The sequence below is a fragment of the Ligilactobacillus murinus DSM 20452 = NBRC 14221 genome (genome assembly GCF_001591685.1).
Taxonomy (GTDB): domain Bacteria; phylum Bacillota; class Bacilli; order Lactobacillales; family Lactobacillaceae; genus Ligilactobacillus; species Ligilactobacillus murinus.
Genome location: NZ_BCVJ01000002.1, coordinates 1 through 57,671, shown reverse-complemented (window position 1 = coordinate 57,671; position 57,671 = coordinate 1). Strand labels below are relative to the sequence as shown.

Below are 57,671 nucleotides of genomic sequence, written 5' to 3'. Positions count from 1 at the left end.
CATAATGAAATTTATCAGGATAGATAGGTAAGTGAACCAAACTCATCTTCGTTCCCTTTTCTTTATACTCTGGATAGTACGCTGGCATAGCTAACTCTACCAAATGGCCAAAACCATATGTGATCACTGTATCTTCAGGCAAGATAGGATCACTTACAGCAAAATATCCTTGTCTTCTCTCAGATGAGCTAAATGCCTTAGCGTATGAACCCGCTTGTTTAGGCTTTTCAGCTAAAATAACTGTTGTCATTTTCTCCCTCCATATAAAAAGTTGTGTTTTATCAACGCATTAATTAGAACACGTTTTGATAAAACACAACTTTTTAGGATATTTAGATATTACGTCCGATCGACTGTGTGTGGTTATATTTCTTTTTCATACTGCGATCACGCTGGCGTTTTGGAGTGTCACTGTATTTTGCGATACTATTGATGAATTTATGACTTGCGACCGCTACCTGATTCAAACTTTTTGATAGCTCTTTGTCAGATAATTCCTGTAGTCTTTCAGTCATTTGTTTCAACCAGCGATCCTCAGTCTTAAGTCCAAAATGTGCTGCCACGGCGTGTCCCATGATCTCAGCTTCAAGTCCACGTTGGGACTTTGTGACCTCTTTTTCGGTATTTCGGATATTATTTATCGCCCCATGACTGAGCAACCTTATGGCTGTTCCTAGACTATCCGCAAATTCTAGATTCTTATTCATGCGAACTTTAGGACCATGCGTAGGGTCATCATGATATTTTCCCTTTACATTTGGATCTAAGCCATCGACCTTTAACTTATCGATCTTGTAATCGATGTTGTTTTCCTTAGCATACGCTTTTAACGCATAGCTTATCTTGTATAGCTTGCTTTTTTCAGCTTCATAGTCATATTGATGTTTACCGACTACTTTCTGATATGCCTCTTGTTTCAGATTTGTTTGAGAAATATCAAAGACCTTATATTTCATAAAGATAAGCGCACCATTTTTATCTCTTGCAGGCAGTAGCTTTGGTTCTATCTTCTTATCTTCAAGCAATTTCTTTTCAAGTTCGGTCAATTTACTTGGGTGATATTGCTTATACTTAATATTGCCATTTTCAAATTTGAGCACGTTGCCGGCTTCATCTGTTCTTGGCAGCTTCCATTCTTGTTTTACCTTGAACAAATTGATCTTACCGCGCTCACCACTTTTGATGGAAAGTTTTTGTTCATACTCTCGCCCTGACTCTTGTACTCTGGTTGCGACCTCTTCGTCATACAAGATGTCATCTTTAGTCAATTTGAAAGTATCATGACGCGCTTGCCACTCTTTGAATGTTCCGACCATTTGAGCTTCTTTTGCTTGAGTATAGATCAAAGCTACGTTTCGCGGGGAGTATTCCGGAAACTTACCTAACATGGTCATATACTCATCTAGCATCTGTGGGTCTTGTGTGATCTCACGGATCTTTTTCACTGCAAAATTGCTCAATTCCTTAGCACTGGCGGTCTCAATATCAAATTCTTTTTTATCTTCCTTTGAAGGCTCTACTTGTGCTTGAGGTACTACCTTTTTTGTATCCTCTTTGATAGTTTTAGATTCTTCTTTCTTTTCTAACGGGATTTGTGACTGATCAGGTTCTTTCTTAGTTTCTACACGACTACGCTCAAGAACCAAATCAGGATCGAGCTTAGTTGCTTTGAGATAATCATTCCAATCCGTCTTTTCTCGACCTTTTAATAAAGGTGGTAGATCCGCCTCAAATGGTATCAACGGATATTTTTTATTGAGCCTATCAATAAATTCTCGGCCTTTATCATCATTATCGACAGCGATCTTTAGACTAACATTTTGTGCTTTAAATCTTTTCGCAACATCAGATCTTGTAAGGCCGTTTTCTTTGAATCGATCGTTTAGATCTTTCAAGCTAGGTTCTCCGGCGAATCCAAAACTTTCGGCAATATGTCTGCCCATCGTATTGTCTTTTAGACCATTCATGGCCACTAAGCGAACACCCTCTAACTTGTCTTTATGAAGTTCGTAGTAACTCATCATATCGATCGGGGCTTCAAAAAAAATCATCTTGAACGAATTTTGATCAGCTTTGAGGCCACTATTGTAGGTGACACCCCAATTGCGCTTACTGTTGGTAATGATCTCTTTTAGGCGCCCACGTTCCGGATAACGTTGTCGGTCCTCTTTTATTCCTTGCAGACTTGCGCCGACAAGTTTACCACTTGCCTCTTTGTGCTTGAATACTACGACTGGTTCGAATTGATTTTGATAGATCCGATTAGCTTGTGCGATCACACCACTTCGTAAAAAATCATTGACAGTTTGACCATTGATCTTACGCTCATTGACAAAATATTCTTTTAGCTTGCTTACATCGTTACTATCCTTCAACAAGTATTTGAAGGGCTTTTGTGGTTCAAGATTTACCTTACTTTCATCAAACTCGGATAACTCAGCACTGTTCAAATACATTACTGCGGTCTTGAAATCCATGCCTTTGATACTTTGGACCAGATCTAATGAGTTCTTGCCATTTTCACCTTTAGAGAACCAACTATATGTGTTAGTCCCTGGGAAAATAACTAACGAATCATGTTCTGTCCAAGTATAAGTCTGCCCTTTTTGTTGGAGCGACATGCCTAATTCCTGAGCTACTTCTAAAATATTACGGTCGCGTGCAGCTGCGATCTGTTCTTTGGTAACTCGTTTAGGTAGATTACGGGTTGGCTTTTTCTTGGTGTCAGTCTTTTTTTCCGGTGGAACTTCTTGTGTTTCGTTCGACGTTACCTGTCCGTTATTTAGTCTGTATTTGATCTTATTACGATCGAAACTAGCGATCTCAGCAGCATTCAAGTACCTAACAGCTTCAGCAAACGTTATCCCCTTCACGTTCTCGACCAGTCCTACAGCGTCCCCACGATGGATATCTTTGTCTTTCCAGCTGAATGTCTTAGATCGAGTATCGATCATAAAACTTGGTTCAGCTTCCCAATAGTAATTTCCTTTGTCTGAGACTAGCTCGATTCCTAGGTCCTGAGCTACGGCCAAAATATCTCGTGCCTTAGCTTCATCGATCTGTTTAGCGGTCAGTTTTCTATCATCTGGAACACTTACGTTTTCTTGTTTTGGATCGTTAGCGACCTTATCTTCAGGTTCTTGTGCTTCATTTACCTGGTCGGCTTCTAGATCTCTTTGTACTGAAAGGTCTTCATTCTGTTCTTGTGGTTCAGTATCCGACTCTTGAGTCTTTGTTTCCGATCGTTCTTGTTCTGTAGATTCACTTCTTGCGATCTCTTCTGAGATACGCTTATTCATGACATCAATAATACCCATTGCACTAGACATATCTTTGACATACTCATGATTGATGGATAGCGTTCCAATACTTAAGCCACCTAAGTCGTTACGTGTCTCGGACAAGACAGCTAGCACTGTATTTTCTGGAACTCTTAGATAGTCATTATATTGGGCCTTAACGTCCGATAGGTTAATCAATGAATATGGTCTATATATCTCTGGCTCAAAGTCTTTTAGCGCCAATAGAAGACTATTATCTTTTGTCTTCAGCGCATCTGAGAATCTTAATTTCTGGGCTTGTTGTATATGCTCTAAATCATTCAACGATATTACACTAGCATCGATAACTTCAGGCAATTTTTGGATAACATCTAGCTTTTGGAATGTAGTACCGTCATTTTTCACCAGAATTGCATTTTGTTCTGTATTTTCATTTACCAGATCTTCCAACATTCCTTTAGCAGACTTTCTATCAAACTTTATTCCGGTCAGGTGTGAAAAGTTTTCTTCACCATATTTCACTCTCAGAGCCTTAATATTGTTGCCTTGTTTGAATACATACACAACGTTTCCTTGTGACATGTTTTCTTTGTAAAATTTGGCAGTTGATACCAGATCGCCTACTTTGTTATTCAACATTTCTAATTCATCTTGCGTCGCAACATGGAAACCTGTAATTTGTCGTGGCTTTTCACCCAAATTCATGTTAAACTTGAGTAAAGAAGGACGATCAAATTCATGGATCAAGTTTTCTTGATCGGGTGGCCCACTGCCTTCAGTTTCAGACTGTAAAGAGGGCGTATACTCTCGTCCTTCTTTTTTCGTGTCTTCAACCTTATCTTGACTTTGATCTATCTCTTGCTTTTCGATTCTTTCTTTTTCAGCTAATTCCCTGATTTTTCCACCAAATTCGGGTAGCTTTTCATCAAAATATTTTGTGATCTCTTCTCTTATCTCAGACGTGAAACTTACATATTGTGGCTCTGTCCCATAATCTTCAGATTTCATCAATGGACTTCTTAGCCCTTTTTCATAAGCATAGACTTCAAAAGCACGCGCAAATACTTCAGTCGGTACAGCATAGTAGTTTGCTGTTTTACCATGAGATTGGGAATATATCCCATTTTCTTTTAACTGTTCCACATATTTTTCAATAATCGGTCTGAATTCCTGCTCTAGACTCAAACTAGTCGTCATACCATCAGAATTTACCAAATTATAGTCTAAGTAATGACCATACTCATGAATAAATGATCTAATACCTGGTTCGCTTGGCTTATATTCGTCACGATTCTCAGTACTGTCACTTCTAAAATCTAATGCGATCGTCTTATTGAATGGAAAATATAGCCCCGCAGCTTTGTAGTTACCCAATTTTCTTAACCGTAGATCTGGCTTTGTATCATTGATCTTAGGTAACACTTCCTGGACTCTGTGCATTTCTCTCTCAAAGTCCCCAAATAGTTTCAGATCCACATCATTATCTAGTTCGACAAACTTGAAGTACTCTTTGAGTTCAGTATTATCCATTACCTTTTGCGTTTCTTCATTGATATTAGCTTTTGTAGTAGACGGATCCGCTCTGAATTGACTTTCAAGATTTTTTTCGTACTCATGTTGGACCACCACTTCATATACACCACTAATGTACCCATCAATAAATTCCACAAGTTCCCCATAAGAGTGATTTGTCTCTTTGAATCTCCATACTTCCTTTTTGCCGGCCATAGCTGGATCTATTAATAAACTTAGATAGTTTCTAAGAGTTTTTTCACTGAAAAGGTAGTTGCCTTGTTTCTTTGTATATTCCTCAAGTAATGCTTTCTCGAATCGGTCAAATCCTACCAAACGATCTTGATTCAACATAACCGCTTCTTTGTCATAGATATACTGGCTACTTGTCCTTTTTTGACGTCCTAAATAGTCAAGTGGCCTAAAACGCTTACCATGTTTTGATCCAAAATGATTTTGTGGGTCAACAAAAAAGTATGTCGCCATCGGATTTCCTAAAACATTTTTCCAGTTATATCTATAAACTTCGCCAGAAAAATCTTCTGTCTGTTTGTATTGTGGAATACTTGTATCATCTAGTGAAAGTTTTTCTAAACTTCCTTCTTTCCCGAAACGGTACTCAAACATTTTTTTCACAGCAGTACTGTTGTCTTCTTTTTTCCTCTCTACATTCTTGTAGATGTACTTGATCAACTTTTGAAACTTCTTGTACAGATCGTCATCTTCTTTGAACTTAAGTGGACCGATCTTCTTCAATCCTAAAGACTTAGATAAATTAGTAAGTTCTTTTTCCATTGGTATCACCTCATGTCATAGAAATTACCTTTACCTTACTGTCTTTTAGACAAACCGATACTTTTAGGATAGTCAGAAGATATATGTATATTTTCTTAAGTTTTTATAAAACGGGTTGCTAATATGTATATGTGTGCTATCATAAGTAGTACATAAGATCTAACGAGATTTTTCATCTCATTAGAGAGCTTTAGATACCCATGTCAGCTACTTATTCGCTAGGTAGCTGATTTTTTTATGCTCTTTTATCTCTCTTTTTCCTTCTCCCTCCTTTCTTCTTGTTCTAATTGACGTAACAGGCGCTCTCGCTTGCTAGAATCGTCTCTTAGGGCCATCGACAAGCCTTTCACTAAACTGTGTGAGACACGATTATATGACGTTCTACGGGCTCCTGATCGTTGTTGATCGATCCGTCTACTGATCTGTCTTCTAAAGCTATGATCATGTTGATAGTCCCACTCAAGTTGTATCTTCGCTATCCTTGATTCATCGGACGATAATTCACTATACAATTCTTTCAGTTGTTCAAAAGCCATTCCATTTCGTTTGCGAAGCTCTTTTTGCGTTACTTCGTCTTTTGTCTGCTTGATCGTCTGGTTATTTAGATTGATAGATCTCTTGATATCAATGATCTCGTATTTTATGGCCAGTTCATTTACATATGCTTTTTTAGTAGCCCCCTTGCCTTTCAACAACTCAAAAATACTTGGATCTTGTACGTTCTTTGCTAGTTTTATTTCGTGCATAAGCATTTCACGCTGTTGGTCGGCCATCTTTTGATCAACTTTGCTGATAGATACTTGGACCGCATCGACATATTTGAACTCTAAGTCTTCTTTTTGTTGTAGATCTTTCTTACTCAATTTGTACTTAGGCATTAGTTGCAGTTCTACTAAATTCTTCATATCGGAAAACTGCATCTTTTTATAGTCCAAGAAAGTAGCGTCTGCTACAACAGGATTTTCATATCTATTCAGTAGTTCTAACGAAGCATCGATCTCGTGTTTTCGTTCCTCTAAGATCCTCTGACGCAAGGCGAACTTGAATACACCTACCTCTTGTTTTGATCGTCTATTTTCTGGGTCTTCCTTACTTACAGCCTGGGCAAGCTCAACTAGATCCAACAGATCTTCTTTTTTCATCGACTTTAGTGATTTTATATCAATATCTAGTCTTACCTTATCAGGATTTATCGGTTCTACAAATCGTTCGTCATAAAACTCGACTTTCTCAAAGCCTTTTGGTGTACTTTTGCCGTTTTTTTGTTCTCTTTTACTTTTGTGTTTACTATCTTTTTCATCATCAGGAATTGGGACTACAAGCACGATCGGGAGCGCATCTTTTGCGATCTTATAGCCCATCTTCGTCCATATTTCTTCACTGTGCACCATCGTCGCATTTCTATCCTGCTCTTTGACCAGCTTTTGATTTGCGGCAGAAAGATCTTCTATATTACTCTTACTGCGCTTCTTTGCTATCTCTTGGATATATTTCAAAGCACGATCGCCTAATCGCTTTCTCAGATCAGCCATTCGCTTATTCATAAATTGTGAGCTTTCTTTTGTTCTAAGGGTTCTGGCCACTTCACGGCCATATATCTTTGTTACTTCCCGATATATACTGTTCTTTTCCTCTTTACCACCACTATCGTAGGCATAGCGATAATCATCTAATAAACTCTCAGTTACTGCCTGATAATTTTTGTACACCAACATATTGTTCTGTAGCTGATGGTCAACATATCGATCTATAAAGAACTTGCTTAATCTAAAGTCTTTAGCATTAGATCCATAGCGTAGTTTCTTTCCTTTAGGTAAATGATCGATCACTTGATCAACGAAAAAGCGATCCATACGTTCCAACTTATCTGCTTCTTTATCCGCCATCGATTTCAGTAGCTTATCACGTAAGCTAGCGATCTTTTTTTCTTTATCTAGTCGGATACTACGCTTATCTTCTCTTGTCAGTGAATTATAAACGTTGCTTTTGATACCCTTGATAGTCTTTTGTGAAAACTTACCTTTGCGTTCGCGGCGATTTCGTGCAGCGTAAAAAAAAGTCGGACGCGCCGACTTTATTTCCGAAAGTCCCACATGGACATGGATATTATCCGTATTCAAATGGATATTTCCCCACCAAAAGGCGGAATCAGACAACTTTTCTCTCTTGATCACATTCACCATTGCTTTTCGAACTACCTTTTTGATCATTTCTTGATCAACTTCTTTACTTTTAGGAATGTACACACCATTTCTTGCTAAAAAATCGTTATCAAAAGAGATGACACCACGCCACAACAAGGATTTATTTTCTTTAGCCTCCACCAACATATCTTTTAAGTGTTCAGCTTCCTCTGTGCTTGCGTTTAGTGTCTTATCCGTAAAGATCCCCGTGAATTCCTTACTATCGTTTTTAGTAGCGTAATTTCGCTTCATGTAGTCGATATATCCTACGTAGTCTAAAGTTTGTTCTTGGATCTCTTTTGCTATTTCTTGTGCAGTCGCTTGATCAATACCTTCGACTAAACGATCATCTGAAGGATCTTTTACCACAACTGCTTCTTTCCGCTTTGTATAGTCCACAAATTTTGCATAAGGTGTAGTGTAATCCCACATAACTGTTACTGCCGGCGATTTAGACAATATCGTTCATTCCCTTCTTTACTTTTTAAATAGTGACTAAGAGGCTGCCTTGCTGAAGAACCCGGCGCCTTATCTTTTACTATGACATAAGAGTTTCTTTTGGTCGCGTGCATGTGTCTAGAATAGGAATACTCATTGCGGATCGTTTTCTCTGCATATCCTGTTTTCTTCGATATAGTTCTGATCGTGAATCCAAACCGTAAACATAATCTGATGAAAACTCGCTGCTCCTTTCGGACACTTGCTGTTGAAACAAAATTTCTTTTTTGCCGCCCAGTCTTCTCGTCTTTTTCATTCGCAAGTGCTTCTTGCCACTTTATATACACACCGCGCATTTCTTCGATCTTTACCTGCCACTTTGGCAAATACTGATCACCCGACCAGGGACTTCTCAGCTCCTCTACTGTCTCAAGAAAACACATATGGTAACTATCAAACGTCCCTAGATCTTTCAATGGGTCTATAAATCCCAACGGTTCCATCTTCAATAATTTTTTATAAAATTTACCTGATTCTTTTTCTCTCAAACACTACGCCTTCTTTCTTTTTGAGTCCTTTATCTGCTTGTTCCTTGCGATATCATCATTAATGATTTGCATGATCTGATTCATCAACATATTTATCTCCCTACTGTCTCCGGTTTGATAACTCCGTAGCTCTTTAGGTGTGTATGAGCCATTGATTTGCGACAAACTTTGATAGATACCCAAGTTGATATACAGCAAAAATTCCATCGACCGTCCCTGTCTCATCAATTCTCGCAAAAGTTTTTGATTATCTTTCGGTGTGATCTTCTTCAACTCAGCAAGTCGATTTGGATATTTAGTCCTGCTGTTTTCTGCAACAAACAGATCATAGAATGTTAGGATCAACATATCAATGATTCTACTTCGATTCAACTTTTCATTGGAGAAATAATCTTGTTTCTCTAAATAATTTTCGATTTCTTCCAACTTTTTACGCATATCTTCTGTAAGATGAACAGTTTGTAATCTATTCCATTCCATTATTCCATTACTCCTTTGCAAAATTTCCATTCAAGTAATTTATCTTATATCCTGGTTGCACATTGAAAATAAAAATATCAAATGATAGTTGATCATCCTCAACGCTTTTAGCTTGTATACGAACACCCCTTGGAACTAAATCTATACCATGAAATATTGGTGTCACTTGATACAATACCTGATGACGTGTGTCATTGATATACTTCTTTACTAAGTTCTCATAGTATGGCATAGATTGCGAATGATCTGTGGTATTTTCTTCCAATACACGAGTTCCTGTAAATATATTTTTTTCGTTTCCCTTCCCACCGAATTCTGGTGAGATCAAAAAACAACGTTTATAAAAATTTTGTTCTTTCCCGTTGATCTCGATTGTTTTTTCCTTCCAACCTGTAGGCTTTATTTTTGAAATACCTCTCTTTTTGTTGAACGATAATGTGTTAATACTTAACAATACTTCAGCTTTACCCACACGTCCCAGTAAATCGATATCAGAATAAAATTCGCCCTTATCCTTTATATCTCCCTTCTGAGGTTTCAACGTAGGGAGATTACCATTAACTTCTATCACCTGTCTCCCATCAAATTTTACCTTAGCTAAATTTTTATTGATCTCTCGATCAGATTTTGAGACCGTATCTTTTGTGATCTGTTCTGAGAAACTTCTAGGAAACAAAATACTTTTTACAGTCCTAAAAACATTTGGCTGGACTAAAATGATCACTACGATCGTCACCAACAAAAAAATAAGCTTGCCCTGTTTCAAAGTATCACCCCTTTCAAAATTGCTTTGTCTCTGCCAGACTCATAAACTCGATCCATGTGATGACTGCCTCAATGCTTGCATCTAGCTTTGCGATTATCTGCATATCGTGTAGTTCTTGTTTAGTCTGTGCATCAGCGATTTTGAATAACATATCCTTTACTTCCAAAATATCATCGGCAAGTCTGTTATCGTAAATACTCAAGCCACCATTTCGTAAAATAAGATAAACTTGATCAAGCATGAATTGATTTAGATTTGCAGCCTTCGATTGCTTGGCAATCAGTTTTAATCCGGAAACATCATCTTTAGTGAGTCCTCTAATTTTCATCTCAGCGCTATTATTATTTGCAACAGGTTCATTTGTACCTTTAACCTTTTCTTCCGATATTTCTTTTAGCAAATCATTTCCTGAATCCTCTGTATCTACATTTTTTCTTTTCTCTTGCTCTATTATTTTTTCGACGGTCCTTTCAGAAACTATTCCACTTTCTTTATCAAGTGCTAACTCTTTCCTTTCACCAAACTTCTCTAGTTCTGGGTCAACAAGAAACAACCAACTGTCCGTTAATTCAAAAATTCTTTTAACATTTTCTTCTAGTTGTTCTTTTCTTTTTGCCGCCTTTACATATCCCTCACTCAAACTCAGCAATGTATTTTTCATTGACTCGAAGTAGTTTTTGTAATCATATTTTTCTGGCCCCATAAGATCATTTTCGATTTCTCTGCGCAACAAAAATTGTAGGTAAGCATTCAAAGAAGTATAACCTTTTTTACGTGCCATATTGTGTAATTTTTCAATTTCATGTTTGCTAATACCATAAATATGAATATTAATTTTAACGTCTTTTTTCATAGACAAATACCTCCGCATAAATTACGTGTCTAATAGTATACCTATTCGGAAGTTTGCAATTTTTAAGGGCATCATACAACTTGTAATTACTTATAACTTTTGCTTGTAACTACTTGTAATCTTAACTTGTAATTGCTTATAACTTTGGCTTGTAACCACTTATAGTTTTGGCTTGTAATGACTTGTAACTCCAACTTGTAATAGCTTGTATAAGCGAGTAAATTTAGATCTCCTGGAAACGTTGGTACTACCAACTCCACACGGCACGTGGGGACTGTTTCCCTTATGCTCTTTTCGCTAGTTCACCAGAAAACTTGTTTTCGTCTGTGAACCGAAAATGACAGCGCCAGCGTAATGCACAGAAATCTCGTGAGATTTCGTCTTGCATTTCATTTATGTTTTGTGGGTTTGCTTCTTTGTTACTTTTGCATTTTCAAAAGTAAGTAAAGAAGCCGCCTTTTGTCTCTCAAGTGATCCTGACTTATGTACTTTTTCTTTGAAAATTCAGAAACTTTTTGCAAAAACTATGCACTAAAAATAAAAATTTCAGTCGACCTACAGAAAAAATTTGGAATTAGTGATTCACTGCATCTTGATCTTTTTCCTCCATAAAATCCAGTCAAAAAAATATGCCGATTCAAGATTTTTCTTCTCGAATCGGCAAACATTATCTATTAATTTTGGTGTGGTGGAAAATCATTTTTTTGATTTGCTTGTGCAACTTTCTTTTCTTCACGTAGTTTATTTTTCAGCTCTTTGTTGAACGCAATCTGTTCTAAAATAACTTCGTCGATATCTAACTTACGCGATCCATTTTTTAGTTGCAACTCTTCAAATTTCAAGCGACCATAGCTCGAAAAAATTTCCGTTTCCGCTTTTTGTAGCTCTTCTTTTTTCTTTTCCATCTGCGTTTTTGCTTTTTCAAAATCGTTTTTGTATCGTTTCAGTTTTGTGATTTTAGCCATTGTTTTTTCCTCCACTAATTATTATGTTTCACTTGGATCGGATCTGAAAATTTGAATTTCCCGGACTTGATCGCAGCGTCTTTTTTCTCCAACATTTTGATTCGTTCTTCGACTTTTTGAATATTTTTTTGCGCTTGTTCGATATTCTTTTTGTAACTTTCGATCTCGGAATTTAGTTGCCCTATCTTCGCTAAATTATCTTCTTTCTGATCAGTCGTAAGATAGGTCTCTTCCTTCTGTAATTCACGAATCTTAGAATTATCTTCCTCGATCAACTTTCTAATATTTTTTATCGCCTTCTTCAGTTTTGCTTTTTGACCTTCCTGGAACTTGATCTCTTTTTGAATTTCGGAACTGGTCAATTCTTGTCTTGTTAGATCGTTCAACTTCTTATATTTTAGATGATCACCCTTTGTAGTCACTACGAATTGGATCTCGTTTCCTTCACCATCAGCTGACTTTTTCTTCGAGATCTTATCACTACTACTTGAGGAACTTGACTCAATATTTATGGAAATATCATCAGCATTTACACCAGAATTTGTGACCTGGAATGCCAGTGCATCGAAATTCTTCGGTAGATTTTTCACCACTACTGTGATCTTATTATCGATGATCGGGATCACTTCCATCGTCGCGGACACGTCGGGATTTTTGCTATAGAATACCCACGATAGATTGCTTGGATCGATCGCAGCTCCTGACTGATTTTTGGTCTCGAAGTTCAATAATAACGTCTTGCTTTCTTCAGAATACACTTGCGACTTTAAGTCGATCGTCCCAGTTCCGTTATCAAAACTTTGTTCAGTCGCCATCAGTTTTTCTGAATACACTTGACGCCGATCAGATGTCAAACCACAAATAACTAATGTCGCCCATGAACCAAACAATAACATAAAGATCAAAAATTTTCTTAAGATCACTTGCTGCCTTAATTTCTTTCTCAAGCCTTTCAAGTATCTGATTATTTTCAAGAAATCACTCCTATCTTATTTTCCACCACTATAAACGAAAAAATAGAAGCAGAATTTTTTTAGACAAACGGCATCTAAAATTCGCTTCTATTTTGATCATTTATGCAATATCGGTTTATGTTTCCGGCAACTATTTGGCGCTAATTTCAACAAACTTTGTACGATAACTGGCACTCTCTTATTGTGTCTGTTCTTAACATATAAAACTTGTCCGATCTCAGCTTTTTTCGCCTGTACAGGACTTATTTTGAATACATATGTCTTTGGATAGATGTTCACTTTCTCTCGTCCTGCTCGGATCCTGCTTTTCTTAAATTTTACACCTACTGCATTGATTTCTTCGATCATGATCGTTCCTCTTTACCTCCTAAAAACTTCATCTACGACCTCTTCTTTGGCTCGGTACTTCCCAGCCACTTTTTCAGCATACACCATCTTCTTGACTTCTTTTCTATTGCGGACTTTGACAACAGTGGCCGCATATCTCACATGATATTTTTTGACCAGTTCTCGGCCAGCTTTTCCTTCAATATTTACAAATAGTGTCTCCGCTCCACCTTCTCTAAGAGAACTATCAACTGCACCTTTAACAATTTCAAACATAGCACCTTCGCAATACGGACAACCCTTTTTATAAAATACTAGATTATAATTTTTACTCTTTTCCTCGATTATTTTACTTACGCTCGTACGTGCATCGAATTGTGACTGATAACTATTATTTTTTTCATATCCCCAAATAAATACTGTGATTAAAATCATTCCGATCGTTCCAACAAGAAAAAATTTCTTCTTCATTCCTTAATTACCTACCTAAAATTTTTCTATTTCTGTGTCAAAAAACACTTTTTTCTGTTTGTCAACAAAAAATTTAAAATTTGCAAAAATGACATACTTTTGACCCCTTTTGTGACATATTTTTGACCCACTCTGAAAAAGGAACGACCTATTTCAGATTTGTCAATAAAAAATTTGAAATTTGCAAAAATGACATACTTTTGACCCTTTTTGTGACATGTTTTTGACCCACCCCTATATCATCTTTTCCCTCCATAAATTTTTTTCGATGGATACAGTCTATTTCTCAATTCCTTTCAATTTTATGTTTTTCACGTAAATTTTTAACATATCGTGCGAATTGCCTATAGCCTACTTTGATATTATTGTCGTATTTTTCTTGTAGTTCATTGTATATATGCCTAATCGATACACGGTGATCAGCATATAGGTGCTCTAGAATATCTCTTTGATATTCTCGCAAAGGATTATTTGTCTCGGATAAAAATTCCTTAGTAGTCAATTGTAAGTACTTTTTCACGGTATTTCTTGATATACCCATAATCTCTGCAATTGTTCTCGTTCCCTTACCATCATGACTGAGCCTGTGAATTTCACGTTGTATCCTAGCTCTTTTCAAGTTTCGTGGATCTAAATCCTTTGCTGCACCATCATACCCCAATCTACTCAGATCGCTCTGAAAACGATTGTGCACCGCAAACATGTACTCCAATAATTCAAAATCAAAATCATCGATCACTTTCACTATTGGTAAGATTGGATACCCTCTTTGCTGTTCTTTGGCTAATTTCACTCTGACAATATTTCTTTCTGAAAACACACCTTGAACCCTTATAATTGCTGGTATAGGTGTCAAAATATCTTCAGCCTGATAAAATGTCCAACACACACTGTCGACCGTGATTTTCTCAAAATCTGGGTGACCCCGATATATCTTAAACTCATACTTGTTTGCCTCTTGACCACCTCCAAGAAGATAGTGTCCCTGTACGATCTTGTAATCTACTTCACTACCCATTAGCTCACTCCCTTACAATTAAGTTTTTTGCTTACCTCTAGAAACTCCATAACAACAAAGCAATAAGACATACACTCCATAAAACCCAAAAAGCTAAATCTGTATCTATAAGCTGCTTAGCACTAATTAGACTTAACATTAACTGCGTAAAGATACAAATGATCATAAACATAATCCCTGCCTGTGACGAAGTTAATAATTTATTTAATTCTTCACCCAAATTTCTTAGCATATCGCTAGAAAGATCAAAAGGATTTTTATTTTTCAAACTCTACACCCTCTCTTTACCACAATACATGGTGCAATTTCCCTAGGATCACCACTGATTTGCCACTCATGTAAGAATCTATGTGCTGCCCCCTCAGTTCTAAAAAACAGAGGCTTACCATGGTACACTAAATAATCTTGTAAGCTATAAGAAAAGATTTGATACATAATCTGATACCTCACTCTTGAATATATTTACACTGTGCTTTGGTCAGCCACACTATCATAGATATATGTATATGGCAGTTTGGCCCTTTTATCATGACGTATTCACACCAAGAAAATTCAATTGCTCTCCCTGCTCTTGAACATCAGATTCGTTGTATGTAAATAGCGTTACAGTACGTTCTAGCTCCGTACAATTGACCTCGAGTAGCTTCGCTACATGATCGATAAAAAAATGTTTACGGGCTTTATTTTTACTTATGACACCCACAACAAATAATGCGAGCAATACCAACGTTGTTCTTCCATTTCGTCCTAGAGTTGTTGTTGCTTTGATTTTATTTGATCTCATTAGACGTTTTTTGATCACCTTGAACGTCGATAGACTCATTCCTAAGTTTTCGGCCATTTCTTTTGATGTGCAAGTTAAATAAGGCTTATCGACGGTGCATTTTTTTCGTAGATAAGCTAATAGATCAGCTTCTCTTTCCTTGAAGTGACTGTTCGTTCGTTCTTCTCTTGGGCGGGCAAATTTATACCAACCTGTTTTAGAAGTAAATAACTCAGCCTCTGTTAGTGAAGAATCTACCCACGTCTGCATCAGCTGTGTTATATACACACGTTGTGCTGCTCTGTATTTACCAGAGTACGCACTGTCTATTATTCGTTGCACCTCAACGTCTTTTAAAGGCTGACTCAATCTACCATTGAACTGATGAAGATTGAACTCGCAATTTTCTTTAGCTTTACCTGAAGAAAAAAATGCAAGTGCTAGTGTTAAAACAGCATTATTGCGACCTAAAACTCCCTTTTGACCACGGATCTGACCACGATGTAATAACATATCGAACCACGGTTCGTCGATCTGACGCGATTGATCACTTTTTCTGACCAGGCGCATCTTAGGTTCTTTAGCTTCTTCTAGCAATGAATCAGATTGTTTTAATGACCAATTTAACCACTCACCAAATGAATAACGATAATCTTGATCAAAGAATAAAACGTTGTCTTTCCGTGGAACTCGTGCAATTCCAAAATCATTGCACCCCATATCAACGTTAAATTTTGCTGCGTAAGCCCCTTTCAAGTTTCTGGAGATCTTTTTGGCCACGTCGATCACTTTGTAATTAGTCTTACTCGTGACAAATGCCGGGCGACTTAATACATGATATACTTGGTATCCTTTAGGGGTCTCGAGGATCATCGTTGGCATAAACCCCATCTCTAACCCCAATAACAAAATTTCAGACCAGTTCACACTCTTACTGTCAATATCGATCACGAAAGTGTTAATTTGACGCAGGTTCTTCTCGCTGTATCCCTCTACAATGCCACCAAATTCTCTCTTTTTCCCATAACGATAAACATTAGGTGTCCAGTGAGTGAAACTGTCAGTATTATCATTCATTGCCTCAATCGATGTTAAGATCACCCCACGTCCTACTTTTAGTGCTTCCTTTTCTCTGAAACCAAAAATGGATCCCTTCATTTCCTCTTTATGTCCTACCGGCTTAAGATGACTGTTCAAGTATTTGAACTCCCGTAATCCACTACCAAGGATCGTTTTGTATATCACGCTCATGTTTTCCATCTGGTCTCACCACCTAAAAAGAATATAAAAAATAGACCTACACCAGAGTTGATCTCTAATATAGGTCAAATATTTTACATTAATTTTTAGTAGCTAATTGAGAGTTTTTTACCTACCGAGGAAAACTAAACGCTTAGCAGTTGTTTTTCAAAAATTTCTGGCAGTGGGGCTTCAAAAGTCAAAAATTCACCCGTTTTGGGATGGGTAAAACCTAATTTAGCTGCGTGCAAAAACTGCCCCTTACCCTTCAAAGTTTTCTTGGGTCCATACATTGGATCACCCACTAGCGGATGACCGATATATTTCATATGCACACGTATTTGGTGGGTCCGACCAGTCTCTAAGCGACAACTTACTAAGGTATAGTCTTGATAACGCTTCAAGACTTTAAAATGCGTCACTGCATCCCGACCACCAGAAACAACAGCTTGTTTTTTACGATCCTTAGGGCTCCGTGCGAGCGGAGCTTTGATCGTCCCAGAATCTTCTTTGATCCGTCCGTGAACAAGCGCGACATATTCGCGTAAATTAGTTTTATCTTTTAATTGCTTAGCCAAACTGCGATGAGCCTGATCATTTTTAGCGACCATTAAGAGCCCCGAAGTATCTTTATCGATCCGATGTACGATCCCTGGGCGATAAGTTCCATTGATCGTTGAAAGCGGGCAATGATATAACAAAGCATTGACTAACGTATGGTGTTCATGTCCTGGTGCCGGATGAACGACCATTCCCTGTGGTTTATTGATAACGATCACATCATCATCTTCATAAACGATATCTAAAGCGATATTTTCAGGTTCGACTTCAAGCTCTTTGATCGCTGGTTCGGTCAAACTGATCTTATCGCCCGCTTTGACCTTGTATTTACCCTTTTGTAGGGTCTCATTGACTAAAATATTGCCCTGTTCCAATAATTGTTGGATCTGGGACCGCGAGTACTGTGGAAAGATCATCGTTAAAACTTTATCTAACCGTCCCGTTTGCGTTGTGATCGTTGCTTCTACCAATTCATTATCATCCTTCTTTATAGATTAAATTATCCCTTCATCATCTTTTAGCATCGTGATCAAAATTACGATCACACCTAAAGTCAAGGCGCAATCAGCAATGTTGAAAACTGGAAAATTAATAAAATCCAATTCAAACATATCGACCACATATCCAGAGAAAAGACGATCAAGTAAATTTCCGAGTGTTCCACCGATCAACAGTGAAAAACCTAGTCCATAGCCCCAGTTATGGTACAATTTCTTAAAATAATAGCCAAAAATCACCAAAGCTACAAGTGAAATAATACTTAGTAACCATCTTTGACCTAACCACATGCTCCAAGCCGCTCCAAAATTTCGCACGTATCCGATCGACAAGACACCTGGAATAACTTCATAGCTAACATTAAGTGGAACATTTTGCTGAATATAAAATTTCAACAACTGGTCGGATAAAACTACCGCGACCATTAAACAAATATATAACGTCATCCGATCCATAACCCTTCTAAACTAATGACTTAAATATCTTTCATCTCAATCTTAACGTAAAAATCGTTGTTAGACAATTATCCAAACAAAAAAGGCACCACTGCTGATGCCTTTTAAAGCCGACCTGACCTATCAGCCTACGATTTTTAAACGATCGCAAACGTTTTTAGTATAATCCTGTGATCGTACCATCATCTGCTAGATCCATCCCCATCGCAGCTGGAACCTTTGGTAGACCAGGCATTGTCAAAACATTACCGGTCAAGGCTACGATAAAGCCGGCCCCTAATTTAGGCACAAATTCACGAACATGGATCATAAAATCAGTTGGGGCTCCAAGTAATTTAGGATCGTCCGAAAGTGAATATTGTGTTTTAGCCATACATACAGGTAATTTATCCCAACCAAGAGTTTTGAATTCACTCAATTGGCGTAAAGCTTTCGGACTGAATTCAACATCTTTACCACCATAGATCTTGGTCACGATCTGTTTGATCTTATCTTCAACACTATCATCAGCCGCATACAAGCGTTTAGGTGCAGTAGCTTGATCACAGCTAGCGAGCACAGCTTGAGCTAATTCTTTAGCCCCTGCACCACCTTTAGCCCACACATCAGCAACAACAGCGGTAGTGTCTTCTTTAGCACAAAGTTCAACTAACATGTTTAATTCAGCAAGAGTATCAGCAGTAAACTTATTGATCGCAACAACTACGGGAATATCATATTGTTTCATACTTTGAATATGACGCTTCAAATTAGCAAAGCCTTTTTCTAAAGCCACTAGATCTTCATGATCAAGTTGATCTTTTGCCACGCCACCATTCATCTTCAAGGCACGAACTGTGGCTACGATCACGATCGTATTTGGTGCTTTACCTAACTGAGGTACTTTGATGTCTAAGAATTTTTCAGCTCCAAGATCAGCTCCAAAACCAGCTTCAGTGATCGTATAGTCGGCCAACTGTAAAGCTGTCTTAGTTGCCAACACACTGTTACAGCCATGGGCAATATTAGCAAATGGTCCACCATGAATGATCGCTGGTGTATGCGCTAAAGTTTGAACTAGATTTGGCTTCAAGGCATCCTTTAACAACAAGGCGATCGCACCTGTCACGCCTAAGTCAGCGACTGTCACTGGTTCTTTAGCATAAGTATAACCGATCACGATCTGCCCTAAACGTTTCTTTAGATCAGCGATATCTTTTGCTAGACACAAGATCGCCATCATTTCTGAAGCCACCGTGATATCAAAACCGTCTTCACGTGGGATCCCTTGGACTACACCACCAAGCCCGATGACCACATGGCGTAATGCGCGATCATTGATATCCAATACGCGTTTCCAGATCACTCGGCGCTGGTCGATACCTAGCTTGTTACCTTGGTAGATATGGTTATCGATCAAGGCTGCTAAAGTATTATTGGCAGTTGTCAAAGCATGCATATCACCCGTGAAATGTAAGTTGATGTCTTCCATTGGGACTACTTGAGAATAGCCACCGCCAGTTGCGCCACCTTTCATTCCCATTACAGGACCTAAGGATGGTTCGCGCAAGGCGATCATAGTTTTTTTACCTGCTAAACTCAAGGCATCGCCTAAACCAACAGTAACTGTCGACTTGCCTTCACCAGCCGGCGTTGGATTGACAGCCGTCACTAAGATCAATTTTTCTTTAGTTTTTGGGCGGTCAGCCAACGGTAGTTTGATCTTTGCTTTATATTGACCGTATTGTTCGATCTCCGATTCACTTAAACCAGCTTTTTTAGCGACCTGAACGATCGGTAACATTTCACTTTGTTGTGCAATTTCAATATCTTTCACGTTTACGCTTACGACTATATCACCAAAATGATAGATATAGCTTTTCCTTTCTTTTTTTACCTGTATCTTATAGCTAATTCCTGATGAATTTAAGACCAGTATAAAACATATTTCGTGTTTTGTCATTAGTTTTTATAAAAAAGCTAACAACTACAATTTAATCGATTTAAAAACGAACTATTTTAACGTTTTTAAGCATTTTTCTTTGCTTTTTGGTAACATTAAAACTGAATAAGTCCGATATTGGTCAGTGATCTTCAATTGGTATTTCGTAGCCACGACTTCTTTGATATCGCTACGAGCGATGATTTTATCATTTAAAGATAAAACGCGCTTGAATTTCACTTCACGGTCTGTAATAACTAATTGGCGCCGCCATAATTGGATCGCAGTGACTAGCACAAAGCATACAAAAGCAATTGCAGTCCAGATCTGAAAAACTGTGATCTCTAACCATAAGAACAAACTCAATAAAAAGATCATAAAAGTATAAGACCAACATGTGATCGAACTGGGAATATCAGGTTGACAATAAAATTTTTGTTCCACAAAAAAACACCTTTCCGTTGCACTACTTTTCTTTTAATTTTACAATTTGAAGAGAACCACTTGCTCATTGAAGTGGTAATTTAACAATTAATTAAGAAAAGAGCACAGTCCATGGTAAAATTATACACCGATGCCGCAACAAACAAAACCCATAGCGCGGCTGGGATCTTAGTTATCGCTGATCAAAAACAATACCAATTTAAACAAAAAATAACAGCCTCAAATAATCATCAAGCTGAATTTGAAGCTGCTATCTTAGGTTTTGAATATTTGTCTCGAAACTTTCCAAATGCCCAAAATGTTTTCTTTCATTCTGATAGTAAGATCGTGATCGATAGCTTAGATAAGCGCTATAGTAAGTCATTTGCACCTGAGTTGGCCAAACTACTCACGCTACACGAAAAATTTCCGTTGGTCATCGATCAATGGATCCCTGATAAACAAAACACTGGCGCTCATAACCTTGCTTTACAAGCTTTAAAAGCCTAATTGCGAGGCTTTTTTTGCCCCCAATATTGGAATAGATCAGTTCTTAAAGTACCATTATAGAGCTTACGTCGTTTAGTCGCCTTTTGTCCGTAATATTGTTCAAAAGCTAAGTCACTAGTCAAGATATATTTGCTCCAAGTCGTTAATGGACGGTAAAGGTCCCCCATTTCTTGATAGAGCTTATGCACGCCAGCCTCATCGCTTAAACGTTCACCATATGGCGGGTTAGCCACGATCACGCCGTATTCTTTATCCGTCTTAAAATCTTTGACAGCTAGTTGTTTGAACTTAATACTATGCGATAATCCAGCCTCCATTGCATTTTTTTTAGCGATCTCGATCATCTTACCATCAATATCATAGCCACAGATATCAAGTTCAATATCATAATTGGCTGCTTGTTCAGCTTTAACCCGTAATTCTTCACTCAAACCAGCCGGCATCCAGTCCCATGTTTCACAAACAAAATCACGATTGAAGCCTGGTGCGATATTATGCCCGATCATTGCCGCTTCGATCGGCAAAGTCCCTGAACCACATACTGGATCGACAAAGGGCTTTTCTGGATACCAATGTGCTAGTAAAACAAGCGCTGCTGCCATATTTTCTTTCAATGGAGCGCCCCCTTTACCAACACGATAGCCCCGTTTGAATAAACTGCTCCCAGTCGTATCTAACGTCAATAGGACTTTATCTTTATTCAATGCTACTTCCAAAGGATATTTAGCCCCTGTTTCTGGTAAAAATGACCGGCGATGATATACCGCTGAAAGTTTTTCAACGATCGCTTTTTTTACGATCGCTTGTACACTAGGAACGTTGTGCAATTTAGATTTTTGAGATTTTCCCGCAACTGGAAAATTAGCATCTAACGGTAAATATTCATCCCAAGGCAAAGCCTTTGTTTTTTCAAAAAGTTCATCAAAAGTCGTTGCTTTAAATTCGCCAATGATGATCTTGACCCGGTCGGCCGTGCGTAACCAGAGATTGGTATTGATAATATCTTCTGCCGTTCCTTGATAGCGAACGCGTCCATTTTCAACAGCCACTTGATAGCCTAGATGCTTTAATTCATTTCCTGTAATTGCTTCGATCCCAGCAGCACAGGTTGCTAGTAAGTTGTATTTTTTCATAATACTTCCTTTCTGTATTCGCATAGCTTTAATAACTTGATTTTCACATTAAAAAAACTAGGACAAAAGTTTCCTTCCGCCCTAGTCATTTCCTGAATATGTAGTCCTCTATAAGCCACGTTCTGTACGTCATTTAGCCCAGGAGCTAAAATCGGTGGTAATCATCTATCTCCGAGTTAAATAACTCGCCCCCATGATTAGTTCATTTCCGTCATGAAGCGCCCCTACCAAAGTTTGGGTTACCTGCTCGCGGGGTTTACCTCGTTCCACCAATAATGTTTCCACTATTGCTTCGTCACTGTGGCACTTTTCAAGACTACTCGGACATGGTCAAATGACTTTAGCCCTTTTATCTGCCGTTACCATAAAAAATGGTACCTTGCCTTATTTTTTCAGCAAGCACGATCACTACAGGCATCGCAGCCTGTGCAAGCTTGGACTTTCCTCAGCCTATATATAATAGACCGCGATTACCAGAAGACTACACATTATTTACTTATTTAAAAACGATTACTACGATCGTCATCATCATTAAGTTGAGCACCAAAAACATGTCGCTCTAAGTTAGACAACCGCTTTAAAACATCCATATTAGTCATATTCGTCGTTGGACGAGCTGTTTGACCCGAAGAACCGACCGCAACTTGCTTTGTCAATTCATCGACTTTGCTTACTAAACGATCATTCTCCATTTGAAGACGTTGATTTTCTTTAGCGTATGCTTCATAATCTTGGATAACTTGATCCAAAAATTCATCAACTTCATTCGAGTCATAACCGCGTAGACCGCGTGAAAAATTCTTATTTACGATGTCCTTAGGCGTAAGATTTACATTTTCCATCGAAACTGCACCTCATTTGCATATTAGGAACTTAACTCATAACGTCGTCTATTATAGCATAATTATTTGACACTTGTAAATATAAATTTTTGGATACTTTTTATCGATCATTTTTTGTGCTAAATATCCTTGTGCAAGTGTCAACAAAAAGTCACGAGTACCAAAGATCAACATAACTGTCAATAAAAATTTCACAAAATCCATAAACTCAACTTCCTTAACGTAACCATCATCAGACAGCATTTTCATAGTCTAATAGAACTGCCGATCTGAAATGCCCAAACATATTTGCGTTTAGACTATCAATACTAGCTTTTAATCTGTTTTCGTAACAATCATTAGGTATTTCAAGATCTTGAATGCTACTCGAGCATAGGAATCATCCTTCACATTCATCCCTTCGTGTACTAAAAAAGCACCCGACGACGAGTGCTTAGAAGTTAAACTAATCGTTCAATGTTCAATCGACGATATGCTACCCTAATGAGTTCCTTGACATTATAACCGTTGACCTCAATATCATCCAATTCAGGTGCTTTTAAAAATGCTTCGGGATCAACAACTTGAATAGAACAAATCTCGCCTCCATCGTATTCTGTCCATTCTAGAAATACTATCGAAAGTGAATCTCCTGGAATTTCTAGTTCATCACGATAACCGCCACCATTCCAGTTAGGAAAATCAATATCAATTGCAGGAACATTTTCATCTAATTCGTATTCAGTCAAACTAAACTTAAAGTTCTCAAATTCCATTAATATAACTTCCTTCCATTTTTGATATTATTTAGATAATAGTTCTCAGGCTCATATGCTAAGGACCATATCAAACCGTAAGTAAAGACAAATAACCCCACCAAAATAATGATCAAGATCGTTAGACTAGCACCGTATTCCGCTAGTCTTTCTTTTTCTTCGATTTCATTTAACTTCTTCAGAGTTCTCCCTGCTTGTTCATATCAACGGTAACCAGTCTCTAGCTTCTTTGGCTACTTTGTAAGCCTTTTGCATTAGTGAATTTTCTTCCAGATACTGGATACCTTGGCTAGTAATGTGCCAGTTTCTCGGATGATTGAGTACACTGTTTTCTGGTGGAACAACATCCATAAACTCAACTCCCTTAACGTAACCATCATCAGACAGCATTTTCATAGTCTGATAGAACTGCCGATCTGAAATACCTAACATATTTGCGTTTAGACTATCAATACTAGCTTCTAAGCCGTTTTCGTAACAGTCATTTAGATATTTCAAGATCTTGCATGCTACTCGAGCATAGGAATTAGACTTCATATTCACCCCTCCGCGTACTAAAAAAGCACCCAACCACGAGTGCAAATCAACTGTAATCTTCTATAAACTCTTGCCATTTTTTGGCATATTCGGGATTATTCTCCACTTTTTGAATGAAACTTTTTTCTAAGTCTGTCCCTTCTTCATCAGGCAAATGATAGTATTCAGTATCGTCAATTGCTAACCAATCATAGTTAGTAGAACTTATTTTAGTATTTGTCATGGTTAAAGTACCTCTCATTATACAAAATATCTGTCGCCTTCAATTTTGAAATTTGCGAAGAATTACCATTCCTTACAAGTTCATTGTAAGCTTTGTTGTAAGCTTTTTCAAGTTCAAATTTCTTATCTTTACGTAATGAGATTTCATATACGGCGCCTTTATGCCCTACAATCACTGAACTATGCACATATTTTTCACCACGTTCTAAGGTTAATATGTCGGCAATTGAAGGTCTCCCGTTTCCAGGGTGAGTATGGACCAAAACCACTTTACTGTTATTATTCATAATTTTTTCGTACTGCTCAGGAGTAGGATTTACCTTTCCTTCTGCATTTGAATCTTGATTGATAAAAAGAACTTTCCCTGATCTACTATCAATCGCTGCTATATCTTCTCCGATAGAACCATCTCTATTTTCTAATATCTTCATAGACACTTGATAAATAGACTCTTGAACTTTTTTTGGTAAATCCAGCTTAGAGAATTTATCATGAAATTTATATGAATTGACCAGTTTTCTGTTTACCGCCAAAACTTCGGAAAGTGTTACACCATCATATTTTTTACGAGTAATACGAGTTGTTTCCTCTTGCTTTAAGAATTCCAAACTTTCTGATCTAATTCTCCTACACCGACAATTAGGGTGCGAACTACCGGGAACTCGCGGACTGGACTCATCACCAACTTTATACGGCCCTGAGATAGCCCAGTTAGTGCAGATTTTACATGCTCCCGGTTCTGTGACCCAGTCATAATACTTTACACCATTTGCTTTAAAACTTTGCTCAGTGATAGCATCTTCTCGTGCAGCTGCTTCAGTCCGAGCTGTTCGCTTAGCTTTGACTGTCGCATCCCTAATGATCTTAGGAATATTATCAGCACGCATACTTTCCGCATTTCCCGGATAAAAATGATTTGCGATATCTTCTGCACGCATTCCTTGCGATACCATGCCATTGATCACATTGCTGATCCGGTTGACAGCTTGATCGTGATCTGTCAATACTCGCTCAGTCCAGGGAATAAAGTCTTTTCCTGTCTTGACTTTGAACTCTGGGCTAGCATACTTCTTGACTGACATTTTAGGGATATCTTCATGCTTTGCTTGATAGGCGATCTCTTCTTTGACTGCAGTCTGGTTATTCTTATCGATGATCTTTCCGACTTTGTGAACAACAGCGATAAGAGCCATCCCCACCAAAGCCGTTATCAGCCCTTTAGGCGACGTTTGACTCATCGCAGTGTAATAAGTCCACTCGGTCTTGTTCTGACGCTGATAGGTCATCTGGGAGCTTGTCATACTGTTGTTTGAGTAAAAGCATGTCTTTTACTGTGACCTTACCATACAAATTAGCTGGCACGACCACGCCATCAACAGCATAACGATTGTGCACATCGCTCACGATCGCACGCAAAGTATCGACCGCTTCGTTGTATACTTTTTCGATCTCAGCTTCAGTTGCTTGATCACGTTCGAGCAGATAATCAATCCTTTTCTTGACTTGTTCGACTGTTTGCATTTGCATCACCATCCGTAAAAGCATTTGTCTGCTTCAGCACTTGCATATTTGCCTTAATCTGCTCGTTTTTCTCTCGATCCATTCGTTCTTGTTCCTGGCGTGGATCATTAACGATAGACAGCGTCTTAAGCCAAATCTCACTTGATACCAGGTTGGCTAAGATCTGTGCCGTTTGAGTTTCTGAAAGCGTATCGTGTGGTAGGTCGTATTGGAAATTGATATCAACGTCTTTCCACGCTTCTCGAATGATGTTTTCGATCAGATCTGACGCAAATACGACTTGATACATATCTTTCAGCGACTCCGTAAAACCACGAGACTTGAGAGTAGCTAGGTTTAGCATCGGCTTGTACTTCATTTCGAGTGCCACACCAGTTGAATTACCAAAATCTTTGTCGTTCAAGTTAGTTATCATCGAAACTTGATATAGGTTGTCAACGATCCGATCGATCAGATTTGCTTGCGTCTCATCAGCATTTGGTTTAGATAAAAAGTCAATATCTAAGCTTTCTGGTGTTTCGCTTGGATCATCACTTTCTCTAGACTTCAGATCGATGATCCGATAGTTGCGCAAATTTTCAAGATCATCTTCACTAAGGATCGCCCCTAAGACTTTCATGTATGCATCAGCAAAATAATCAACATCATTTGCTTTCTCAGACATCGCCTTGTCTATCTCATCAATCAGCGGTAAAACATTCTTGATCACGCTTAGGCGCTCATCGTTTTCCACTGCTTCGATTATCGGGATCATCCCAAACGGGTTAGCTGTCCGGGCACCGAAATTACTTGTATTCCGACTAGTATCAGACTCCCATTAGTAATGCTCAGAAAAAACTGTGAGCTTATAATTAGCTGAACCGATATGACCATAGCGAACTGCATACAGTGGCTTATGTGCTACTGTATTGTCGTAGATCACAAAGGTATCGAGTGGTTAAACATCAGTAACATAGATCTCGCTATCGTGACTGTAGACATAAAAATAAGCCCTGCCATAAATGCAGGACTCTTTCCAAACACGAGCGATCACACTATCCATTTTGCGTGATACATTGAACCAAGATAATGATTTGTTTCCTAACTCTTCTGGACAAATTCGTTAGCTTTGTAAATTTCTGACTGATTCATGACTGACTTTTTCGATAAATCATGGTTAATACTAATTGATCACATGTACAAATCAAGAGCACTAAAACAACTAATGATCAGTTTTTAGTGCTCTTGAATCAACCTATTAGTATTTTTGCTCTAAATACTGTTCTGCCTCATCTTGAAGCTGATACATATCGATCACCTCAAGCTCATAAGTATGTGTCTGTTGATAACGTTTGATCGCTTCATAGTCAAATTTTGGCTTGCCGGGATGTTCTTGGTCATAGATCAAGACCGCTTTATCCGTATGTGCTAGCATAAATTGTTGGTAATTTTTCAACTGCATTGGTGAACTATATGGTTGTTTACTTACGCTAGCACAAAAATCAACTTGTTGTTCTAACTGTGCTAGCTGTATCTGCTTATCTTCTTGCCAATTTTTGGAAAATTCTGTATAAGGATACATCAATGCGGTCTTGACGCCTACATATTCTTTAGTAAAAGAAACTGCTTCTTCTAACGCCCATTGTTCGATCCCCAATTGGCCTCCAGAAATGATCCACTCAAGCCCCATATCAGCATTTTGCATAAAATTTTTACGCAAACAATACTTTAAAACTTCGATCTTGGGGTCATCTAATTTAAAGACCCCTAGTTCGTAACTTCGATAGCCACTTACCCATAAACGCACGCATTTCACCTCACAAAATATTTTCTTTACCTTATAATACCACAAATCTTTTGCTTTAAATTTCACCCAACTTTTTGCCAATAACTGTTTAAATTTGTTATAATTAACCGGATAGGAGCGTGATATTTATCTATGGCAATCCACTATCCAAACGGCGGCTTGTTCACTACTAAAAATAGTGCGAGTAAAAAAAGCCGCGCCAACAATACTATTTATGGAAAGCGCGGAATGTCGTTAGAAGATGAAATAAACGAAAGCAACAAATACTATCTTTCAGCTGGGATCGCGGTCATTCACAAAAAGCCGACACCGATCCAGATCGTTGATGTTTATTATCCCAAACGTAGCGCCGCAGTGATCAAAAAAGCTTATTTCAAACAAGCTTCTACCACTGATTACAATGGTGTCTATCGTGGTCATTATCTTGATTTTGAAGCAAAAGAGACTAAAAATAAGACCTCATTTCCGCTCAGTAACTTTCATGCTCACCAGATAAAACACATGAAAGCATGTCAAGATCAAGCTGGTATCTGCTTTACGATCGTTAAATTCGTCACAACTGATCAGGTGTTTTTGATGCCGGCTGATATTTTATTTGATTACTGGGATGCCCAAGCAACTGGGCGCAAATCGATCCCAAAAGCAGTGATCGAACGCGATGGCTTTGAGATCGATTATGCGCTCCGGCCCCGTATCCCATATCTAAATTACGTTGATCTACTGCTTAAAAAGTAGTTCAATGTTTCCCTAGTGGATAAATACAGTTAGCTATATCAGTTAGAAAGTTAAAAATGTGTGACTGATACTTACAATGACCCAGTCAGGCAATTTGCCTAAACTACACTTTATCACTATATAACTGTAGTAACTAAAATTAAGAAAGGAACGCTATATTCTTTCTGATCATATATTTTATGATTCCACATTTGTATAGTAGCAGCATCGTTATGGATAAAAATCCGAAATACTCGCGCACAAATGGCCCGAAGAAAAATGGTCGTTTAAAGCGTAGCGGTAAGAAAAAAGCTTCACGCGCTGGCAAAAAGCCAATGTGGCTCAAGATCTTAATATCCTTTGCAGTCGCCCTAGTAGCTGCTTTAGTGGTTGGAGTCACCGTCTTTTTTGTCTATGCAAGCAGTGCTCCTAAATTAAGTGAGCAACAGCTTGAAAGTGCCGGTTCAACGGTCATTTATGATTCAAATGGCAAAAAGATCATGTCTTTAGGGACCGAAAACCGGACCTATGTTGCAGAAAAAGACATCCCACAGCAATTAAAAGATGCGGTCATCTCGATCGAGGACCGTCGTTTCTATAAGCATCATGGGGTCGACCCATGGCGGATCGTATCAGCTGCAATGTCTAATGCGTCTGGTTCAGCTGGATTACAAGGTGGGAGTACATTAGATCAGCAATTGATCAAACTCTCCTACTTCTCGACCAAGCGCTCTGACCAAACGATCAAGCGTAAAGCCCAAGAAGCTTGGCTAGCCATCAATATGGACCGCCAATACAGCAAAGATCAAATTTTGACTTTCTATGTCAATAAAGTCTTCATGGGTGACGGATGTTACGGGATGCAGACTGCGTCTAAATACTATTTTGGTAAGACATTGGATAAATTAAACTTAGCTCAAACAGCTTTGATCGCTGGGATCCCAAATGCCCCATCCTCTTACAATCCTTATACTAATCCAGAATTTGCTAAAAAGCGTCGGGATGATGTTTTAAATGCGATGGTCGCTAATAAAAAGATCACCCAAGCTCAAGCTAACGAAGCTAAACAAGAAAGCATCACCACTGGTCTAGTTGAGAAGAACACTTCAAAAACTGTGACCTCAACTGAAAAGATCGCTGATCCATATATCAAACAAGTTATCGAAGAAGCTAAGAAGAAAGGCTATGATCCTTATAAAGACAGCTTACAGATCTACACTAATTTAGACATGGCGATCCAAAAACGTCTCTATGAGATCGCAAATAGCGATGAATATTTGAACTTCCCCGATGACAATATCCAAGTTGCTTCAACTGTGATCGATCCAGATAATGGTAATGTGGTCGCGATGCTTGGTGGACGTAAGACTGGCGATGTTACCTTTGGACTCAATCGTGCCGTTCAAACTGATCGGACAAATGGTTCTACGGCTAAGCCTTTGATGGATTATGCACCTGCGATCGAATATCTCGATTGGGCTACGTATCATCCGATCAAAGACAATCGTTATGTTTACCCTGGAACAAATATTCAACTATACGATTTTGACCACCAATACAAAGGCCTGATGACGATGCGCCAAGCTTTGGTCGAATCACGTAACGTCCCTGCGATCCGGGCTTTAGCCGCAGTGGGGATCACAAAAGCTCAAAACTTCATTTCACAAATGGGCTTTAACTACGATAAGACCCTAGAATATCAAAACGGTATCGGGTTACCTTCTTCGACTCTCCAAAATGCTGCAGCTTATGCGGCCTTTGCCAATGGTGGGACTTATTACCAACCACAATATATCAAAGAGATCGTAACTGGTGATGGCGAACGCAAAGAATTTTCAAGTTCTGGTAAACAAGTCATGCAGTCATCAACAGCTTATATGATCACCGATATGCTCAAAGGTGTTATTACTTCACCTGAAGGAACAGGTACTCGAGCTAATATCAGCGGTTTATATCAAGCCGGTAAGACTGGGACTAACGCTTACCCATCTGATATCTCAGCTAAATTCCCTGATAATGCTACAATGGATTCTTGGTTCAACGGTTATACCAAACACTACTCTGTCTCTGTTTGGGTCGGTTATGACCACCAATACGAAGCGGGTAATTACTTGGATAACAATTCCGTTGCTTTAGCATCACTTTTCTATAAGAACATCATGACCTACATGTCGCAAGGAAAGACCAACACCGATTGGCGCAAACCAAGCAACGTCTATGTTCGCTATATCAATGGTGTCCGTCAACTTTACTTGGCTGGTTCTGCTGCTCCAAGCTCGGAACTTTCTGGTAGTTCAAGTTCTAGTCGCTCAAGTTCTTCAGAAACTTCGAGTTCATCGTCTGAATCTTCTTCAAGCTCGGAAAGTTCAGCTAGCTCAGAAAGTTCTTCAGAAACTTCTTCAAGTTCAAGTAGCTCTGAGAGTCACTCGTCAAGTCAGCCTTCGCAATCGACCGACGATAATTCTAGTTCAGCAAATTCTACACCACCAGCCGAACCTGACTCACAAGCGGAGAATCAGACAACTGACAGTGGAAATCCACCACAATAAAGTAACAAAGTGTCCATCAACTGATATGGATAGACTCGTAAACACTCCCCTCAGCAATGTGGAGGAGTGTTTTTTTATGCAAAAACAACATCACCAACTGATCCAAATAAAGAAGACCACTCGAATTTTTTTGAATAATTCGAGTGGTCTTCTCTAAAGATAGAGACTTATGTCACAGCCTCTTTTTATGCTTCTTTTATTTAAAAGAGGCTACATATTTATCATGTTTTTCTTGATCAAATTCATTTTCTGATTTACCGATGATCAATGTCGCAGTAACATTTCCTGCAACATTGACAACTGTCCGTCCCATATCAACTAAACGATCGATCCCAGCGATCAAAGCTAGGCCTGAGACTGGAACACCGATCGTTGAAACTGTCGCTAATAAAACAACAAATGACGCCCCAGGAACGCCTGCCATCCCTTTAGAAGTGATCATTAAAACTAATAATAAAGTCAATTGCTGACTCAACGAAAGATCAATATGATAGGCTTGGGCTAAAAAGATAGCTGCTAATGATTGATAGATCGCAGAGCCGTCCAAGTTAAAGGTATAACCAGTCGGAATAACGAACGAGCTGATCGCTTGGTCAACGCCTAATTTTTGAGTTTTTTCCATCAACCGTGGTAATGTGACCTCTGAACTAGCCGTTGTAAAGGCCAACACCAATTCATCTTTGACTACTCGTAATTGGTCCATGATCTTAAAACCAAAGATCCGAGATGTGATCCCTAAAACTACTAAAATAAAGAAGATCATCGTTGCGTAAGACATTACGATAAATAATCCTAATGGTTTTAACGACTCGAGCCCCAATTGAGCGACGGTAGCCCCGATCAAGCCTGCGACCCCAAAAGGTGCAAAATACATGATCCAACCAGTGATCTTGAACATTACTTCTGCTACAGCTTGGAAAAATTGTAATAAGATCTTACCTTTTTCACCAATTGCCGCGATCCCTAACCCAAATAAACAAGAGAAAAAGATCACTGGTAGCATCTGACCTGTCGCTAATGCATCAAAGAAATTAGATGGCACGATCGACATCAAGATCGAACCTAATCCGCTGTGCGAAGCCTGTTTAGCTGTTTTAACATATGTCGAAATATCAACTTGGGACAACTTGCTTAAATCAAGCATATATCCGATCTGGGAAAGATTAGAGACTAACATCCCAACGATAAAGGCGATCGTTGATAACACCTCAAAATAGATCAAAGTTTTTAGTCCGATCCGCCCTAACTTTTTGATATCGCCCATATTAGCGATCCCTACAACTAAACTTGAAAAGACGATCGGCAAGACGATCATCGAGATCATATTGATAAAGGTCGATCCGAGTCCATTTGCAAATTTGATAAATCCTTTATCATCAGCAAATATGACCCCTAAACCGATTCCGATCAACAGGCCTAAAATTATCTGCCACCCAAGTGACAAACGATATACTTTTAACTTTTTCAAATTCACCATCTCCATAGAATTTTTATGCCAGTTAATAATTTACCATATTTTACATAAAAATTCATTATGTTGTTTGTTTTTTTATTAAAATTATATCTTTATCACTAATTATGTTCGGTTTTTACACTCTTGATCGGCCTTCTGGGCAAATATCTAATAGTGGACAAGAACTACACTTCGGATTTCTTGCCATGCATTGGTATCGTCCCCAAAATATCATCCGGTGATGCCCTTTGATCCATAGATCTTGTGGGACTTTTTGCATTAAGATCTTTTCGATCGTTAAAACATCACTATCAGCTGGAACCATCCCTAAACGTTTGGCAACGCGACTGACATGGGTATCAACTGCAAATGCTGGGATCCCAAAGCATTCAGCTAAAACCACATCCGCTGTTTTGCGTCCGACCCCACTTAAGCTCATCAGCTCTTTTCTAGTTTTAGGGACGACCCCATCAAAGCGTTCGACCAGTTCCTGTGAGCATTTGATCAAAAAGCGCGCCTTATTGCGATATAGACCGATCGTTTTGATATAGCTTTCAACTTCTGCTTGGCTCGCATTCGCTAAGTCAACAGGATCCTTATAGCGTTCAAATAAAGCTGGTGTGACCAAGTTAACAGCTTTGTCAGTAGTTTGAGCACTCAATATCACTGAAAGCATAAAGTGATACGGATCTGTCTTCGTCAATGATGTTGTGGCATTGGGAAACATTTCACCCATGATTTCGATCGCATGTGTCGTTTCTTCACTACTTAGCATCATCGATCCCTCCTGACCAATCATACATTGGAATACTTGGTTTAGCTTTATTTTGCTTAGGTGCAGTTGGTTGTGCTTTTTTAGCCATTTCTTGTCGGCGCTGTTGGCGTAATCGTTGCACATCGGCACTAGTTTTGATATTTTGCTTTTCCCAGCTCAATAAGATCTTATCAATATACTTCAAACTATAAACCTGATTTAAAACGGCCTCACGTAAAGCTAAAACGATCAATTCGGGTGAATAATTTTCTGTATTGAGCCAACTATCGATCGTTTGTAGTTCCATCGGGGTCAAAAGACGGCCAAATTCGACCTCAATATTTTTATAAACTTCTTGCTTACTGGTCGTTTTGTTTTGTGTTAGTTCAGCTGTTACTTCATTTTGTTCTAAAGCAAATAATTTCTCGTAAAGTAGCGTAAAATCATACTTGTCATACTTACGTCCCGCCACATCAGTTGCTGTCGTTAATCTAAGAAATTTTTTTTCGATCAAATTACGTAATAAATTTCCCAGCTTACTAGTATCAAGCTGCATACTTTGTGAAATTTCAGTTAGATCGATCGCGTTTCCCTGCTGCGTTCGACTCATGAGCTGTAACATCAAGATAAACTCAGCTTCATCTAGTCCTAACTGACGATAATTATTCAACAATAGATTGGAAACTGTCATTTGTCCAGCAGCTAAATATTTTCGTAGTATTTTATCCATCTTGATCTTCCTTTTTAAGTAAAAAACAGGACACAACACTCGGTCATGTCCCGCAGCCCACCAACTATTATGGGTAGATCCGGTTTAATAAACGTGGGAATGGAATAGCTTCCCGGATATGGTCTTCACCTGTGATCCAAGTTACTGCACGTTCCAGACCAAGTCCAAAGCCAGAGTGTGGTACACTACCGTAGCGCCGTAGATCTAAGTACCATTCATAATCAGCTTTATTTAAACCTGCATCTTCAATTTGTTTTGCTAAATATTCTGGATCAGTCGCACGCTCAGAACCACCGATGATCTCACCATAGCCTTCTGGCGCTAACAAGTCAGCACATACAACTAAGTCTTCTCTAGTTGGATGTGGTTTCATGTAAAATGGTTTGATCGCTTTAGGGTAGTTCAACACAAAAACAGGTTTGCTGAAGTGTTCTGCCAAATAAGTTTCTTCTGGCGAACCGAAATCTTCGCCCCATTTTACATCTGGGAATTTACCTGATTCTTGTAATAATTTGATCGCATCATCATAGGAAATGCGTGGATAAGGTAGTTGCGTATAGCGCTTGAGGACTTCCTTATCTCGTCCTAAAATATCAAGTTCGTAGTCACAATTTTCAAGTACTTTTTCAACCAAGTAAGCAATATAGCGTTCTTGGATCTCTAAACTTTCTTCTTGATGCATAAATGCCATTTCTGGTTCGATCATCCAAAATTCGATCAAATGACGACGTGTCTTGGATTTTTCCGCTCTAAATGTTGGCCCGAAAGTAAAGACTTTCCCATAAGCCATTGCCCCAGCTTCAGCATAAAGCTGACCTGATTGTGAAAGATAAGCATCTTTTTCAAAATATTCAGTATGGAACAATTCTGTTGTGCCTTCAGGAGCACTACCGGTCAAGATCGGTGAATCCAACTTGATGAACCCTTCCTTGTTGAAGAATTCATAAGTTGCACGGATCATTTCGTTTCTGATCTTCATGATTGCAAATTGACGCTTCGAACGCAACCAAAGATGACGATGATCCATCAAGAAATCTGTCCCGTGTTCTTTAGGAGTGATCGGATAGTCTTCACTTTGACCTACCAGTTCAATATCTTCAATTTCGATCTCATAGCCAAAGTGTGAGCGTGTATCTTCATGGATCGTACCTGTGACGTACATACTTGCTTCTTGTCTTACTTCTTTTGCAAGCTTAAATACATCTTCAGAAACATTATTCTTAACTACGACTCCTTGAAAATAAGCTGTTCCGTCGCGCAGCTGTAAAAAGGCGATTTTACCGCTGGAGCGCTTATTAGTCAACCAAACTCCAATTCTTACTTTTTGGTCAACATAGTCTTTAGCGTTAATAATACTGATAGTTTCCACTAAATTTTTCCTCCTATTTTATTTACTATATTTTTCAACAAATTTTTCTATTCGCACGATCGCCTCACGCAGATCTTCAAGTGAAGTTGCATAACTCAAACGAATATGTCCGGGCATCCCAAAGGCCTCCCCTGGAACTACAGCAACAAAGGCCTCGCTCAATAAGGCATCAGCAAAACTTGGTGCATCACTAAATCCCGTTGCTTTTAAAGCCTTTTGAATGTTAGGGAATAGATAAAAGGCACCTTCCGGCTTAGTTGTCAGCTCGAAACCAGGGATCTTCTCCACTAAAGGATAGATCTCATTTAGTCGCATTTCATACGCTTGGCGCATCTCTTCAACACAAGCCTGGTCTTGTTCCAAAGCTGCTAAGGCTGCATATTGGCTGACCGCCGAAAGATTTCCAGTCGCATGCCCGACCACAGTACCTAACTTAGCGATCAATTCTTTCTTCGCCAAAGTATAGCCCACACGCCACCCAGTCATCGAGTACGTTTTAGAAAAACCATTGGTCAATATCGTTTGCTGCTTGATTGCTTCTGAAAGTTCAACTAAAGAAACAAAGCTGTTTCCATTATAAACTAACTTATTATACATGTCATCAGCAATTAACCAGATATTATTTTTTACGGCCCAATTTCCGATCGCTTCTAACTCAGCTCTAGTGTAAATGACACCAGAAGGGTTTTGCGGTGAGTTAATGATCACGGCCTTCGTTTTTTCAGTTCGTTTAGCTTCAAGAGCAGCTACCGTTACCTTTAAGCTCTTAGTTTCAGGCAGTACAAAAACTGGTTTACCTTCAGCTAACTTGACTTGTTCACTATAACTGACCCAATATGGCAAGGGGATCAAGACTTCATCGCCTGGATCAAGGATCGTTTGGCTAATCGCATATAAAGAGAATTTTCCCCCTACTGTAACAGCAACATTTTCAAACGTATAATCAGTGTGATATTGAGCATTAGTTGCTTTAGCAATCGCCTTGCGTAATTCAACGATCCCTAAAGCAGCGGTGTAAAAATCTGATTTCCCCGCTTGGATCGCTTGGATCGCTGCTTTTTTGATATGCTCTGGCGTATTGAAATTAGGCTCACCAACAGTTAAATTTTTGACATCATAGCCGTCTTTTTGTAATTGCTTTGCCTTAGCTGATAAAGCTAAAGTTGCTGAGGGTGAAACATTTTGTACTCTTTTTGATAATTCCATCTTGAATGGCCCCTTTAATTAAATATTTTGGATCGTTTTAACAACTTTTCCTGTTTTAAAATCAAGTATATCATAACAAAGATTACCGTAGGAATTAAGATAACTTATTTCCCAGACTGGTTTATTTTTATGCATCCCTAAAGCAGTATGGGTGATCTTTTTCACGTTCCCAGTTTGCTGAGTGATCTTTTTGGCACTTGCTTCAGAGATCCCTTCGTTTTGCTGGTAAACGTTGATCTTCTTACCATTTTGTGCAACGATGGCATAAATTTTTTGTTTTTTATCATTAGTTCCTGCGACCGTGTAATAAGTATGATTTCGATTGTAGTGATAAAAGGCCGTCTCTTCTTTTAAGCCAGCGTATTGTTGTGCTAATTGCGTTGCTTGCTTTTTGGCATTTCTCATAGGCGAAAGTGCCAAGTTGAAAATGACGAGCACTAATACCAAGACGGTCAAAACTCCGAGATACCACAAACGATACTTTGTTTTCTTTTTGATCCTCGTTGTCCGCTTCATAAATTCCTTCCTCTAGTCAAAAACTGTTTAGTTCAATTATACCAAGTTAGCGCTGTTTGTCATGTAAAAAATCAGCAACTAGTTTCGGGATCTCAGCTGTCAAAACTGGGCGTAATTCTAATTTATCTGGGAAGACTTGCTTAAATTCTTTACCATAACGCTTAGTCAAGATCCTTGAATCTAATAAGACAAAAGCTCCACGATCATTTGGCGTCCGGATCAAGCGACCAAAGCCCTGTTTTAGACGCAAAACTGCTTCAGGTAAAGCTAATGTCGTAAACGGATCATCGCCGACTTGGCGTGCACGCTCATATCGAACTTGATTAAATAAGGTATTAGGTGCTTGAAATGGTAAACGTACGATCACTAAAAGCTCTAATAATTTTTCGGGTAGATCTATCCCTTCAAAAAATGTCCCCGTCGCAAGCAAGATCGCTGTCTGACTTTGATTCAAGGTAAAACGTTTCTTTAACTTTTCGGGACTTCCATTGACACCTTGAGCTAAAACTTCTCTTTCTTTGGTAAGACCTAAGACTGCTAGATACTCATAAGTTCGTTCAAGTTCATCTAATGAATTGAATAAGATCATTGTCTGACATTGATTTTTAGCAGTTAGATCATAAATAGTCTTAGCTAGGTACTTAACATATTCCTCATTTTCAGTCGCACCAACATTAGGCGCGTCCTTTGCGATCAACGCTAAGGTTTTTTGATAGTCAAAATTACCTTGGTAGCTCAATAAACGCGTATCTTTAGGTAGGTCTAATTGTTTTAACGTATAAGCATGAGTCTGCTTTGTAAATAAACCTGCACCTAAAAACAATACATGTTCAAACTTTGGATACACTTTACTTTGTAAGAAGTCAGCTCCATCTAAATAGCTGAAGTGTAAACGTAAATGTGCAGTTTCTTGTTCAGCGATACTCAACCAGATCAATTGCTTAGTTTGGTTAGCTTCAAGATCCGTAAAGGCTAATTTTTGCCAAGGCTCAAAAGCTGTCACTAATTGCGAAGCTAATCTAAAAAAATCCAATAAGTATAACGTCGCCGTTTGATCGATCTGTTCTAAACGGCTGGCTTTGAAAAATACTTTTTGTAGCCACGCAAATTGCTGTAAAAAACCGTCATAGGCGCGAGTTATCTTATTGATCACACCATAATGTTCCTTTAAAAATCCCAAAAACTTCTTTTCAGTTAATGGTTGCTCAGTGATCCCATTTTGTCGGAATCTTAGGAACCTTCGCATAAAAGCAGCCCTTAGATCCCACATATCGTGATCTAACACTTGGAGATCTTTTAAAAGAGCATGGTATTGTTTTTTAGTCAACAGACTTTGCTCGATCAATTGTTCAAATGAAAATGAGATCTGCGACTCCATTTTGACTAACATACTATCACAGAGGATCTTGATCTCATCAAAATCCAAAACTTGCTGAACACTTTTAGCTACTGTAGCTGGGAGATTTTGAGCTTCATCAACGATCAATTCCAAGTCATTGCCCTTAAAATCAGTGGCATGGGTCAATAGATATGCATGATTTGTAATGATAAATGAGGCGTTTTCTTTGGCGATCTCATTTAAGCGTAGATAATCGACGCGATAAAATGGACTGGTTGGCTCTAAACTATCAAAACCAGTATGCTCGATATTAGCAAATAAAGGATCTTGCCGTGTCGTCAATCTAAGCTCATCAAGATCACCGGTCTTGGTCTGTAATAACCAAACGATCAAACGCATCTGTAATAAACGCGAATTTTTATTGTAAGGTTGTTTCAACGAACGCCAAAACTTATCTAGATCGATATAATGACGATTTCCTTTTAAAACAACGACATCAAGATCAAATGGGAAAAGATTTTTCAAGGTCAGATCGATCTCTTCTGCCAGTTGGGCTTGAAGGGCTGTTGTTGCCGTACTGATCACGATACGCTTATCTTGGGTCGAAGCGTATGCGGCCGGCACTAAATACCCCAAAGTCTTTCCCATCCCGGTCGGTGCTTCAAGTAACAAGCGCCGTTCGTTTGGATCATCAAAGAAATCGGCGATCGTAGACATCATTTTGACTTGCTCATCACGCCACTCGATACTTCCTGAAAAGAGTTGTTCTTGTTCTTCTTTAGTCTTAGGAAATGTCAGGGCTATATTATCCCTTGTCTTGAAATTTGGCCTCAAAATAACCAAGTCTTCGATCTGCATCCACTTTTTAGCTAACGGCTGGGCTTTTTTTCTTTGCTTAGCATATGCTTCTTTAAAACACTCTGCTGTATCATAAAGCAACGCACCGCTCAAGTTACATAAAGTTTGTAAGACACTTGATGGTAACAATTCTAAACGTTTCTGCAAAAACAAAAATAACTCTGCTGTAACATAGGTATCACTATCTGCTTGATGCGGGCGTTCATGCTTGATCCCAAGATAGTTACCCAGATCAACTAATCGATATGAAGGTTGCGTCGGCAATAAAATCTGAGCCAACTGCACCGTATCGATCCCCTTTAATTCAAGTTCAGGATAGCCCGCACGCTCAAACTCTGCATTTAAAAAGCGATAATCCTGCATGATATTATGCGCTACAAAAACTGTATCCTGTAACAATGCATAGATCGTATCCGCTACATCACTGAATAATGGTGCTTTGGAAACATCACTGTTCTTGATCCCGGTCAGCTTTTGCACTTCTGGTGGGATCGGACATTGTGGGTCGATCAACGTGCTAAAGGTATCTGAGATTTTTCCATTTTCAATAAAAGTACAACTAAATTGGATAATTCTTCCAGTTCCATCCAATGCAGGGGTCGTCATCTCAAGATCGACTACTGCATAGGTTTTTGATTTAGTCATTTATCATCACCGACTTTAAATAATCTTTCTGACAATAATTCTATCACACTCAGTTTAAAAATAAATAACCAGTGATCAGCTCGTTTTGATCGAACTATCCTTAATTACCGGTCTAAACTTGTCGCCTAAACACTAAACAGGTATAATCTAGTTTGAGACTTATCCATCCTTATTTAGCGGTATGGTATAATTTAGTTTGAAATTACAATGTTTTTCATTGTAAATATTTAGAATAGACACGATAGAAAGGGTGCTCTTTTTGCTTAGCACACAAAAAAAGACCGGCCAAGGTTTTAGTCATGCTAAGATCATTTTGATCGGTGAGCATGCGGTCGTATACGGGCAACCAGCGATCGCTTTACCACTAAAAACACTTAAGACTCATGCTAAGATGACCTTGCGCCAAGATGACCAACAAATACTAGAAAGTAGTTACTATACGGGTCCGATCGCTGAAGTCCCCGAATTTATGCAGGGGATCAAACATTTAGTCATGTATATCTTGACTCAACAAAATAAAGAGATCGGCTTTACGCTTCAGGTAACTAGCCAATTACCGATCGAACGCGGGATGGGCTCATCAGCCTCGGTCGCAGTAGCGATCATCCGCGCGATGTACGATCTATTTTCTCTAGAACTTGATCATCAAACGCTCTTAAAACTTGCTGATGTGGCTGAAAAAGATACACATAAAAATCCAAGTGGCTTAGATGCAGCGACGACCTCTTCGGCCACTCCGATCTGGATGATCCGTGACCAAACGATCGACCCGATCCCACTTGAGCTAGATGCTTATTTGGTGATATGTGATAGTGGTATCAAAGGTCAGACTTCGCAAGCGATCGCAACTGTCAAAGAAAAACTTCAAGCTACACCTACTGCGACTAAAAACACGATCACAGCGATCGGAGCTTTAAGCTGGCAAGCACGCAAGCAATTAGCACAAAATGACGTTTTAGGTCTAGGTCAGACGCTAAATGCAGCCCAAAAATATTTAAGGCAATTAGATGTCAGCGAGCCAACGCTAGATAAATTGATCGAACTAGCTTTGCAAAATGGAGCTTTAGGCGCTAAATTGACTGGTGGTGGCCGTGGAGGTTGTTTTATCTGTCTTGTCAAAGATCAGCGCTCAGCCAAGCAACTCTCCGATCTTTTGCTCGCTAACGGCGCGATCGCAGCTTGGATCGAACCACTCAAAAAATGATCATCAGTTAGAAAGCTAAAAATGTGTGACTGATCATATATAGTTATCAATGTAGCACTATGAAAGGAAAACTATATCGCTTTCTGGTCATTAGACCAACACATTTATATAGGTAATATCAGATGAAAACACCTAAAGTAACTGCTCGTGCACATACAAATATCGCACTTGTTAAATATTGGGGCAAAGCAGATGAGAAACTCATCATCCCGCAAAACAATTCCCTTTCTTTGACGTTGGACCATTTTTACACCGATACGACTGTCCAATTCGATCCAACTTTGACAGCTGACCAGTTCACACTCAACGGTCAAGCCCAAGAAACAACTAAGATCACTAAATTTTTGGACATTATTCGGCAAATGGCTGCTAGCCAACTTTTTGCACGAGTTGAATCGACTAATCACGTCCCGACTATGGCTGGATTAGCCTCTTCTGCGAGTGCTTATGCTGCCTTAGCTTTAGCTGGCAGCAAAGCTTTGGGATTAGATCTTAGCTCTAAAGACTTATCACGCTTAGCTCGCCGTGGTTCTGGTTCTGCTTGTCGCTCGATCTATGGTGGTTTTGTGGAGTGGCAAAAAGGTGATTCTGATCAGACATCATATGCAGTTCCTTTGGTGGAAAATTTAGATTGGGACCTAAAAATGATCGCGATCGTTGTCAACGATAAACAAAAAAAGATCGCTTCACGCGCTGGCATGCAAACTGTTGTCCATACTTCACCTTACTATTCAGCTTGGGTAAAACGTTCAAAAGAAGATCTCTTAGCACTCAAACAAGCGATCGCGGAAAAAGATTTTACACAATTAGGTAAGATCGCAGAAGGTAATGCTATGTGTATGCACGCTTTAAATCTTAGTGCGACACCACACTTTAACTATTTTGAAGCTGAAAGTCTAAAAGCAATGCAACTTGTCGAGCAATTGCGTGATCAAGGGCTAGAGTGTTACTACACGATGGATGCTGGGCCTAACGTCAAGGTCATCTGTCAAGGAAAAGATCTTGAAGCCATCATGGATTCATTAAGTCAAGAATTTTCAAACGAGCAACTTTTAGTCGCCTCAGCTGGTCCTGGCGCAGAGATCTTAGAAATTAAAAATTCGGAAAGGAATTGATTTTTTGCCTACTGTAAAAGCTCCAGGAAAACTCTATATTGCTGGTGAATATGCCGTTGTTGAACCTGGACAGCCGGCTATTTTGATTGCAGTCGATCAATTCGTTTATGCCACGATCAGTCAAGCCAAGCAAGGTCTAGTGTCCTCAAAACAATTGCTAGGTCAAGATATCTCTTGGACACGTAAAAACGATCAACTGCAAACGACCCAAGCGACCTCAAAATTTGCCTATGTCCTCAAGGCCATCGAGCTGACTGAACGCTATGCTAAAGAGCAAAACTGCCAGCTATCGACTTTCAAATTACAACTTGATAGTGATCTAGATAGCCCTGATGGCAAAAAATATGGCCTAGGCTCTTCAGCAGCCGTTACTGTTGCCACAGTCAAAGCACTGGCTGCCTACTACAAATTAGCGCTGACTCCACTTGAGATCTTCAAGCTCGCAGCCAGCGCTCATTATCTCGTTCAAAAAAATGGTTCACTAGGTGATATTGCAGCTAGTAGCTTTGGTGGCTGGATCGCCTATCATTCCTTTGATCGTTCATGGTTGCTCCAAGCATTAAAAGACCATTCCCTGACCGAATTATTAAAGCTCACTTGGCCTAAACTGCAGATCGAACCTCTTAAGGCGCCACCACGATTGCACCTTTTGATCGGTTGGACTGGTTCACCTGCTTCAACTTCCAATCTAGTCAATGAAGTTGCGCTCTCAAAAGAGGAACGCCAACGTAAATATGACTATTTTCTAGAACAAAGTATGCTCTGTATTTCCCAAATGATCGCTGCTTTCAAGCAACAAGATCTGGAAATGATCATGCAACAACTGGCACGTGATCGCGAATTATTGCGCTCACTTGAAACATTTTCCCAAGTGACCATCGAGACCCCTAAATTACATCAGCTGATCACCTTAGCCCAAAAATTTGGTGGTCAAGCTAAAACTTCAGGTGCTGGTGGTGGGGATTGTGGGATCGCTATTTTGGCTAAAGAGCGCCCTTTAAATGAGCTCTTAAGCGCTTGGAGACAAGCTGGGATCACTCCACTTCCCTTTAATATTTACTCTACTTTAGACAGGAGCTGAGCCGATGGATATCCACGCACACCGTAAAGATGAACATGTTTTTATTGCTGAAAAACAATACCGCCCCATTGCTGATAATGGTTTAGATCAAGTCCGCCTCTTACCTGCGACCTTACCAGAGCTTGGACTAGATGAGATAACGCTCACGACTACATTGGCTGGAAAACAGGTAGCTTACCCTTTCTTTATCAATGCAATGACTGGTGGGAGTCCACAAACCGATAAAATAAATGAAAAATTAGCCTATGTTGCAAACAAGACCGGGCTAGCTATGGCAACGGGCTCGCAAAGTGTCGGACTCAAATCCCCTAAATATGCCCAAGGTTTCACAACTTTACGGGCTTTGCTCCCAGAAAATATGGTGATCGGTAATCTTGGAGCTGATCACCCTTTAGAAAATTGTCAAAAAGCGGTCGCCATGCTGTCCGCTGATGCCTTGGAATTACATTTAAATGCGGCCCAGGAATTAGTTATGCCTGAAGGTGACCGTAGATTCTACTGGTTAGAAAATTTAAAGCAGGTCACCCAAAATTTAGCTGTCCCTGTGATCGTTAAGGAAGTTGGCGGTGGGATCTCGCCAATTGCTTTAGCCAAGTTAAAACAATGTCACGTCAAGTATGTCGACCTTTCCGGAAAAGGTGGGACTAATTTTATTGCGATCGAAAATGAACGCCGTAAACGAAAAGAATATCACTTTTTGACCGATCTTGGTTTGACGACAGCTGAGGTCTTACTAGCAGCTCAGCCCTATAAAGCTGATTTTTCTTTTACAGCTTCTGGTGGGATCAGAAATGCATTAGATATCGCCAAATGTATTGCACTAGGAGCAGATAATGTGGGGATCTCAGGCTTATTTTTACACACCCTCTTAAAAGAAGGCACTACCGGTTTGATCGCATTGATCGAAGACCTCAAACAACAATTGGCGCAGATCATGCTATTAGTAGGCTGTAAAAATATTACTGAATTACAACAAGCGCCTTACGTTTTATCAGCTGAATTACTGGCTTTCAGATCACAACTTTAAAGTAATTACCGTTCCTTTAAATGGAGCGGTTTTTTTATATTTTAAAGAGTTACTTTTAATTCTGACAAAAAAAGAATATAATTGGCACTAACTTATATTTAGAAGGTGAGCTTATGCATTTTGCAACAACATTCAAACCACAAAACTACGATCTTTATTTTGACTTAGATCGCCAACAAAAACATTTCTTTGGTAAAACAACGATCACTGGTTTGGCCTTAACTGAGACCGTTTGGCTTCATCAAAAAAAACTTCAGATCACTGAAGTCTTGGTCAATGGGCAACCTCACGCCTTTGACCTTGATGAAACAAAAGATGCCCTTTACCTAGAACTTGGCTTTACTGGAAAAGTCACTTTAGAAATTACATATACTGCAAAGTTAACTGATACAATGATGGGGATCTACCCTTCTTACTACGAGCTAGCAGGGCAAAAAAAGCAATTGATCGGGACGCAATTTGAAACTGATGCAGCCCGAGAAGCCTTTGTCTGCGTCGATGAACCTGACGCCAAAGCGACTTTTGATCTGGCTATAAAATTCGATGAACAGCCAGGTGAACAAGTCTTAAGCAATATGCCAGAAAAAAGTGTTAGCGCTGGGGTCCATTATTTTGAAACGACTCCTAAAATGTCAACTTACCTTGTCTGCTTTGTTTTAGGGGAACTGCAAAGCAAAACCACTACGACTGCTTCTGGGATCAAAGTAGGTGTGTTTTCAACTAAAGCTCACCAGCCAAAAGAATTAGATTTTGCTTTAGATATTGCCAAACGTGCCCTTGATTTCTTTGAAGACTATTACCAAACGCCTTATCCGCTCCCACATTCTTGGCAAGTGGCTTTGCCAGATTTTTCAGCCGGTGCGATGGAAAATTGGGGGATCATTACTTATCGAGAAGCCTATCTTTTGCTAGACCCTGACAATACGACTTTAGAGACCAAACAAAGAGTCGCGACTGTGATCGCACATGAATTGGCACATCAATGGTTTGGCGATCTAGTAACGATGAAATGGTGGGATGATCTGTGGTTAAATGAAAGCTTTGCCAATATGATGGAGTATGTTTGCATCGATGCGCTAGAACCAAACTGGAAGATCTGGCAAACTTTTCAAAGTACTGAAGTCCCATTAGCTTTGAACCGGGATGCTTTAGCTGGAGTCCAGTCCATCTATACGCCAGTCGAAGATCCGGCCGAGATCGATGCACTCTTTGATAGTGCGATCGTTTATGCTAAAGGCGCCCGCATGCTTGTTATGGTCCGTGCCTTGATCGGTGATACTGCCTTACGCCTAGGCTTAAAACAATATTTTGCCAGTCATGCCTATGGTAACGCCACTGGGGCTGATCTTTGGCAAGCTTTAACGCAAAAAACAGAGCTTGATCTTCCAAAAATAATGTCTACTTGGCTCAATTGCTCTGGTTATCCGGTAGTTAGTGTTAAAAAAATAGGAAATGATCTTTTACTCGAACAGCGGCAATTCTTTACTGATCCTAGTGTAACATCCGACCAACTATGGCCGATCCCCTTGATGAGTAATTACCCTGAATTACCCGCTTTAATGACTCAAAAACGTTTGATCCTCAAAGACTATACTAGTCTAAGACAAAAACATGGCTCTGCTTTACAATTAAATGTGAACAATAACGCACATTTTATCGTTGATTACAGTCCTGAGCTCTTAGGTGATCTTCTAAAAAAATCACCCCAAACGGATACACTCACACGTTTTAGTTTACTGCAAGCTCTAGTTTTATTGGCTCAAGCTCAAGTTATTTCATTGCCCCAAGTCCTTGAATTAGCGGCTAACTTCAAAAATGATCATAGCCAATTAGTTACACGAGCTTTACTGCAATTATTAGATCTCTTAAAACTCTTTGTTGGCTCAGACACTACTGCACATGATGATCTGTGTACTTTAGTGGTCAGTTTTACAAGTATTTTAAAGGCCAGCCTTAGCCAAGAACCAGCTAGTTTTTCCCAGCTAGACCAAGAATTGATACAACCACTACTTTTAAAGACTGAACTTTACGCTAAAGTCAAACAGGTCGTAGATGAACAATTATATTTCCCTCCAACTAAGACTGATTGGGCTAAACTACCAGCTGAGATCCGAGGCGTGGCACTTAAAAATATGCTAGTAAATCATAATTCAGATGCTTGTTTCACTGAATTTTTCAAGGAATACCAACAAAGTGTCGATCCTAGCTATAAGGTAGATCTCAGACAAGCTTTGACTAGCTCACCTAAAGTAGCGCAATTGACCGAATTATTAGCTAACTTCAAAGATCCGGCTGTCATCAAGCCCCAAGATCTCAGAGCTTGGCTAGAAGAGATCTTAGCCAATCCGGTCGGGCAAAAACTGGCTTGGGCTTGGCTCAAACAAAATTGGACTTGGTTAGAAGAAACTGTAGGTGGAGACATGGAATTTACTACCTATATCACCGTGATCGGTAAAACGCTCAGCTCACCCGAACTTTATGCCGACTTCAACACTTTCTTTGAACCTAAATTAGCCGAACCTGGTTTAGCTCGCGAGATCAACTTAGCTAAACATGCGATCTTTGCCCGAGTAAACTTACTTAAGGTGCAACAGTCAAATGTAGCGCAAGCACTCAGTTCACTAGCTTGGTATCAAAAACACTCATAAACAGACAAAATCTTCACAAATAATATAAACGACCAGGCCCCCACGATGTAGATCCATCATGGAGGCCTGGTCGTTTATATAGCACAGATCGTATCGTCTCATGCATTATTTTTTAGTAGATAACAACTGGTTCACTTTGACTCAAATTATTGAAAACATTAGCCGCTTCACTTGGTTTCATATTGACACATCCTAAAGAACCTTCTTCAAGATAAGCTGTGTTTGACCAATTTTTCCGCCAATCTGCATCATGAAAACCACAACCGTCTAAAGTAAATGGCACCCAATATTCTACTGGACTAGCATAAGCTGACCCATCAGCTCTTGATCCCCGTAAGGTCGTCTTTGTTTGTTTATACATAACATAAAAGACTCCCTTAGGTGTATCATTATGTGTACTTTGGGTCCCCGTCACAACATCGATGGAAGCGACTTGTTGACCATCACGATAAGCCCACAAATGTTGTTTTTCGATCGAAACTTCAACATAAGTGTTACCGATCCCACCATTAGTTGTTGTATCGTAGCCTGTGCCACGTGTGTCATAGCCTTCACCGTAGATATCATGCTTGGCATCAACTTTTGTTTCACCATTTTCCAAAGCTTTTGTCAAAGTCTTTTCAGCTTTATCAGCACTGATCGCCCAGCCATAGGTCCCAGCCGGAACGCTTATCTCATTTCCTTCACTTGTCTTAAAAGCTAAGCTCTTATTTAAGGTGGCTTGTTTTTGATTGATCTCGACCACCTTATTCTTTAACGCTTGCGTATCAAATTGATATTTCCCAGCTTGATACCGAGCTGAAGTTAAAATATCCGCTGTCGTTAACTCATATTCTGTTTTTTGTACCGTGTACGTGATCTTTTTACCGGTCAATTCTTTTAGTTTCTTTTCCTCTTGTTTAACAATTGCACTGTTTTCTTTGACTGGCTTTAAGTATTTAGCTGTCAGATAGATATCTTTATTGCCTTCTTTTTGGCTGAACTCTTTTAAGATCGCTGAAACATCGTATTTGTTTCCTGTTTGTTCTTTGACGACCTTGACTTCATCTCCTTCTAAGATCGCATAAGCATCAACTGGTGCTTTTCGTGACTGATCAGCCTCATTTAGTTTTGCTTCTACATTTGCTTTTAGCGAAGCCACTTTTTTACCATCAACTTTAGCTGGGGTCAAAGTATAATTGATCTTTTTGTCATTTGGTAAAGTCGTGGCTTGTTTTTTCAAGATAGCTTCAAATTTTGCTAGATCTTTTGAACTAAATTCTGATTCGGTCGGCTCTGCCGTATAGATCAATTGCTTGTTAAGATAGACCTTCTTTTCAACTTTAGCTGCAGCTAGCTTTTCTTGTGCCTCTTTAGCGTTCAAGCCACCAACATTGATCCCATTGATCGTAACATTTTCATTGAAATGGGTCCGCTGTTGATAGATAAAATAAGCACCACCAATAAAAGCTAACATCGCAATTCCAACATAGAGTATAACTTTGGTTTTGTATTTCATATCGCACCTCTAATTGAATTATTACAATTATGTTACAACATTTTACAAAAAAATACAATTATTATTTAGGTTTTGCACAATCAAATTATTTCCTCACGTATTTAAACTTTTTTAAGTTATGTTATAATTTAGCCTATGACAAGTAAGGATCAGGTGAATATTTTATGGAAACAAATAGTCTGTTGACATTCAATCGTAGTATCGGTAAACAAAAGCGGTTATCAAAAGCAGCTGAGTCTAGTTGTCCTTTTTGTGACGTTGGACATTTAACTGATATTTACGATCAACAAGGTGAGATGATTTTTTTAAAAAATAAATATCCTACACTCGAAAAGACCGATCAATTCGTTTTGATCGAATCTGCTAAACACGATGGTAATATCTCTAATTATGAGCCTGAAGAATGGCAAAATATTCTAGCTTATGCGATCAAACAGTGGAAAGTATTTTATAATGATCCTAAATATAAAAGTGTTTTGCTGTATAAAAACTATGGTAAACTTTCTGGCGGTTCACTTTCACACCCGCACATGCAGATCGTTGGACTTTTAGAGGCCGATGGTTACCGTGAGATCGCTCCAGCTTACTTTAGTGGTGATACGGTCGCAACTAAAGCTGGGGCAACGCTTAACATCTCCGATCACCCCATCATGGGCTTCTTGGAATTTAACATCAGTTTTGATGAAAAAAGTATCACACCGGCAGCTGACTATATCAAAGAAGTCGTTTCATATTTACTCGCTGACTTTAATGATGGACGTTGTAAAGCTTATAACCTCTTTTTTTATAAATTGACCGATAAACTCTACTGTAAAGTAGTTCCACGTTTTATCGTATCACCGTATTTCGTAGGTTATTTTATCAGTCAAAAATTCGATGCTGAGTTTACCGCTGAAGTTATAAAAGACCTCAAAGAAAAATATCTAAACTAGCAAAAATGAGGGACCTATCACGATGTGTTTGCATCCTGATAGGTCCCTCATTATTTATACAGCATTGACTACAGTGTCTTATTCAAAACTAAAACGTAAGCCTTTAGGGAAGAAGTTTTTGACCGTACCATTGACGACTTTACCAAATGCAAAGGGTTTATCATCACAGATCAATAAATACCACCCATTCTTATGGGGCGTGGTCACAGTCACTGTATTACCTGCCACATATTGTTGCCATTGTTCATAGGTCAACGCTAATTTTTGATCTGTTTCCGTTGCACTTAAGGATAAAGCCAGTGTATAGCTAGGTTCAAAACGCTTTTTCTTAAAGATGCCAAGCAATAACCCCGGACGCATAAACTTTAAGCGTGATATGTCAGGCCAATTTTTATTGTAATAATAAAGATGGTCGCCGTAGCATTGCAATTCAGTTACTTTGAAGAGATCTTGCTTTAAGAAATTAGCTGAAAATTCTTTCCATAAAGCAACTTGCTCTTGGGTCAAGCTTGCTTTATTTTGCTTTTTACGCTTATTTTTCTTAGTTTTTACAACCTGTACTGGTCGCGTATCACGTAATTTAGCGATAAAATGCCCCTCACCTTTAAAGTGATGTGGCATCAAGCGAATGGTCCCTGTTAGTGTGGGCTCATCATTGCCCCAAGCTGGGATCCCACTGTCCATGCCAGTATACTTTTGTAAAGGCACGATCTCAAAGTAAGGATATTCTTGTAATAACCAGCTGATGATCTGTTCGTCTTCTTCAGGCGCAAATGTACAAGTCGAGTAGATCAATTCACCACCAACCGCTAACATTTTTACCGCTTCAGTTAAGATCTCACGCTGACGCTTAGCACATTGCGCTGGATAATTTGCATGCCAATATGTGATCGCATGTGGATCTTTGCGAAACATTCCTTCACCTGAGCAAGGCGCATCAACTACGATCTTATCAAAATAGGCTTTAAAGTTTTGAGCCAAGGTAGCTGGATCTTCATTTAAGACGATCGAATTTCGTGCCCCAGTCCGTTCCATATTCTCAGCTAAGATCAAAGCCCGTTTTTTATTGATCTCATTTGAAACTAATAGACCTTGATTTGCCATCTTTTCAATGATCTGCGTCGATTTTCCCCCAGGTGCAGCACAAAGGTCTAAGATCTTCTCGCCTGGCTTAGCTTTGACCACCTCACCGACATACATTGCACTTAGATCTTGACTATATATATACCCTGCTTGATGTTCCAACGTCTTTCCACTAACTTCGCCTACATAACCGGTCGCAACATATTCAACCGGTTCGTCCAGTGAATTAGTAACTTTTTTATAGTTATCTTTTAACGGATTAAGTCGAAAGCCCTTTTGTACTTCGCCAGATAAACTTTCAAAGAAGGCTGGGGCTTGGGCACCCAACAGAGCTTGATATTTTTTCTTAAAATCTTCTGGTAACTTCACTTCTTAAAAAACCTCTTCTGCTATATAACATAGCTTTTCATTATTTGTAACTTATTTTGGATTAAATCCTCACTCTTTTTTCAACCTTGAAACGATCAATAGGTAAAATAGCAGACTACTTCCCAGATAGATCGAACCTATCGTCAGTAACAGATAAGTATACGTCGTCATTTGGAAAACAAACATCCCTGCCATGCCCCCAATGAGCGTACCTAGTCCCACCCAGAGCGAATATGTGCGCCATTCTTCAAAAGCAAATTTAGCAGGATCAGCTTGCAAAAATACAGCTTCGTTATAGCGGCGTCGTGATGATATCAACCAAACAGCCATTTGCGCTAGAAAACCGACCGCTGCCGCAAATAATCCTAGAACTTGCGCCCAATGTGAGACTAACCACGATTCATCTGAAATGATGAAATTCTTTTTGACTAATCTAGTAGCTGATAATAAGCCAAGCTCTTTTTTTAAGACTTTAGCATCGATCGGGGTCAAACTATCCAAAACGATTCGATAATCATTTGTCTGTGCTGTGGCCAATTTCTGGGTCGAAGCTGCAATAAATATCTGATCATCTAGATCTGAGTGATAGTTGTCGCCCATCACACCGATCACAGGCAAATAATTACCATCTAGTTTCAAATATGCCTGATCTTTAGGTTCATACAGTTTTTTTTCATAATTTTTTCCAACGACTGCCAATGGAACATCCGATTCAAAGTCAGCACTTGAAAAGAAATGCCCCGAAAGTAATGGTGGTTGCGTATAATCGCCCTTACCGTAAAAATAAGTCACATTACGCTGATCTTTAGCTTGGTAATGGAGCTGGACATCAGTTAATTTATCATTGTCCTTTATCTTTTGATCAAGTTCTGCCAGTGAGATATCTTGCTTGAGCGTGATCTTATACGCATCTAAAGAGAGGTTGTTATTATTCAATTGAATGATCAAGTCACGTTCTTGGATCTTAAAAAATAGATAGACACAAAAAAATGAGATCAAGGCAATATACAACACAACAACGATTTTTCTTTTTAACACAAAAACGCCTCCGTTAGTGGATCCCTAGCGCCATCTTAGCATAACTAGTCATACGGTCCATTGTCCAGGCTGGTTCCCAAACAAATTCGACTTCGACCTTTTTAACTTCAGCGATTCCATCCAGCGAACGTTCGACCATATCAGCCAATAAATTCGTCAAGGGGCAGCCCATCGTAGTCAAAGTCATCTGAACGATACATAGGCCATCTTCTTTTAGATCGACGGAATAGATCAAGCCTAAGTTGACGATATCCACCCCTAATTCCGGATCGATCACCGTTTCAAGGGCATCTAAAATATCTTTTTTGATCAATTCACTATCTCGTGGTTCCATCATCGAATTCCTCCAAAATACTCTTCAAATTTTTCTGCCATCTCGACCGCAGTTGCATAATTTACCTTATGCCCTTGTCCTGTGGTCGTTGTAAATGATGTATTTCTAGCATAATCTTTCCCTTGGATACTGTCAAAAAATGCTTTATCTGGCGCATATGGTACCATTTGATCAGCAGTATCATGCCAAAAATGTACTGGTCGCCCCGCGATCCGTTCAGGATGCTTTGATAGGTCGATCAGCTCAAGTTGAGCTAATTGCTGATCGACAAAACTAGCTGGAATATCTGCTAAGCCTGGTAACTCTTCCAGTAACTGACGGGCAAACGCCGTCGGACAAGGTGAGCCCATCAAACTTACACCTGCTTTGATCCAATCATACACGGTCAATAAAGCACAGGTCGTGATCGCTCCCATCGAAAGTCCACTGACACCAACTAGATCATCTTTGATCCCGCTCGTTTGGCGATAATAATTTACCAAAAGTGGTAGCTCTTTGACCGAACTAGCTACGATCTGCCAAAATTCTTGGCGATGTCTAATAACAGGTCCGCTTTGTCTTTGACCATGAAACTTAGCATCTGGTAAGACCACTCTAAAGCCACGTTTAGCTAATTCGTAACCTTCTGTTAAGACTCGTTCTTTGCAACCAGTCCAACCGTGATAAAAAACGATCAGCGGTAATTTTTGAGTGCGATATTTTTTAGCTACGACTTCTAAAACAGGTAAACCCTCGATTTTTTTTGTGATGATCTCGATCATCATAATCCCCCCTTCTTGATCTTTCCCTTAAAATTATACACTATTATCTTCAAAATGATTGCAAAATTAGTTCCTTATCCGTTGTTTTTTATTTAAGTTTGTGATAACTTTAAGCAGATATACTACAAATTTTTAAGGATTGATTCTATGGAACAAAAACTGATCGCGATCGATCTTGATGGCACGACATTAAATGAAAATAGTCAAATAACACCTAAAACTAAAGAAGTTTTAACCAAAGCTACAGCAGCAGGACATCTCGTTTCGATCGTAACTGGACGCCCTAATCGGATCTCAGAAAACTATTATGATTTTTTAGGCCTTAAATCACCAATGATCAACTTTAATGGTGCCGTGGGCCATATTCCCCATCAAACTTGGGATAAAGAATATGCTTTGACCTTTAACCGTAATATCGCTTTTGAGATCTTAGCTGCTAAAGAGCAACTTGGGATCAAAGTTGTTGCGGCTGAAGGTAAAAATATGGCCTTAGCTGATGTTCCCAATACCGTGATCGATGATTTCTTTCCAGTAACGTTAAAAGCTAATGAAGTCTTAAATAAGATAAACTTACAAGAAAATCCATCAGCAATGACGATGTTAGTTGATAAGCTTCAATTGCCTAAAACGGTCTCTGCTCTAGAAGAAAATTTTGGTGACAAGATCAACGTTGGCGTTTGGGGCGGTCCTAACCCGATCCTAGAACTATCACCTAAGGGCGTCAATAAAGCTCATGGGGTCAAATTCTTAGCCGATACCTTTAAGATCGACCGTAAAAACATTCTGGCCTTTGGCGATGAACATAATGATGCTGAAATGATCGATTATGCTGGCTGGGGCGTAGTTATGCAAAATGGGACAGATAAACTCAAAGCATTGGCTAACGATATTACGCCTTTGACCAATAAAGAAGATGGCTTAGCACATTACTTAGAAGAATATTTAAAGTTAGCTTAGAATAAATAAAAGTCGAGACCGAGATCTCGACTTTTATTTTAGTTTTCGTCGCTCTTTAACACACCGCCAACAGCGTAACGATCTTTTTGCATTTCATTTAATACAACGTGAACGTGTTCAGCTGGAGCACCAGTGTTTTCAACCACTGCCTTAGTTACGTCTTTAACTAAGTTTTTAAGTTGTTCTTGGCTACGACCTTCGATAAGTTCGATATGAACTAATGGCATTATTGTCATCTCCTTTTTGTTAATACGTTAATTATGACAAAGTTTTGGTACAAGTGCAATTGTTTTTAGTTCTGTCAGTCTGCTAAAATAAAACTAATCACCTGATGAAAGGACGTCTCTTTATGACACTTTATAAAAGTTTCGAATTTTCCGCTTGCACTAGCATCTTAGTCGGAAAAAAAGCGATGGCTGATGGTTCGACTGTGATCGGACGCAATGAAGATGCCAAAAGTGCTTGGCCTAAACACATGGTCATCCATCCCCATCAAGAATTTGATGCGCCACAAGAATTTATCTCAAAAGATAACGGCTTTAAAATGCCACTACCACAAGTTCGGTTCAAATACAGTGCCACACCAGAGTGGACAGACGAATTTGGCTTATTTGAAGAAGATGGGATCAATGAATACGGAGTAGCCATGAGTGCCACCGAAAGTGCCTATGCCAACGAACGCGTTTTAGGCTTCGATCCACTTGTCAAAGATGGGATCGGCGAAGAGGCCATGGTCACGGTCGTTTTGCCATATGTTAAAACAGCCCGCGAAGGTGTAAAACGCCTGGGACAGATCATTGAAAAATACGGTACTTGCGAGTCTAACGGGATCTTATTTGCTGATCAAGAAGAAGTTTGGTATTTAGAAACCGGTTCAGGTCACCACTTTGTTGCGCAAAGGATCCCCGATGATTGTTATGCTGTAGTGGCTAACCAACTAGCGATCCAAGAGATCGATTTTAACGATCCGGCTAACTTTATCTTTTCAACTGGGATCCAAGAATTTGTAGCCACTAACCATTTAAATCCTGATCCAACATGCTTTAATTTCCGCAATATTTTTGGAACACACGAATTGTCCGATGAGATCTACAGTACTCCACGGGTCTGGGATGGCCAACGTTACCTAACACCTAGTGTCAAACAAGATCCAATGAGCGAAGAATTACCATTTATTCAAAGGGCTGACCGCTTATTGTATATGGATGATCTAAAATATGTCTTAGGCGCACATTTCCAAAATACACCTTACGATCCACTAGGCAAGGCTCCAGAAAAAAACAAATTTAGACCGATCAGCTTAGCTAAAACACAAGAATCACACTTGCTCCAACTTCGCCCAAACTTACCAGTTGAGATCGCTGGTCTTCACTGGGTCGCAATGGGGGTTACTGCACAAAGTGTTTTTGTCCCCGTCTATGCAGGTAGCACTGAGGTCCACCCCGCTTACAAAGTCGGACAAAAGACGTATTCGAGCGACTCAGCTTACTGGGTCTATAAATTGCTTGGCGTCTTAGTCGATCCTCACTATGCACAATTTGGACCAAAAGTTTTGGATCTAAAAAAAGAACTTGCTATCAAATTCACCCAGATCATTAAACAAACAGATAAAAAAGCGTTGACGGTAAATGATCCGCTTGCTTTAAGTGAATTATTAACTAAAGCATCCCTTGAGATGCAGGCATTAGGCTTAAGCGAAACGCAGAAACTGACCGCTGAACTGATCACTGAAGCAACAGATCTTTCACCACTGAACTTCAAGACTGACGCTAATTTATAAAATATAGTTTTTTTACTTTTTGAATCAAATAAGATCCCCGGCAGAAGTTATCTACCAACTTCTACCGGGGATCTTTATATGCTTAAATATCTTTTACTTTATTAGTCAATAAATTTTACAGCAGTACCGTATGCAGCCACTGATTGCATATCTGCACTGATCGAGCCCGAATCAAAGCGCATCATGACAACAGCATCAGCTCCCATAGCTTTGGCTTCTTGTTTTAAACGCTCAATAGCTTCGTGACGGGAATTATTTAACATCTTCGTGTATCCCTTGATCTCCCCACCAACGATGCTCTTTAGACCTGCACCAAAATCACTGGCAATATTGCGCGATTGGGTCGTCACCCCAAATGCTGTACCAAGCACTTCATATTGTTTGCCTGGAATATGTTCTGTTGTTACAACTAACATTTACTACACCCTTTCTTATGAAAAACTAACTGCCTTAGTCAAGGGTTCGACCCCCTCTAATGTCTTTTCACCATAGCTCAAACATTGAGCCGGTGCGATCACATGCACGACCTCTTTTAATTCGCTCTCACTTTGATCTGCCGCGATCACATCTATGTCTTTAATACTATCCTTATTATAGACGACCGTAGCTTGCTTAGTCATTTCCGCTTGCATTATGAATTTTTCTGGCTTTTCCTCGGCTAATTTTAAATTAGTTGGCGTTATAGCTGTAAAATCATCAAATGGAAATAATAATTTAGCTAAAATAGCAAGATCTGGTGCAAGCAATAAAGTTCTGCCTGCTTGTTTAGCTATTTCTTGATATTCTAAGATCTCTTCTGGGGCTAATTTTGATAATTTTAAAGCTGGCAAGTCTGTCGGGGACAGATTTGTTAAGAAACGTTTGAACTTTTTAGTGTTTGATACAAAAACTTCACTGGTCTGTAAAGCTGCACTATCTAATAACAACAGATCTAACTTAGCCGTCTGAAAAGCTTTTTTCCATTTTTTGATCCGTTTTTTATGTGCCCCACGTGTAATAAATCGACCCGTATAGCCAAGTGCTTTGCCTTCATGTTCAAGTAATAAACTGACTGCTCCATTCAAACCATCATCACTTGGAAACGCCGTGACCCAAAGATCTGATATCTGAACGGGATAATTATAGGGATAGCACTTTATTTTTCTAAAATTCAAAGGTCTGATGAAACCTGCTTGAACTAATTTTTGCAGCTGTTTAAGTAACATCTGTGGTAAATAAACAAGATTTTTACGCCGCTTATCGGCTAAGATCTGCAAAAGATCAGTCGATAAATGCGTAAACAAGTAAATATCGCCCGTTGTAAAAGCCACTTTTTCTTTCGGATCAAGTATGATCGTTTGCTTAGACTCAAGACAGATACTACCTTCATTTTTAATGGTCAAGGACATATTATCACCTGGCCTTTCTTAAATTTTCTAACTAATTCAATTATAAGCGAAACATGTAAATAATTCTATCTTCATACAGCTAACTTTTTGTAAGCATATATGTTGTAAACAATTAGCAAGTGGTAGATAATATATACATCAGTTAAAGGAGGTATTTTAAAATGAAGTTAACCATTACAGATGAAGCAGCTAATAAATTGCGTCCATTTTTTGAAGATCAAAATGCCCTTGTTCTACTCGATTTTGATGATGGCGTTGGTCCTTTTTCCAAAGTAGGTGTATGTTCTTTAAACCAAGCCTTTCAATTAGTGATCGTTGATAAAACTGAAGACATCCACGATTATAACGAGAAAATAACGACTGAGCTTGGTGATGTATACTACAAAGGCTACTCTGACATATACTTAGATCAAGTCATGGAGCTCAAATTAAATCCACAAAATATGACTTTGCGACTTGTAGGTAACAGTTCAGGGGAATTGACCCCAGTATTGAATGTTATCGATCTACGCAAAAATAGTTAAGTCTAATAAAATAGCCTAGGAT

Annotated in this window: 54 protein-coding genes, 1 other RNA gene and 1 pseudogene (1 of these 56 running past the window's edge); 12 read left to right on the top strand and 44 right to left on the bottom strand. The window is 39.1% G+C overall.

Annotated features, from left to right (window positions below; all coding sequences use genetic code 11):
- The 18 genes from LMU01S_RS01145 to LMU01S_RS01060 form a co-directional block, all read right to left on the bottom strand.
- A protein-coding gene (locus tag LMU01S_RS01145) for a type IA DNA topoisomerase (protein WP_082613108.1) crosses the window boundary here: on the bottom strand, positions 1-250 show its 5' portion. It extends 2,207 nt beyond the left edge of the window; only the first 250 of its 2,457 coding nucleotides appear in the window; it begins with the start codon at positions 248-250; its stop codon lies beyond the left edge, outside the window.
- 82 nt (positions 251-332) lie between these two features.
- A complete protein-coding gene (locus LMU01S_RS01140; protein ID WP_056960427.1) occupies positions 333-5,588 on the bottom strand; it encodes a PBECR4 domain-containing protein in 5,256 nt (1,751 codons plus the stop codon).
- 245 nt (positions 5,589-5,833) lie between these two features.
- Entirely contained in the window at positions 5,834-8,230 is a 2,397-nt protein-coding gene (mobP2, locus tag LMU01S_RS01135; protein WP_056960425.1) for a MobP2 family relaxase, read from the bottom strand.
- Positions 8,209-8,757 carry a hypothetical protein gene (locus tag LMU01S_RS01130; protein WP_056960423.1) on the bottom strand — a complete coding sequence of 183 codons (549 nt, stop codon included), beginning with the start codon at positions 8,755-8,757 and terminating at the stop codon, positions 8,209-8,211. The genes mobP2 and LMU01S_RS01130 overlap by 22 nt, the downstream gene beginning before the upstream one ends.
- 3 nt (positions 8,758-8,760) lie before the next feature.
- Complete coding sequence (locus LMU01S_RS01125) at positions 8,761-9,237, bottom strand: glutathione S-transferase family protein (protein WP_056960421.1); 477 nt, start codon at positions 9,235-9,237, stop codon at positions 8,761-8,763.
- Positions 9,238-9,244: 7 nt separating this feature from the next.
- Entirely contained in the window at positions 9,245-10,003 is a 759-nt protein-coding gene (locus tag LMU01S_RS01120; protein WP_056960419.1) for a DNA/RNA non-specific endonuclease, read from the bottom strand.
- Positions 10,004-10,016: 13 nt separating this feature from the next.
- A complete protein-coding gene (locus LMU01S_RS01115) occupies positions 10,017-10,856 on the bottom strand; it encodes a hypothetical protein (protein ID WP_056960417.1) in 840 nt (279 codons plus the stop codon).
- A 674-nt stretch (positions 10,857-11,530) separates the two neighbouring features.
- Positions 11,531-11,821, bottom strand: coding sequence for a hypothetical protein (locus LMU01S_RS01110; protein ID WP_056960415.1), 291 nt, complete (start codon positions 11,819-11,821; stop codon positions 11,531-11,533).
- A 14-nt stretch (positions 11,822-11,835) separates the two neighbouring features.
- A complete protein-coding gene (locus LMU01S_RS01105) occupies positions 11,836-12,795 on the bottom strand; it encodes a hypothetical protein (protein WP_156470365.1) in 960 nt (319 codons plus the stop codon).
- A 96-nt stretch (positions 12,796-12,891) separates the two neighbouring features.
- Complete coding sequence (locus LMU01S_RS01100; protein WP_056960411.1) at positions 12,892-13,143, bottom strand: hypothetical protein; 252 nt, start codon at positions 13,141-13,143, stop codon at positions 12,892-12,894.
- A gap of 12 nt (positions 13,144-13,155) precedes the next feature.
- The gene (locus LMU01S_RS01095) at positions 13,156-13,593 is read right to left on the bottom strand and encodes a thioredoxin domain-containing protein (protein ID WP_056960409.1); all 438 of its coding nucleotides are present in this window, start codon (positions 13,591-13,593) and stop codon (positions 13,156-13,158) included.
- Positions 13,594-13,879: 286 nt separating this feature from the next.
- Positions 13,880-14,611, bottom strand: coding sequence for a hypothetical protein (locus LMU01S_RS01090; protein WP_056960407.1), 732 nt, complete (start codon positions 14,609-14,611; stop codon positions 13,880-13,882).
- Positions 14,612-14,648: 37 nt separating this feature from the next.
- Positions 14,649-14,879 carry a hypothetical protein gene (locus LMU01S_RS01085; protein ID WP_056960405.1) on the bottom strand — a complete coding sequence of 77 codons (231 nt, stop codon included), beginning with the start codon at positions 14,877-14,879 and terminating at the stop codon, positions 14,649-14,651.
- Positions 14,880-15,137: 258 nt separating this feature from the next.
- Complete coding sequence (locus tag LMU01S_RS01080) at positions 15,138-16,634, bottom strand: primase C-terminal domain-containing protein (protein WP_056960403.1); 1,497 nt, start codon at positions 16,632-16,634, stop codon at positions 15,138-15,140.
- Positions 16,635-16,759: 125 nt separating this feature from the next.
- Complete coding sequence (locus LMU01S_RS01075; protein ID WP_082613107.1) at positions 16,760-17,644, bottom strand: RluA family pseudouridine synthase; 885 nt, start codon at positions 17,642-17,644, stop codon at positions 16,760-16,762.
- A gap of 24 nt (positions 17,645-17,668) precedes the next feature.
- Positions 17,669-18,118, bottom strand: a complete 450-nt coding sequence (gene lspA, locus LMU01S_RS01070; RefSeq protein WP_056960583.1) for a signal peptidase II — start codon at positions 18,116-18,118, stop codon at positions 17,669-17,671.
- Between the two features lie 166 nt (positions 18,119-18,284).
- Positions 18,285-19,943: a formate--tetrahydrofolate ligase gene (locus LMU01S_RS01065; protein ID WP_056960401.1), complete on the bottom strand. Its 1,659-nt coding sequence runs from the start codon at positions 19,941-19,943 to the stop codon at positions 18,285-18,287.
- A gap of 177 nt (positions 19,944-20,120) precedes the next feature.
- On the bottom strand, positions 20,121-20,492 hold the full coding sequence (locus tag LMU01S_RS01060) for an EbsA family protein (RefSeq protein WP_056960399.1): 372 nt from the start codon (positions 20,490-20,492) through the stop codon (positions 20,121-20,123).
- 111 nt (positions 20,493-20,603) lie between these two features.
- Between LMU01S_RS01060 and LMU01S_RS01055 the strand changes: the two genes are divergently transcribed.
- The gene (locus tag LMU01S_RS01055; protein ID WP_056960397.1) at positions 20,604-20,981 is read left to right on the top strand and encodes a ribonuclease HI family protein; all 378 of its coding nucleotides are present in this window, start codon (positions 20,604-20,606) and stop codon (positions 20,979-20,981) included.
- On the opposite strand, the gene LMU01S_RS01050 is transcribed toward LMU01S_RS01055, so the two are convergent.
- The 11 genes and pseudogenes from LMU01S_RS01050 to LMU01S_RS01010 form a co-directional block, all read right to left on the bottom strand.
- Complete coding sequence (locus tag LMU01S_RS01050; RefSeq protein WP_056960395.1) at positions 20,978-22,114, bottom strand: THUMP domain-containing class I SAM-dependent RNA methyltransferase; 1,137 nt, start codon at positions 22,112-22,114, stop codon at positions 20,978-20,980. The two genes, LMU01S_RS01055 and LMU01S_RS01050, sit on opposite strands and share 4 nt — an antisense overlap.
- 106 nt (positions 22,115-22,220) lie before the next feature.
- An RNA gene (rnpB, locus tag LMU01S_RS01045) (RNase P RNA component class B) lies at positions 22,221-22,596 on the bottom strand.
- Between the two features lie 18 nt (positions 22,597-22,614).
- Positions 22,615-22,956, bottom strand: coding sequence for a cell division regulator GpsB (gene gpsB, locus LMU01S_RS01040; RefSeq protein WP_004047746.1), 342 nt, complete (start codon positions 22,954-22,956; stop codon positions 22,615-22,617).
- Between the two features lie 51 nt (positions 22,957-23,007).
- Positions 23,008-23,160 (bottom strand): hypothetical protein, encoded by a 153-nt coding sequence (locus LMU01S_RS10395; protein ID WP_156470364.1) that lies wholly within the window; start codon positions 23,158-23,160, stop codon positions 23,008-23,010.
- 236 nt (positions 23,161-23,396) lie between these two features.
- Positions 23,397-23,711 carry a hypothetical protein gene (locus LMU01S_RS01035; RefSeq protein WP_056960393.1) on the bottom strand — a complete coding sequence of 105 codons (315 nt, stop codon included), beginning with the start codon at positions 23,709-23,711 and terminating at the stop codon, positions 23,397-23,399.
- Between the two features lie 198 nt (positions 23,712-23,909).
- Entirely contained in the window at positions 23,910-24,248 is a 339-nt protein-coding gene (locus tag LMU01S_RS01030) for a YjcQ family protein (RefSeq protein ID WP_056960391.1), read from the bottom strand.
- Positions 24,249-24,294: 46 nt separating this feature from the next.
- Positions 24,295-24,471: a hypothetical protein gene (locus tag LMU01S_RS10390; protein ID WP_156470363.1), complete on the bottom strand. Its 177-nt coding sequence runs from the start codon at positions 24,469-24,471 to the stop codon at positions 24,295-24,297.
- The gene (locus tag LMU01S_RS01025; RefSeq protein ID WP_156470362.1) at positions 24,458-25,756 is read right to left on the bottom strand and encodes a structural protein; all 1,299 of its coding nucleotides are present in this window, start codon (positions 25,754-25,756) and stop codon (positions 24,458-24,460) included. The genes LMU01S_RS10390 and LMU01S_RS01025 overlap by 14 nt, the downstream gene beginning before the upstream one ends.
- On the bottom strand, positions 25,689-25,991 hold the full coding sequence (locus tag LMU01S_RS01020) for a hypothetical protein (protein ID WP_056960388.1): 303 nt from the start codon (positions 25,989-25,991) through the stop codon (positions 25,689-25,691). The genes LMU01S_RS01025 and LMU01S_RS01020 overlap by 68 nt, the downstream gene beginning before the upstream one ends.
- Positions 25,957-26,766 (bottom strand): annotated as a pseudogene (locus tag LMU01S_RS01015) (phage portal protein); the annotation flags it as partial. The gene LMU01S_RS01020 and the pseudogene LMU01S_RS01015, both read right to left, overlap by 35 nt.
- 462 nt (positions 26,767-27,228) lie before the next feature.
- On the bottom strand, positions 27,229-27,777 hold the full coding sequence (locus tag LMU01S_RS01010) for an SLOG family protein (RefSeq protein ID WP_056960385.1): 549 nt from the start codon (positions 27,775-27,777) through the stop codon (positions 27,229-27,231).
- Positions 27,778-27,909: 132 nt separating this feature from the next.
- Here LMU01S_RS01010 and recU point away from each other — a divergent pair, with 132 nt between their 5' ends.
- The gene (gene recU, locus LMU01S_RS01005) at positions 27,910-28,512 is read left to right on the top strand and encodes a Holliday junction resolvase RecU (RefSeq protein WP_056960383.1); all 603 of its coding nucleotides are present in this window, start codon (positions 27,910-27,912) and stop codon (positions 28,510-28,512) included.
- A 212-nt stretch (positions 28,513-28,724) separates the two neighbouring features.
- Positions 28,725-31,040, top strand: coding sequence for a transglycosylase domain-containing protein (locus tag LMU01S_RS01000; protein ID WP_056960381.1), 2,316 nt, complete (start codon positions 28,725-28,727; stop codon positions 31,038-31,040).
- 196 nt (positions 31,041-31,236) lie between these two features.
- Here LMU01S_RS01000 and LMU01S_RS00995 read toward each other — a convergent pair whose 3' ends face one another.
- From LMU01S_RS00995 to LMU01S_RS00965, 7 genes are all read right to left on the bottom strand, one after another.
- Complete coding sequence (locus tag LMU01S_RS00995; protein ID WP_004047805.1) at positions 31,237-32,508, bottom strand: cation:dicarboxylate symporter family transporter; 1,272 nt, start codon at positions 32,506-32,508, stop codon at positions 31,237-31,239.
- Between the two features lie 121 nt (positions 32,509-32,629).
- Positions 32,630-33,268 carry an endonuclease III gene (gene nth, locus LMU01S_RS00990; protein ID WP_056960380.1) on the bottom strand — a complete coding sequence of 213 codons (639 nt, stop codon included), beginning with the start codon at positions 33,266-33,268 and terminating at the stop codon, positions 32,630-32,632.
- Positions 33,258-33,977 carry a DnaD domain-containing protein gene (locus tag LMU01S_RS00985; protein ID WP_056960378.1) on the bottom strand — a complete coding sequence of 240 codons (720 nt, stop codon included), beginning with the start codon at positions 33,975-33,977 and terminating at the stop codon, positions 33,258-33,260. Before LMU01S_RS00985 ends, nth begins: the two co-directional genes overlap by 11 nt.
- A 67-nt stretch (positions 33,978-34,044) precedes the next feature.
- Entirely contained in the window at positions 34,045-35,346 is a 1,302-nt protein-coding gene (gene asnS, locus LMU01S_RS00980) for an asparagine--tRNA ligase (protein ID WP_004047811.1), read from the bottom strand.
- An 18-nt stretch (positions 35,347-35,364) separates the two neighbouring features.
- The gene (locus LMU01S_RS00975; protein ID WP_056960376.1) at positions 35,365-36,552 is read right to left on the bottom strand and encodes a pyridoxal phosphate-dependent aminotransferase; all 1,188 of its coding nucleotides are present in this window, start codon (positions 36,550-36,552) and stop codon (positions 35,365-35,367) included.
- A gap of 18 nt (positions 36,553-36,570) precedes the next feature.
- The gene (locus LMU01S_RS00970) at positions 36,571-37,068 is read right to left on the bottom strand and encodes a cell wall elongation regulator TseB-like domain-containing protein (protein ID WP_056960374.1); all 498 of its coding nucleotides are present in this window, start codon (positions 37,066-37,068) and stop codon (positions 36,571-36,573) included.
- A 46-nt stretch (positions 37,069-37,114) separates the two neighbouring features.
- On the bottom strand, positions 37,115-39,910 hold the full coding sequence (locus tag LMU01S_RS00965; protein ID WP_056960373.1) for a helicase C-terminal domain-containing protein: 2,796 nt from the start codon (positions 39,908-39,910) through the stop codon (positions 37,115-37,117).
- Between the two features lie 259 nt (positions 39,911-40,169).
- Here LMU01S_RS00965 and mvk point away from each other — a divergent pair, with 259 nt between their 5' ends.
- From mvk to LMU01S_RS00940, 5 genes are all read left to right on the top strand, one after another.
- Positions 40,170-41,114 (top strand): mevalonate kinase, encoded by a 945-nt coding sequence (gene mvk / locus LMU01S_RS00960; protein ID WP_056960372.1) that lies wholly within the window; start codon positions 40,170-40,172, stop codon positions 41,112-41,114.
- A 122-nt stretch (positions 41,115-41,236) separates the two neighbouring features.
- On the top strand, positions 41,237-42,229 hold the full coding sequence (gene mvaD / locus LMU01S_RS00955; RefSeq protein WP_056960371.1) for a diphosphomevalonate decarboxylase: 993 nt from the start codon (positions 41,237-41,239) through the stop codon (positions 42,227-42,229).
- Between the two features lie 4 nt (positions 42,230-42,233).
- Positions 42,234-43,310, top strand: coding sequence for a phosphomevalonate kinase (locus LMU01S_RS00950; protein WP_056960369.1), 1,077 nt, complete (start codon positions 42,234-42,236; stop codon positions 43,308-43,310).
- 4 nt (positions 43,311-43,314) lie between these two features.
- Positions 43,315-44,337: a type 2 isopentenyl-diphosphate Delta-isomerase gene (gene fni / locus LMU01S_RS00945; protein WP_056960367.1), complete on the top strand. Its 1,023-nt coding sequence runs from the start codon at positions 43,315-43,317 to the stop codon at positions 44,335-44,337.
- Between the two features lie 113 nt (positions 44,338-44,450).
- Positions 44,451-46,985, top strand: coding sequence for a M1 family metallopeptidase (locus LMU01S_RS00940; protein ID WP_056960365.1), 2,535 nt, complete (start codon positions 44,451-44,453; stop codon positions 46,983-46,985).
- A 112-nt stretch (positions 46,986-47,097) separates the two neighbouring features.
- Here the strand turns inward: LMU01S_RS00940 and LMU01S_RS00935 are convergent, their stop codons facing one another.
- A complete protein-coding gene (locus tag LMU01S_RS00935; RefSeq protein WP_056960363.1) occupies positions 47,098-48,483 on the bottom strand; it encodes a L,D-transpeptidase family protein in 1,386 nt (461 codons plus the stop codon).
- Between the two features lie 164 nt (positions 48,484-48,647).
- Between LMU01S_RS00935 and LMU01S_RS00930 the strand changes: the two genes are divergently transcribed.
- Positions 48,648-49,415 carry a DUF4931 domain-containing protein gene (locus tag LMU01S_RS00930; protein ID WP_056960361.1) on the top strand — a complete coding sequence of 256 codons (768 nt, stop codon included), beginning with the start codon at positions 48,648-48,650 and terminating at the stop codon, positions 49,413-49,415.
- A 78-nt stretch (positions 49,416-49,493) separates the two neighbouring features.
- On the opposite strand, the gene LMU01S_RS00925 is transcribed toward LMU01S_RS00930, so the two are convergent.
- From LMU01S_RS00925 to LMU01S_RS00910, 4 genes are all read right to left on the bottom strand, one after another.
- Positions 49,494-50,867 (bottom strand): RsmB/NOP family class I SAM-dependent RNA methyltransferase, encoded by a 1,374-nt coding sequence (locus tag LMU01S_RS00925; RefSeq protein ID WP_056960358.1) that lies wholly within the window; start codon positions 50,865-50,867, stop codon positions 49,494-49,496.
- 69 nt (positions 50,868-50,936) lie between these two features.
- Positions 50,937-51,905 carry an ABC transporter permease gene (locus tag LMU01S_RS00920; protein ID WP_056960356.1) on the bottom strand — a complete coding sequence of 323 codons (969 nt, stop codon included), beginning with the start codon at positions 51,903-51,905 and terminating at the stop codon, positions 50,937-50,939.
- Positions 51,906-51,918: 13 nt separating this feature from the next.
- The gene (locus tag LMU01S_RS00915; RefSeq protein ID WP_056960354.1) at positions 51,919-52,239 is read right to left on the bottom strand and encodes a metal-sulfur cluster assembly factor; all 321 of its coding nucleotides are present in this window, start codon (positions 52,237-52,239) and stop codon (positions 51,919-51,921) included.
- On the bottom strand, positions 52,239-53,000 hold the full coding sequence (locus LMU01S_RS00910) for a dienelactone hydrolase family protein (RefSeq protein WP_056960582.1): 762 nt from the start codon (positions 52,998-53,000) through the stop codon (positions 52,239-52,241). The genes LMU01S_RS00915 and LMU01S_RS00910 overlap by 1 nt, the downstream gene beginning before the upstream one ends.
- 147 nt (positions 53,001-53,147) lie before the next feature.
- On the opposite strand from LMU01S_RS00910, the gene LMU01S_RS00905 reads away from it, so the two are divergent.
- Positions 53,148-53,957: a Cof-type HAD-IIB family hydrolase gene (locus LMU01S_RS00905; protein ID WP_056960352.1), complete on the top strand. Its 810-nt coding sequence runs from the start codon at positions 53,148-53,150 to the stop codon at positions 53,955-53,957.
- Positions 53,958-53,995: 38 nt separating this feature from the next.
- Here the strand turns inward: LMU01S_RS00905 and thmT are convergent, their stop codons facing one another.
- The gene (gene thmT, locus LMU01S_RS00900; protein WP_004047673.1) at positions 53,996-54,184 is read right to left on the bottom strand and encodes a 2-hydroxymuconate tautomerase; all 189 of its coding nucleotides are present in this window, start codon (positions 54,182-54,184) and stop codon (positions 53,996-53,998) included.
- 122 nt (positions 54,185-54,306) lie between these two features.
- On the opposite strand from thmT, the gene LMU01S_RS00895 reads away from it, so the two are divergent.
- On the top strand, positions 54,307-55,737 hold the full coding sequence (locus LMU01S_RS00895; protein WP_056960351.1) for a C69 family dipeptidase: 1,431 nt from the start codon (positions 54,307-54,309) through the stop codon (positions 55,735-55,737).
- 101 nt (positions 55,738-55,838) lie between these two features.
- On the opposite strand, the gene LMU01S_RS00890 is transcribed toward LMU01S_RS00895, so the two are convergent.
- Positions 55,839-56,153 carry a heavy metal-binding domain-containing protein gene (locus LMU01S_RS00890; RefSeq protein ID WP_004047669.1) on the bottom strand — a complete coding sequence of 105 codons (315 nt, stop codon included), beginning with the start codon at positions 56,151-56,153 and terminating at the stop codon, positions 55,839-55,841.
- 15 nt (positions 56,154-56,168) lie between these two features.
- Complete coding sequence (locus LMU01S_RS00885) at positions 56,169-57,125, bottom strand: MBL fold metallo-hydrolase (protein WP_056960348.1); 957 nt, start codon at positions 57,123-57,125, stop codon at positions 56,169-56,171.
- A gap of 161 nt (positions 57,126-57,286) precedes the next feature.
- On the opposite strand from LMU01S_RS00885, the gene LMU01S_RS00880 reads away from it, so the two are divergent.
- Complete coding sequence (locus tag LMU01S_RS00880; RefSeq protein WP_056960346.1) at positions 57,287-57,649, top strand: iron-sulfur cluster biosynthesis family protein; 363 nt, start codon at positions 57,287-57,289, stop codon at positions 57,647-57,649.
- Positions 57,650-57,671: the final 22 nt, after the last annotated feature.

Excerpts from the sequence above, each read along its gene's own strand:
- LMU01S_RS01140 (WP_056960427.1), bottom strand. The coding sequence starts at position 5,588 with ATGGAAAAAGAACTTACTAATTTATCTAAGTCTTTAGGATTGAAGAAG.
- LMU01S_RS01125 (WP_056960421.1), bottom strand. The coding sequence starts at position 9,237 with ATGGAATGGAATAGATTACAAACTGTTCATCTTACAGAAGATATGCGT.
- LMU01S_RS01115 (WP_056960417.1), bottom strand. The coding sequence starts at position 10,856 with ATGAAAAAAGACGTTAAAATTAATATTCATATTTATGGTATTAGCAAA.
- LMU01S_RS01110 (WP_056960415.1), bottom strand. The coding sequence starts at position 11,821 with ATGGCTAAAATCACAAAACTGAAACGATACAAAAACGATTTTGAAAAA.
- LMU01S_RS01100 (WP_056960411.1), bottom strand. The coding sequence starts at position 13,143 with ATGATCGAAGAAATCAATGCAGTAGGTGTAAAATTTAAGAAAAGCAGG.
- LMU01S_RS01095 (WP_056960409.1), bottom strand. The coding sequence starts at position 13,593 with ATGAAGAAGAAATTTTTTCTTGTTGGAACGATCGGAATGATTTTAATC.
- LMU01S_RS01090 (WP_056960407.1), bottom strand. The coding sequence starts at position 14,611 with ATGGGTAGTGAAGTAGATTACAAGATCGTACAGGGACACTATCTTCTT.
- LMU01S_RS01080 (WP_056960403.1), bottom strand. The coding sequence starts at position 16,634 with ATGGAAAACATGAGCGTGATATACAAAACGATCCTTGGTAGTGGATTA.
- lspA (WP_056960583.1), bottom strand. The coding sequence starts at position 18,118 with ATGACGTTATATATTTGTTTAATGGTCGCGGTAGTTTTATCCGACCAG.
- LMU01S_RS01055 (WP_056960397.1), top strand. The coding sequence starts at position 20,604 with ATGGTAAAATTATACACCGATGCCGCAACAAACAAAACCCATAGCGCG.
- LMU01S_RS01050 (WP_056960395.1), bottom strand. The coding sequence starts at position 22,114 with ATGAAAAAATACAACTTACTAGCAACCTGTGCTGCTGGGATCGAAGCA.
- gpsB (WP_004047746.1), bottom strand. The coding sequence starts at position 22,956 with ATGGAAAATGTAAATCTTACGCCTAAGGACATCGTAAATAAGAATTTT.
- LMU01S_RS10395 (WP_156470364.1), bottom strand. The coding sequence starts at position 23,160 with ATGGATTTTGTGAAATTTTTATTGACAGTTATGTTGATCTTTGGTACT.
- LMU01S_RS01035 (WP_056960393.1), bottom strand. The coding sequence starts at position 23,711 with ATGGAATTTGAGAACTTTAAGTTTAGTTTGACTGAATACGAATTAGAT.
- LMU01S_RS01030 (WP_056960391.1), bottom strand. The coding sequence starts at position 24,248 with ATGAAGTCTAATTCCTATGCTCGAGTAGCATGCAAGATCTTGAAATAT.
- LMU01S_RS10390 (WP_156470363.1), bottom strand. The coding sequence starts at position 24,471 with ATGACAAATACTAAAATAAGTTCTACTAACTATGATTGGTTAGCAATT.
- LMU01S_RS01025 (WP_156470362.1), bottom strand. The coding sequence starts at position 25,756 with ATGACCTATCAGCGTCAGAACAAGACCGAGTGGACTTATTACACTGCG.
- LMU01S_RS01020 (WP_056960388.1), bottom strand. The coding sequence starts at position 25,991 with ATGCAAACAGTCGAACAAGTCAAGAAAAGGATTGATTATCTGCTCGAA.
- recU (WP_056960383.1), top strand. The coding sequence starts at position 27,910 with ATGGCAATCCACTATCCAAACGGCGGCTTGTTCACTACTAAAAATAGT.
- LMU01S_RS01000 (WP_056960381.1), top strand. The coding sequence starts at position 28,725 with ATGGATAAAAATCCGAAATACTCGCGCACAAATGGCCCGAAGAAAAAT.
- nth (WP_056960380.1), bottom strand. The coding sequence starts at position 33,268 with ATGCTAAGTAGTGAAGAAACGACACATGCGATCGAAATCATGGGTGAA.
- LMU01S_RS00985 (WP_056960378.1), bottom strand. The coding sequence starts at position 33,977 with ATGGATAAAATACTACGAAAATATTTAGCTGCTGGACAAATGACAGTT.
- LMU01S_RS00975 (WP_056960376.1), bottom strand. The coding sequence starts at position 36,552 with ATGGAATTATCAAAAAGAGTACAAAATGTTTCACCCTCAGCAACTTTA.
- LMU01S_RS00970 (WP_056960374.1), bottom strand. The coding sequence starts at position 37,068 with ATGAAGCGGACAACGAGGATCAAAAAGAAAACAAAGTATCGTTTGTGG.
- LMU01S_RS00965 (WP_056960373.1), bottom strand. The coding sequence starts at position 39,910 with ATGACTAAATCAAAAACCTATGCAGTAGTCGATCTTGAGATGACGACC.
- mvaD (WP_056960371.1), top strand. The coding sequence starts at position 41,237 with ATGAAAACACCTAAAGTAACTGCTCGTGCACATACAAATATCGCACTT.
- fni (WP_056960367.1), top strand. The coding sequence starts at position 43,315 with ATGGATATCCACGCACACCGTAAAGATGAACATGTTTTTATTGCTGAA.
- LMU01S_RS00940 (WP_056960365.1), top strand. The coding sequence starts at position 44,451 with ATGCATTTTGCAACAACATTCAAACCACAAAACTACGATCTTTATTTT.
- LMU01S_RS00935 (WP_056960363.1), bottom strand. The coding sequence starts at position 48,483 with ATGAAATACAAAACCAAAGTTATACTCTATGTTGGAATTGCGATGTTA.
- LMU01S_RS00930 (WP_056960361.1), top strand. The coding sequence starts at position 48,648 with ATGGAAACAAATAGTCTGTTGACATTCAATCGTAGTATCGGTAAACAA.
- LMU01S_RS00915 (WP_056960354.1), bottom strand. The coding sequence starts at position 52,239 with ATGGAACCACGAGATAGTGAATTGATCAAAAAAGATATTTTAGATGCC.
- LMU01S_RS00910 (WP_056960582.1), bottom strand. The coding sequence starts at position 53,000 with ATGATCGAGATCATCACAAAAAAAATCGAGGGTTTACCTGTTTTAGAA.
- LMU01S_RS00905 (WP_056960352.1), top strand. The coding sequence starts at position 53,148 with ATGGAACAAAAACTGATCGCGATCGATCTTGATGGCACGACATTAAAT.
- thmT (WP_004047673.1), bottom strand. The coding sequence starts at position 54,184 with ATGCCATTAGTTCATATCGAACTTATCGAAGGTCGTAGCCAAGAACAA.
- LMU01S_RS00895 (WP_056960351.1), top strand. The coding sequence starts at position 54,307 with ATGACACTTTATAAAAGTTTCGAATTTTCCGCTTGCACTAGCATCTTA.
- LMU01S_RS00890 (WP_004047669.1), bottom strand. The coding sequence starts at position 56,153 with ATGTTAGTTGTAACAACAGAACATATTCCAGGCAAACAATATGAAGTG.
- LMU01S_RS00885 (WP_056960348.1), bottom strand. The coding sequence starts at position 57,125 with ATGTCCTTGACCATTAAAAATGAAGGTAGTATCTGTCTTGAGTCTAAG.
- LMU01S_RS00880 (WP_056960346.1), top strand. The coding sequence starts at position 57,287 with ATGAAGTTAACCATTACAGATGAAGCAGCTAATAAATTGCGTCCATTT.